56 protein-coding genes, 2 tRNA genes and 1 pseudogene (2 of these 59 only partly in view) are annotated in these 55,093 nt (G+C 59.2%); 26 read left to right on the plus strand and 33 right to left on the minus strand.

Annotation, left to right across the window (positions count from 1 at the left end):
• On the plus strand, positions 1 to 1,679 hold the 3' portion of the coding sequence (locus PQT43_RS03425; protein WP_102878704.1) for a putative bifunctional diguanylate cyclase/phosphodiesterase. It extends 97 nt beyond the left edge of the window; 1,679 of the gene's 1,776 nt are visible here — the last part of the coding sequence; the start codon falls outside the window, past its left edge; its stop codon occupies positions 1,677 to 1,679.
• Positions 1,680 to 1,747: 68 nt separating this feature from the next.
• On the opposite strand, the pseudogene PQT43_RS03430 reads toward PQT43_RS03425, so the two are convergent.
• Positions 1,748 to 1,900 (minus strand): annotated as a pseudogene (locus tag PQT43_RS03430) (SAM-dependent methyltransferase); the annotation flags it as partial.
• 261 nt (positions 1,901 to 2,161) lie between these two features.
• Here PQT43_RS03430 and PQT43_RS03435 point away from each other — a divergent pair.
• Positions 2,162 to 2,587, plus strand: coding sequence for an SMI1/KNR4 family protein (locus tag PQT43_RS03435; protein ID WP_258010234.1), 426 nt, complete (start codon positions 2,162 to 2,164; stop codon positions 2,585 to 2,587).
• Positions 2,588 to 2,751: 164 nt separating this feature from the next.
• Here PQT43_RS03435 and PQT43_RS03440 read toward each other — a convergent pair.
• From PQT43_RS03440 to PQT43_RS03460, 5 genes are all read right to left on the minus strand, one after another.
• A tRNA-Gly gene (locus PQT43_RS03440) sits at positions 2,752 to 2,825 on the minus strand.
• A 156-nt stretch (positions 2,826 to 2,981) separates the two neighbouring features.
• Positions 2,982 to 3,866, minus strand: coding sequence for an alpha/beta fold hydrolase (locus tag PQT43_RS03445; protein WP_102861581.1), 885 nt, complete (start codon positions 3,864 to 3,866; stop codon positions 2,982 to 2,984).
• Between the two features lie 325 nt (positions 3,867 to 4,191).
• Positions 4,192 to 4,884, minus strand: coding sequence for a 16S rRNA pseudouridine(516) synthase (locus PQT43_RS03450; RefSeq protein ID WP_102861582.1), 693 nt, complete (start codon positions 4,882 to 4,884; stop codon positions 4,192 to 4,194).
• 33 nt (positions 4,885 to 4,917) lie between these two features.
• Positions 4,918 to 5,136 carry a cysteine-rich CWC family protein gene (locus tag PQT43_RS03455; protein ID WP_102861583.1) on the minus strand — a complete coding sequence of 73 codons (219 nt, stop codon included), beginning with the start codon at positions 5,134 to 5,136 and terminating at the stop codon, positions 4,918 to 4,920.
• Complete coding sequence (locus PQT43_RS03460; protein ID WP_110595064.1) at positions 5,129 to 6,616, minus strand: sensor domain-containing diguanylate cyclase; 1,488 nt, start codon at positions 6,614 to 6,616, stop codon at positions 5,129 to 5,131. Before PQT43_RS03460 ends, PQT43_RS03455 begins: the two co-directional genes overlap by 8 nt.
• 302 nt (positions 6,617 to 6,918) lie before the next feature.
• Between PQT43_RS03460 and PQT43_RS03465 the strand changes: the two genes are divergently transcribed.
• A complete protein-coding gene (locus PQT43_RS03465; RefSeq protein ID WP_272753501.1) occupies positions 6,919 to 7,305 on the plus strand; it encodes a hypothetical protein in 387 nt (128 codons plus the stop codon).
• A 49-nt stretch (positions 7,306 to 7,354) separates the two neighbouring features.
• On the opposite strand, the gene PQT43_RS03470 is transcribed toward PQT43_RS03465, so the two are convergent.
• Entirely contained in the window at positions 7,355 to 8,467 is a 1,113-nt protein-coding gene (locus PQT43_RS03470) for an enoyl-CoA hydratase/isomerase family protein (RefSeq protein WP_115581788.1), read from the minus strand.
• Positions 8,468 to 8,600: 133 nt separating this feature from the next.
• On the opposite strand from PQT43_RS03470, the gene ung reads away from it, so the two are divergent.
• The gene (gene ung / locus PQT43_RS03475; protein ID WP_102861587.1) at positions 8,601 to 9,293 is read left to right on the plus strand and encodes a uracil-DNA glycosylase; all 693 of its coding nucleotides are present in this window, start codon (positions 8,601 to 8,603) and stop codon (positions 9,291 to 9,293) included.
• 145 nt (positions 9,294 to 9,438) lie between these two features.
• Here the strand turns inward: ung and PQT43_RS03480 are convergent, their stop codons facing one another.
• The 5 genes from PQT43_RS03480 to PQT43_RS03500 form a co-directional block, all read right to left on the minus strand.
• Positions 9,439 to 10,470: an AbrB family transcriptional regulator gene (locus PQT43_RS03480; protein WP_272753502.1), complete on the minus strand. Its 1,032-nt coding sequence runs from the start codon at positions 10,468 to 10,470 to the stop codon at positions 9,439 to 9,441.
• On the minus strand, positions 10,463 to 11,977 hold the full coding sequence (locus PQT43_RS03485) for a tripartite tricarboxylate transporter permease (protein WP_102861589.1): 1,515 nt from the start codon (positions 11,975 to 11,977) through the stop codon (positions 10,463 to 10,465). Before PQT43_RS03485 ends, PQT43_RS03480 begins: the two co-directional genes overlap by 8 nt.
• A gap of 1 nt (position 11,978) precedes the next feature.
• Complete coding sequence (locus PQT43_RS03490; protein WP_110595067.1) at positions 11,979 to 12,437, minus strand: tripartite tricarboxylate transporter TctB family protein; 459 nt, start codon at positions 12,435 to 12,437, stop codon at positions 11,979 to 11,981.
• Between the two features lie 58 nt (positions 12,438 to 12,495).
• Positions 12,496 to 13,482: a Bug family tripartite tricarboxylate transporter substrate binding protein gene (locus PQT43_RS03495; RefSeq protein ID WP_267269523.1), complete on the minus strand. Its 987-nt coding sequence runs from the start codon at positions 13,480 to 13,482 to the stop codon at positions 12,496 to 12,498.
• Between the two features lie 108 nt (positions 13,483 to 13,590).
• On the minus strand, positions 13,591 to 14,883 hold the full coding sequence (locus PQT43_RS03500) for an OprD family porin (RefSeq protein ID WP_102861592.1): 1,293 nt from the start codon (positions 14,881 to 14,883) through the stop codon (positions 13,591 to 13,593).
• Positions 14,884 to 15,118: 235 nt separating this feature from the next.
• Between PQT43_RS03500 and PQT43_RS03505 the strand changes: the two genes are divergently transcribed.
• Entirely contained in the window at positions 15,119 to 15,790 is a 672-nt protein-coding gene (locus PQT43_RS03505) for a response regulator (protein ID WP_102861593.1), read from the plus strand.
• Positions 15,783 to 17,186, plus strand: a complete 1,404-nt coding sequence (locus tag PQT43_RS03510) for a sensor histidine kinase (RefSeq protein WP_102878713.1) — start codon at positions 15,783 to 15,785, stop codon at positions 17,184 to 17,186. The genes PQT43_RS03505 and PQT43_RS03510 overlap by 8 nt, the downstream gene beginning before the upstream one ends.
• On the opposite strand, the gene PQT43_RS03515 is transcribed toward PQT43_RS03510, so the two are convergent.
• On the minus strand, positions 17,172 to 17,993 hold the full coding sequence (locus PQT43_RS03515) for an HDOD domain-containing protein (protein WP_213664874.1): 822 nt from the start codon (positions 17,991 to 17,993) through the stop codon (positions 17,172 to 17,174). The two genes, PQT43_RS03510 and PQT43_RS03515, sit on opposite strands and share 15 nt — an antisense overlap.
• Before the next feature lie 38 nt (positions 17,994 to 18,031).
• Positions 18,032 to 18,973 (minus strand): CAF17-like 4Fe-4S cluster assembly/insertion protein YgfZ, encoded by a 942-nt coding sequence (gene ygfZ, locus PQT43_RS03520; protein WP_267269524.1) that lies wholly within the window; start codon positions 18,971 to 18,973, stop codon positions 18,032 to 18,034.
• Between the two features lie 149 nt (positions 18,974 to 19,122).
• Here ygfZ and PQT43_RS03525 point away from each other — a divergent pair, with 149 nt between their 5' ends.
• Positions 19,123 to 19,377: an FAD assembly factor SdhE gene (locus tag PQT43_RS03525; RefSeq protein WP_011059785.1), complete on the plus strand. Its 255-nt coding sequence runs from the start codon at positions 19,123 to 19,125 to the stop codon at positions 19,375 to 19,377.
• The gene (locus PQT43_RS03530; RefSeq protein WP_110595071.1) at positions 19,361 to 19,813 is read left to right on the plus strand and encodes a protein YgfX; all 453 of its coding nucleotides are present in this window, start codon (positions 19,361 to 19,363) and stop codon (positions 19,811 to 19,813) included. The genes PQT43_RS03525 and PQT43_RS03530 overlap by 17 nt, the downstream gene beginning before the upstream one ends.
• Here the strand turns inward: PQT43_RS03530 and nadB are convergent.
• Positions 19,776 to 21,398: an L-aspartate oxidase gene (nadB, locus tag PQT43_RS03535; protein WP_110595072.1), complete on the minus strand. Its 1,623-nt coding sequence runs from the start codon at positions 21,396 to 21,398 to the stop codon at positions 19,776 to 19,778. The two genes, PQT43_RS03530 and nadB, sit on opposite strands and share 38 nt — an antisense overlap.
• Before the next feature lie 558 nt (positions 21,399 to 21,956).
• Here nadB and rpoE point away from each other — a divergent pair.
• The 4 genes from rpoE (at position 21,957) to PQT43_RS03555 (ending at position 25,776) form a co-directional block, all read left to right on the plus strand.
• Positions 21,957 to 22,538 carry an RNA polymerase sigma factor RpoE gene (gene rpoE / locus PQT43_RS03540; RefSeq protein ID WP_007930230.1) on the plus strand — a complete coding sequence of 194 codons (582 nt, stop codon included), beginning with the start codon at positions 21,957 to 21,959 and terminating at the stop codon, positions 22,536 to 22,538.
• Between the two features lie 31 nt (positions 22,539 to 22,569).
• Complete coding sequence (locus tag PQT43_RS03545) at positions 22,570 to 23,157, plus strand: sigma-E factor negative regulatory protein (protein ID WP_102861599.1); 588 nt, start codon at positions 22,570 to 22,572, stop codon at positions 23,155 to 23,157.
• An 8-nt stretch (positions 23,158 to 23,165) separates the two neighbouring features.
• Entirely contained in the window at positions 23,166 to 24,122 is a 957-nt protein-coding gene (locus tag PQT43_RS03550) for a MucB/RseB C-terminal domain-containing protein (protein WP_102878718.1), read from the plus strand.
• A gap of 223 nt (positions 24,123 to 24,345) precedes the next feature.
• A complete protein-coding gene (locus PQT43_RS03555; RefSeq protein ID WP_102861601.1) occupies positions 24,346 to 25,776 on the plus strand; it encodes a DegQ family serine endoprotease in 1,431 nt (476 codons plus the stop codon).
• Positions 25,777 to 25,851: 75 nt separating this feature from the next.
• Here PQT43_RS03555 and PQT43_RS03560 read toward each other — a convergent pair whose 3' ends face one another.
• A complete protein-coding gene (locus tag PQT43_RS03560; RefSeq protein ID WP_253083895.1) occupies positions 25,852 to 27,285 on the minus strand; it encodes a M48 family metalloprotease in 1,434 nt (477 codons plus the stop codon).
• Positions 27,286 to 27,518: 233 nt separating this feature from the next.
• Between PQT43_RS03560 and PQT43_RS03565 the strand changes: the two genes are divergently transcribed.
• Together PQT43_RS03565 and PQT43_RS03570 are read left to right on the plus strand one after the other, a co-directional pair.
• Positions 27,519 to 27,758, plus strand: coding sequence for a sulfurtransferase TusA family protein (locus tag PQT43_RS03565; protein ID WP_011059792.1), 240 nt, complete (start codon positions 27,519 to 27,521; stop codon positions 27,756 to 27,758).
• A gap of 33 nt (positions 27,759 to 27,791) precedes the next feature.
• Positions 27,792 to 28,862, plus strand: coding sequence for an AI-2E family transporter (locus tag PQT43_RS03570; RefSeq protein WP_102861603.1), 1,071 nt, complete (start codon positions 27,792 to 27,794; stop codon positions 28,860 to 28,862).
• 37 nt (positions 28,863 to 28,899) lie between these two features.
• Here the strand turns inward: PQT43_RS03570 and PQT43_RS03575 are convergent, their stop codons facing one another.
• Both PQT43_RS03575 and PQT43_RS03580 read right to left on the minus strand, forming a co-directional pair.
• Complete coding sequence (locus tag PQT43_RS03575) at positions 28,900 to 29,373, minus strand: peroxiredoxin (RefSeq protein ID WP_102861604.1); 474 nt, start codon at positions 29,371 to 29,373, stop codon at positions 28,900 to 28,902.
• Positions 29,374 to 29,383: 10 nt separating this feature from the next.
• Positions 29,384 to 29,944 carry a glycine cleavage system protein R gene (locus tag PQT43_RS03580; protein ID WP_102861605.1) on the minus strand — a complete coding sequence of 187 codons (561 nt, stop codon included), beginning with the start codon at positions 29,942 to 29,944 and terminating at the stop codon, positions 29,384 to 29,386.
• 326 nt (positions 29,945 to 30,270) lie between these two features.
• On the opposite strand from PQT43_RS03580, the gene dapA reads away from it, so the two are divergent.
• From dapA to PQT43_RS03605, 5 genes are all read left to right on the plus strand, one after another.
• Positions 30,271 to 31,149 (plus strand): 4-hydroxy-tetrahydrodipicolinate synthase, encoded by an 879-nt coding sequence (gene dapA, locus PQT43_RS03585; RefSeq protein WP_102878721.1) that lies wholly within the window; start codon positions 30,271 to 30,273, stop codon positions 31,147 to 31,149.
• Between the two features lie 17 nt (positions 31,150 to 31,166).
• Entirely contained in the window at positions 31,167 to 32,282 is a 1,116-nt protein-coding gene (gene bamC, locus PQT43_RS03590) for an outer membrane protein assembly factor BamC (RefSeq protein WP_102861607.1), read from the plus strand.
• Between the two features lie 4 nt (positions 32,283 to 32,286).
• A complete protein-coding gene (locus PQT43_RS03595; protein WP_102878722.1) occupies positions 32,287 to 33,045 on the plus strand; it encodes an MBL fold metallo-hydrolase in 759 nt (252 codons plus the stop codon).
• Positions 33,046 to 33,073: 28 nt separating this feature from the next.
• Complete coding sequence (gene purC / locus PQT43_RS03600; protein ID WP_011059799.1) at positions 33,074 to 33,787, plus strand: phosphoribosylaminoimidazolesuccinocarboxamide synthase; 714 nt, start codon at positions 33,074 to 33,076, stop codon at positions 33,785 to 33,787.
• An 83-nt stretch (positions 33,788 to 33,870) separates the two neighbouring features.
• Positions 33,871 to 33,960 (plus strand) — tRNA-Ser (locus PQT43_RS03605).
• A gap of 142 nt (positions 33,961 to 34,102) precedes the next feature.
• Here PQT43_RS03605 and PQT43_RS03610 read toward each other — a convergent pair.
• On the minus strand, positions 34,103 to 34,813 hold the full coding sequence (locus PQT43_RS03610) for a hypothetical protein (RefSeq protein ID WP_272753503.1): 711 nt from the start codon (positions 34,811 to 34,813) through the stop codon (positions 34,103 to 34,105).
• A gap of 380 nt (positions 34,814 to 35,193) precedes the next feature.
• Here PQT43_RS03610 and PQT43_RS03615 point away from each other — a divergent pair, with 380 nt between their 5' ends.
• From PQT43_RS03615 to PQT43_RS03625, 3 genes are all read left to right on the plus strand, one after another.
• A complete protein-coding gene (locus PQT43_RS03615) occupies positions 35,194 to 36,399 on the plus strand; it encodes a hypothetical protein (protein WP_272753504.1) in 1,206 nt (401 codons plus the stop codon).
• A gap of 1,190 nt (positions 36,400 to 37,589) precedes the next feature.
• Entirely contained in the window at positions 37,590 to 37,853 is a 264-nt protein-coding gene (locus PQT43_RS03620; RefSeq protein WP_272753505.1) for a hypothetical protein, read from the plus strand.
• A 12-nt stretch (positions 37,854 to 37,865) separates the two neighbouring features.
• Complete coding sequence (locus PQT43_RS03625) at positions 37,866 to 38,648, plus strand: hypothetical protein (protein ID WP_272753506.1); 783 nt, start codon at positions 37,866 to 37,868, stop codon at positions 38,646 to 38,648.
• A 313-nt stretch (positions 38,649 to 38,961) separates the two neighbouring features.
• On the opposite strand, the gene PQT43_RS03630 is transcribed toward PQT43_RS03625, so the two are convergent.
• From PQT43_RS03630 to PQT43_RS03650, 5 genes are all read right to left on the minus strand, one after another.
• Positions 38,962 to 39,582 (minus strand): recombinase family protein, encoded by a 621-nt coding sequence (locus PQT43_RS03630; protein WP_272753507.1) that lies wholly within the window; start codon positions 39,580 to 39,582, stop codon positions 38,962 to 38,964.
• Between the two features lie 197 nt (positions 39,583 to 39,779).
• A complete protein-coding gene (locus PQT43_RS03635; protein ID WP_336314615.1) occupies positions 39,780 to 39,932 on the minus strand; it encodes a hypothetical protein in 153 nt (50 codons plus the stop codon).
• Positions 39,933 to 40,417: 485 nt separating this feature from the next.
• Positions 40,418 to 41,215, minus strand: coding sequence for a hypothetical protein (locus PQT43_RS03640; RefSeq protein ID WP_272753508.1), 798 nt, complete (start codon positions 41,213 to 41,215; stop codon positions 40,418 to 40,420).
• A gap of 90 nt (positions 41,216 to 41,305) precedes the next feature.
• Positions 41,306 to 41,602, minus strand: a complete 297-nt coding sequence (locus PQT43_RS03645) for a hypothetical protein (protein WP_272753509.1) — start codon at positions 41,600 to 41,602, stop codon at positions 41,306 to 41,308.
• 116 nt (positions 41,603 to 41,718) lie between these two features.
• Positions 41,719 to 41,976 (minus strand): helix-turn-helix domain-containing protein, encoded by a 258-nt coding sequence (locus PQT43_RS03650; protein WP_272753510.1) that lies wholly within the window; start codon positions 41,974 to 41,976, stop codon positions 41,719 to 41,721.
• A 104-nt stretch (positions 41,977 to 42,080) separates the two neighbouring features.
• Here PQT43_RS03650 and PQT43_RS03655 point away from each other — a divergent pair, with 104 nt between their 5' ends.
• On the plus strand, positions 42,081 to 42,398 hold the full coding sequence (locus PQT43_RS03655; protein WP_272753511.1) for a hypothetical protein: 318 nt from the start codon (positions 42,081 to 42,083) through the stop codon (positions 42,396 to 42,398).
• A gap of 90 nt (positions 42,399 to 42,488) precedes the next feature.
• Here PQT43_RS03655 and PQT43_RS03660 read toward each other — a convergent pair whose 3' ends face one another.
• Together PQT43_RS03660 and PQT43_RS03665 are read right to left on the minus strand one after the other, a co-directional pair.
• Entirely contained in the window at positions 42,489 to 43,214 is a 726-nt protein-coding gene (locus PQT43_RS03660) for a hypothetical protein (protein WP_272753512.1), read from the minus strand.
• Between the two features lie 157 nt (positions 43,215 to 43,371).
• The gene (locus PQT43_RS03665) at positions 43,372 to 43,998 is read right to left on the minus strand and encodes a hypothetical protein (protein ID WP_272753513.1); all 627 of its coding nucleotides are present in this window, start codon (positions 43,996 to 43,998) and stop codon (positions 43,372 to 43,374) included.
• A gap of 697 nt (positions 43,999 to 44,695) precedes the next feature.
• Here PQT43_RS03665 and PQT43_RS03670 point away from each other — a divergent pair.
• Entirely contained in the window at positions 44,696 to 45,415 is a 720-nt protein-coding gene (locus PQT43_RS03670) for a hypothetical protein (protein WP_272753514.1), read from the plus strand.
• Positions 45,416 to 45,437: 22 nt separating this feature from the next.
• Here the strand turns inward: PQT43_RS03670 and PQT43_RS03675 are convergent, their stop codons facing one another.
• On the minus strand, positions 45,438 to 46,922 hold the full coding sequence (locus tag PQT43_RS03675) for a tyrosine-type recombinase/integrase (protein ID WP_272753515.1): 1,485 nt from the start codon (positions 46,920 to 46,922) through the stop codon (positions 45,438 to 45,440).
• 322 nt (positions 46,923 to 47,244) lie between these two features.
• Here PQT43_RS03675 and PQT43_RS03680 point away from each other — a divergent pair, with 322 nt between their 5' ends.
• Entirely contained in the window at positions 47,245 to 47,436 is a 192-nt protein-coding gene (locus PQT43_RS03680) for a hypothetical protein (RefSeq protein ID WP_267269526.1), read from the plus strand.
• A 117-nt stretch (positions 47,437 to 47,553) separates the two neighbouring features.
• On the opposite strand, the gene PQT43_RS03685 is transcribed toward PQT43_RS03680, so the two are convergent.
• The 6 genes from PQT43_RS03685 to PQT43_RS03710 form a co-directional block, all read right to left on the minus strand.
• Positions 47,554 to 48,342, minus strand: coding sequence for an IclR family transcriptional regulator (locus PQT43_RS03685; RefSeq protein WP_102861610.1), 789 nt, complete (start codon positions 48,340 to 48,342; stop codon positions 47,554 to 47,556).
• A 261-nt stretch (positions 48,343 to 48,603) separates the two neighbouring features.
• Positions 48,604 to 48,726: a hypothetical protein gene (locus tag PQT43_RS03690; RefSeq protein WP_258010210.1), complete on the minus strand. Its 123-nt coding sequence runs from the start codon at positions 48,724 to 48,726 to the stop codon at positions 48,604 to 48,606.
• A 78-nt stretch (positions 48,727 to 48,804) separates the two neighbouring features.
• The gene (locus tag PQT43_RS03695; RefSeq protein WP_272753516.1) at positions 48,805 to 49,947 is read right to left on the minus strand and encodes an acyl-CoA dehydrogenase family protein; all 1,143 of its coding nucleotides are present in this window, start codon (positions 49,945 to 49,947) and stop codon (positions 48,805 to 48,807) included.
• Positions 49,948 to 49,957: 10 nt separating this feature from the next.
• Positions 49,958 to 51,145, minus strand: a complete 1,188-nt coding sequence (locus PQT43_RS03700; RefSeq protein WP_272753517.1) for an acyl-CoA dehydrogenase family protein — start codon at positions 51,143 to 51,145, stop codon at positions 49,958 to 49,960.
• A 10-nt stretch (positions 51,146 to 51,155) separates the two neighbouring features.
• Positions 51,156 to 52,340, minus strand: coding sequence for an acetyl-CoA C-acyltransferase (locus PQT43_RS03705; protein ID WP_110651906.1), 1,185 nt, complete (start codon positions 52,338 to 52,340; stop codon positions 51,156 to 51,158).
• A gap of 16 nt (positions 52,341 to 52,356) precedes the next feature.
• Positions 52,357 to 54,477 (minus strand): 3-hydroxyacyl-CoA dehydrogenase NAD-binding domain-containing protein, encoded by a 2,121-nt coding sequence (locus PQT43_RS03710; protein ID WP_272753518.1) that lies wholly within the window; start codon positions 54,475 to 54,477, stop codon positions 52,357 to 52,359.
• A gap of 323 nt (positions 54,478 to 54,800) precedes the next feature.
• On the opposite strand from PQT43_RS03710, the gene PQT43_RS03715 reads away from it, so the two are divergent.
• On the plus strand, positions 54,801 to 55,093 hold the beginning of the coding sequence (locus tag PQT43_RS03715) for a GntR family transcriptional regulator (RefSeq protein ID WP_102879083.1). The gene runs 424 nt beyond the window's last position; only the first 293 of its 717 coding nucleotides appear in the window; the start codon lies at positions 54,801 to 54,803; the stop codon falls past the right edge of the window.

The following is a 55,093-nucleotide window of genomic DNA, read 5'->3' on the forward strand; positions in this document are numbered from 1 at the left end:
GTCGTCTGGCGGCGCAGTACTTCAAGGTACCCACGGCCCTGATCACCCTGGTGGATCGGGATCGCCAGTGGTTCATGTCGCGGGTGGGTTTCGTCGCCGAGCAGACCCCCATCGATCAATCGTTCTGTGCCTACACCATCAAGTCCGGCGATGTGTTTGAAGTGGAAAACGCCCGCCGGGATGTGCGCTTTCATGCCAATCCCCTGGTCACCGAAGATCCATGCATCGGCTTTTATGCCGGCGCGCCGCTGATCACATCCACCGGCCACGCCATCGGCAGTTTGTGCGTCATCGATAAACAGCCCCAGCGCTTGAATGCCGTCGAGCGCCAGCAACTGCGGGACCTGGCGTGCCTGGTGATGGAGCAGATCGAGCACCGTCAGCGCCAGACCCGTCGCGATCCGGTCAGCAGCCTGCCCAATCGGGAGCAATTCCAGAGCGATCTGTACGACCTGGCGGAACAGCATCCTGGTGAAAAGCGCGTGCTGGTGCTGGTGGATGCGGTCGACATGACCGTGGCTCACGAGCTGACCCTGGCCATGGGCATGGCTCCGTTTGAAATCATCGTGCGCTTCCTGGCCCAGCAACTGCTCACCTACCTGGGGCGGCATGTCCGGGTGTATCACGTCTCGGTCAAGCGTTTTGGCTTTCTGCTACCGGCAGCGCCGGGCATCGAACGTTTTCTCGAAGGGCTGGTTCGGCGTTTGCGGCGCCAGCCGCCGGGCCTTGAGCTGCCGATGATTCCCGCGGTATGTGCAGGCACCGTGGAGTTCTCCACGGACCGCGACGCGGTGCCGGACGTGCTGCGCAAAGCCATGTTCGCCCTGGAGCTGGCGACCTTGAAGCGCAGCACCTGGGCGCCCTATGACGTGGTGCGGGACCAGGCCTATCGACGTGCCTTCAATCTGGCGTCGGACATCAGCGAAGCCCTCGACAGTGGACAGATCTACCTGATGTTCCAGCCGCGCTTCGCCCTGCCCGATGGTGCCCAGGTCAGCGCCGAGGCACTGATCCGCTGGGATCACCCTTGGCTGGGACCGATTTCCCCGGCGGAATTCATTCCGGTCATGGAGCGCAATGCCTTGATCCACCGGGTGACCCATTGGGTGATCAACGCGGTGCTGGACAGGCTGCACAGTTGGAGTTCCAGCGATGTACAGCGCCTGTCGATCAACCTGTCCCCCCAGGATTTCGAGGACCAGGACATTGCCGATGTCCTCAGGGAGGCCTGCCAGCGTCACCGCATCGATCCCCGGCGCCTGGAGGTGGAGATCACTGAAGGTGCCTGGCTGCGCTCCAACCCCAAGGTGCTGGATCAGTTGAGCAAGATACGCGGCCTGGGCATGGACGTGGCCATCGATGATTTCGGTACTGGCTACAGCAACTTCGCCTACCTGCATCAGATTCCCGCCAATGTGGTGAAGCTCGACAAATCCATGGTCACGGACCTTGAGAGCAGCGCCCAGCACCAGAAGATCACCCGTTCGGTCATTGCCCTGGCCAGGGAGCTGGGCTATCGCACCGTGGCCGAGGGCATCGAGAGTTTCAAATGCCTGCAGATGCTACGAGCCTTTGGCTGCGACGAAGCCCAGGGCTATTTCCTGGCCCGGCCCATGGCCCAGGAAAAATTCCTCGCTCACAGCGGGGCCCGGCGTTTTCCGTTGCAGCAGGGCGTCTAGCATGCAGGACAAGCCTGCCGAGGTGGCCGCGCAACGGCGGCCGCCTCAGCGCTGGGCGGCCACCAGCAACAGCCCAGGTCCAGCACCTTGAGACCGTTCATGGTGGGCAGCAGAGCTTGCAGGGCTGGCCATTCCGGTGCCGCATCGAGGCCGCCGAGGGAGCGGCCCATCTGGCTGTAGCCCTGGAAAAAGGTCGGATCGTCGTAAATATTCTGGGTCATGCAGCGTTTCCTTGAGGGTCGTGTGCAGCCGTGATGTCGGGCGGATGATGCAAAAGACGCGGCTGAGGTTTTTCCTCTGACCCGGTCACGGCGATTTTCACTCAGTGTGGGTTATGCATTATCGTGCGCCACGCCTCAAACGATCAGCGTCGTCATCGACACCAAGCCAACCGATAGCGGTGGGTGATCGTCTGTAAGGGCCAACCGAATCCCCCGAACCTGGGTCTGTACCCTAAGCGAGGCACCTTGGGCAAAGCGCGAGTGATAGGCACGACAATAGAGGCCATTCATGCTGCCGAGACGGCATTGGGGCGAACCTTGCCCAGGTCATTCGTGGACTGGCTGCTGGAGCACAACGGCAAGGCGCTGGGGGGGCTGGAAGTGTTTCCTGTCTTTGATGCGCGTGATCCCCGCAAGACCTGGGAGTCGATAGTCCGCCATTTCGAGCAAGGCTGGCGGGCTTGGCAAGACACTTTCTCCGGCATCGAGCTCGACTGCTCCAGCCTGTTGCCGTTCGCTCAATTTGGGACGGGCGACTATTACTGCTTCGATTACGCGGTACTGGGCGACGCCGGTGAGCCGGTCGTGGTGCTGTGGTCCCATGAGACGGGCCGAACCTGCGTCGTTGCGGATGGCTATGCCGCTTTTTTGGCCAATCCCGATCAGTTGTGCCACGCACCCGGCTGATAGGCCGTTGGCACAGGTCAATGCTGAAACAGCGGCGCTCCAATGATCTGCACGAGGCTTGGGCTTGGTTCGCTAGGTTTGCTGCTGGGAGGAGAAGAGATCGTTTGAATCAACGACTTGAGAAGCTTCTACAGATATCTGCGGGAGCCCGCAGATTGGGGAAGTGGAGCGGGTGAAGGGAATCGAACCCTCGTTATCAGCTTGGGAAGCTGGAGTAATGCCATTATACGACACCCGCTCGAACGGCTGACTTTGTACCAGAAGTGGCCGGGGATTTGAAGTTTTTCTTTATCTGACTTGTGCTTGCGTGTCGGTTGAGGTCGCCACAGGTGCCTCACCCGCCAGGAAAAACAGGGTTTTTCAAGGCGGGGTGACGGCCTGTGGCGACGGGGTTTCAGATGGCCCGTGCATGCTGATCATGAACATAGTGTGGACGCGAGCGGTTGTCGTACTGGGCTGGCTTGAGGAAGCCCAGGAGTGCCTGGCGACTGTCGCGGCAGGCGGCCTTGTGTTCCATGTCGAGAAAGTGCCCGGTGGCCTGGATGGTGCTGAAGCTTGCGTGCTGTACATGGTCGGCGAACAGCTTGGCGTCGTTGGCTGAGGTGTACTCGTCCCACTCACCGTTGAGAAACAGCACCGGCACCTGGATGTTCTTCGCCGCCCGCAAGTAGCACTGGCGATCACCGTTGAGCACATGGCTGATGTGGAAGTGCATCTGCCCGTACTCATGCTCCGCCAGGCTGCTGACATGGCGATAGTTGAAGCGCTTGAACAGCGATGGCAGGTGTTTGCCGATGGTGTCGTTGACCAGGTGGCCGACGCGATGGCGGTCGAGGCTGCCGAGGTAGTCGACACCGCGCTCCAGGTAGTCGCGCATGGGTTCGTTGAGCACCGGAGAGAACGAGCTGATCACCGCCTTCTCGATGCGTCGAGGACGTTGGGACAAGGCCTGCAAAGCCGCGGCGCCGCCCCACGAGAACGACAGCACATGCTCGGCGGCGAAGTGCTCGATCAACTCCAGCAGGATCTGCCCTTCCACTTCCTTGGTGAGCATCCGTTCGTGCTTGTTGTGGGCCTTGGACCGGCCCGCGTAGGGCTGGTCGTAGAGCACCACGTTGAACTGCGGGTACAGATTCTTCACGGTCTGGGCAAAGGACGCAGTGGTGGCCATCGAGCCGTTGACCAGAATGATGGTCTTGTCTGCGGCATCTGCGCGATAGAACTCCGTGTAAACCCGATACTGACCCTGTATATCCAGCACAGCGATTTCTGGCCTCATGTCATAAGACTCCTGGCAAGCGGGTATGCGCGCAACGTTGAGTGTGCACGGGCAATGTGACAGGTAGGCATACGCCTGGAATCGGAGCCCATGTCGATCCGGTAATGCAGGTCGACGGGTATTGTTATAGGCGGGCGATTTACCGGGTTGAATGCAGAGCAGGCAGGGCTCAGGCCGGCAAAAGGTTTCTTAGATGTCTGTTGGTGACTCATCGGTCACATTTCGGCCGACGGACTGATTCAAGCAGGGCAACCGGGAACCTGCAAGTGCGTTGGACAAATTGTTCGACAGCTTCTGCCCAGCGGTCATTCAGTGGGACGCGGCGTCAGATCAGGCGGATTTCGTCTGCGCTGAGGGGGCGGTATTGGCCTGGGGCAAGGCATTCATCCAGTACCAGTGGTCCCATGCGTTCGCGGTGCAGGCGCACCACCTTGTTGTTGAAGTGGCCGAACATCCGTTTGACCTGGTGATAGCGCCCCTCGACGATGCTCAGCCTGGCGCTATGGGGGCCGAGGATCTGCAATTGCGCAGGCAGGGTGGTGAGGTCCTCGAAGGCGAAATACAGACCCTGGGCGAAGGTCTCGATGTACTCGGGGCCAATCTCCTGCTCGGTTTCCACGTAGTAGAGCTTGGGCAGCTTGGTCTGCGGCTGGGTCAAGCGTCGCGACCAGCTGCCGTCGTTGGTGATCAGCATCAGCCCGGTGGTGTTGTAATCCAGGCGCCCGGCGATGTGCAGGTCCTGGGGATCCGGCTCGTGGATCAGCTCCAGCACGGTCCTGTGCTCCGGGTCGCGGGTGGCGCTGACACAGCCCATGGGCTTGTGCAGCATGAAATAACGCGCCGGCTTGCCGACCTGGAGCACTTCCTCATCCAGTTCCACGCGACTGAACTCACGGACCTCGGCCTTGGGGTCGCTTACCGGCTGCCCGTCGATGCGGATGCGGCGTTGCACCAGCAGCAGGCGCACCTGCTGACGGTTGAAGCGAGGCAGGTTGCTGAGGAAACGGTCAATGCGCATGGTGATCGGCGGTTGGGGGCAAGGTGAGGAGGTTCAGGAGCGTGGCAAGGTGCCGGCGCGCAACTGCGCTTCGACCCCGGCACAACGGGGGCATAGGCAGGAGCGGTCGCGCAGCTGTGGCGGCAAGGCTTCGATGATTGCCGGGTCGATGCTCACGCTGTAGCACCAGCAGGCTTGGTCCGCAGTACGCGGGTCGGCCAGGGTGCAGTCGTTGCGGGCACCGCAGGCCGGGCAAAGGTCAGGTTCATTCATGGCTGGAGTGGGGCATTTCCACACAGGTTCGATTGCGTCCGCTCTGCTTGGCGCGGTACATCGCATGGTCGGCACGGGACAGCAGGCTGTGCAGGGTGTCTGCCGATTGCAGAGCGGTCAAGCCGATACTGACGGTCAGTTGCAGAGGCTGCCCTTCATAGTAGTAGCGCTGTTGTTCGGTCTGCTGGCGGATCTTCTCGGCAATGACCAGGGCGGCGCTGCTCTGGGTGTCCTTGAGCAGGACAATGAACTCCTCGCCGCCCCAGCGGCAGACGATGTCGGACTGGCGCAGGCAGTCCTGCAGGTCACGGGCAAAACCGCTGAGCACCAGGTCCCCGGCCAGATGGCCGTAGGTGTCGTTGAGGCGCTTGAAGTGATCCAGGTCCAGCAGCAGGGCGCACAGTGGCGTCATGTCCCGCCGCGCTTCCTGCAGAGCCTGGGCTGCCAGCAGATCGAAGCCGCGGCGATTGGGCAGGCGGGTGAGGCTGTCGAGGGTGGCCTGGGCCTCGATCTTGCGCCGGTAGCGACGCACCACGCCGCTGAGCAGGATCAGCACGATGCTGGTGACCACCAGGCAGATCAGCAGGTTCAGGTACAGCGACTGACGGATGCTGTTGAGGGCGCCGTCTTCGCGCTTGTCGACGAACAGGTACCAGTTCAGTTCGGGAATGAAACGCACATTGAGAAAGTGCCCCTGGCCCTGGGTCGAGTATTCGTAGCTGCCGCTGTGGGGCTTGGGCAGTTGGGTCATCAGCTCCTTGAGGCTGTCCAGGTCATGCAGGGACTGGCCGCTGCGGGCGCCCTGGGGCCCACCGTCGGCGCCGGTGAGGACGATGCGGCCGAAGGTGTCGACGAAGTACACACTGCGCTGGTAGCGCTGCTGGTACTTGTCGATCAGCTTGATCACCGCGTCCACCGTCAAGCCCACTCCGGCCGCACCGATGAAGCGCTCCTGATAGTCGTAGACCTTGTAGTTGATGAAGAAGGTCAGCTTGTCCTGGTTGGCCAGGTCCGGGTCGACGTTGATTTCATAGGGCGTGGCCATATCGCGTACGCGAAAGTACCAGGCGTCCCGGGGCTCATCGACCTTGACCTGCTTCAGCACGCCCTTGGCCTGGTAGTAGGTGAGGCTGGTGTTGGAGACGAAGAACGCGGTGTAGGCGCCATAGTGGGTCATGACCTCGTTGAGGTAACGGGTCATCTGGGTAGGGTCGCGTTCGCCGGCCACCACCCAGTCACGCATGAAGGTGTCGCGGGCCATCATCGAGGAGATCAGGACCGGCCGTACCAGGTCCTTCTGGATTTCCGAGTACACGGTGTCGGAGGTCAGGGGCAGCTCGGTGTTGACGATGTTGTCGCGGATCGAGTCCCGGGAGGCGTAGTAGCTGAGCAGGGAAGTGGCGAGGAAGCCGCTGCCCAGTAAGGTGATCAGGACCAGTACCAGCGAACGTTGCGAATACAAGGGAGAACGAAGCGGCATGGCAATTCCGTGATAGTGGCCCGATGACGCATTCTAGTGGCACGGCGCGGAAATAACTCGTTCATCAGCGCACTGAGTTGTCTCGGAATCGACACGCGGCATGGTGTTTTTCCGGCGCCGGAAATGCGGCCCCGAGTCGTCCTGACAGGGCGGTTACCGGCGGTCGAAGGACTTGTATCAACGTGTTGCCAAAATCGCACCAGAAGGGGTTTTCGCGGTCAGATATTTCGTCAGTCGGCCTGTTGTCGACTGCCGCCTGCCAGCGTCGCTGGTGTGGCTTCTTCGCGGTCCAGGAGGCCGCCATGTATCGTCGACTTCTGCTTGTTGCATTACTGGGTTTGAGTCTTAGCGCGTGCGTCCCTTATTACGGTGGAGGTTCAAGCTATTACAGCTCCGAAGTCTACAGTTCTCCCACGCCGGCCTATTACTACGGTGGTGGTTCTTCCTATTACTCCACTGGCCGCAGTTACTACGCACCGCGTTACTACCAGCCGGCTCCGCGCTACTACCAGCCACCCCGGGCGGTGTACCGGCCGTATCCGAACCAGGGCTGGGGCGGGCACGATCGCCACAGCAACTGGGGCAACAACGGTGGCCATCGGGAATGGGGCGGTCACGGCGGACGTGGTGATCGTGGCCGAGGCGATCGTGACCGGGGCGACCATGGGCGAGGCGGTCGTGGCCATTGATCCCGAGTGGGCCAAAAGCCTGTAGCCGCTGTCGGCGGCTGCAGGCTTTTTAGTAATCCGTCAGGTCCGCCAGGGGATGACGGCCTTCCCAGGCCTTGTGGAAATGCGCTTGCACCACCGCCTCGGGCACGCTGTTGATATCCGACCAATGCCAATGGGGCTGATGATCCTTGTCGATCAGGCGGGCACGCACCCCTTCGGCAAACTCCGGGTGCCGGCAGCAGTTCAGGCTCAGGGTGTATTCCATCTGGAATACCTCGGCCAGGGACAGGTAGCGAGCACGGTGGATCTGCTCCCATACCAGGTGCGCGGTCAGCGGGCAGCCCTCGACCAGCGTCTTGGCCGCTCGGCTGTAGAGGGCATCGCTGTGGTTCTGCAACTGGCTGATGGCACGCCAGGCACAGGCCACGTCACTGACGTCCAGCCAGGTGTCGATCTGCTGCCGACGCGGCAGCCATTGGGCTTCGGGCAGTTGAGCCGAGGCTTCCTGCTGCAAGGCCTTGAGCAAGCTGTTGAGTTGCCTTGGCGTCTGTTCCTGCCAGTTCAACTGCAACAGCCCCTCGATCAGTGCTTCCTGTTGTTCGTCCAGCAGGAAGCGGTCGGCGAGGTTCAGGTCCAGGGCATCGCGGCCATTCATGTGGGCGCCGGTCAACCCCAGGAACAAGCCGAGCTTGCCGGGCATGCGCGAGAGGAACCAGCTGGCACCGACGTCGGGATACAGGCCGATGCTGATTTCCGGCATTGCCAGGCGACTGCTGGGGGTGACGATACGAATCCCGGCACCTTGCAGCAGACCCATGCCACCGCCCAGCACATAACCGTGGCCCCAGCAGATCAAGGGTTTGGGATAGGTGTGCAAGCGATAGTCGAGACGGTATTCCGCGGCAAAGAAATGCCCGGCCAAGGCCGGTACTTCGCCGGGGTGATCGAGGCAAGCCTGGGCCAGGCTGCGTACCTCGCCGCCGGCACAGAAGGCCTTGGCGCCGTTACCCCGCAGCAGCACACAGACCACTTGCGGGTCCTTTGCCCAGGCGTCGAGACGCTCGCTCAACTGCTGGATCATGGGCAGCGACAGGGCATTCAGGGATTTTTCCGCGTCCAGGGTGGCAATGGCGATGCGTGCGCCATCGGTGCCGGTGAGTTCTTCGACGTGCAGGTTCATCGTGACCTCGAGGGGAAATAGAAGCGCTCAGTATGATCGCTGGTAGGGAAAGTGCAGGTTCCGTGTCAGATCAATTGACAAGCGAAGTCGGCTTTCCTAGGGTGCGGCCATTGTTTTTTTCACGGGCATGGCCATGACTGCTGACGATCGTATCAAACTCGAACCGAGCTGGAAGGAGGCGCTGCGTGCCGAATTCGAGCAGCCCTACATGAGCGAACTTCGCGAATTCCTGCGCCAGGAACATGCCGCCGGCAAGGAAATCTATCCGCCGGGTCCGATGATCTTCAATGCCTTGAACTCAACCCCGCTGGACAAGGTCAAGGTGGTGATCCTCGGCCAGGACCCGTACCACGGACCGGGCCAGGCCCATGGCTTGTGCTTCTCGGTACAGCCCGGGGTGCCAGCGCCGCCCTCGCTGGTGAACATCTATAAAGAGCTCAAGCGTGACCTCAACATCGACATTCCCAACCACGGCTACCTGCAAAGCTGGGCCGACCAGGGCGTGCTGATGCTCAACACCACCATGACCGTGGAGCGGGCCAACGCGGCATCCCATGCGGGCAAGGGCTGGCAGTTCTTTACCGATCGGATCATCGAAGTGGTCAGCGAGCACCAGCCGCACCTGGTGTTCCTGTTGTGGGGTGCCCACGCCCAGAGCAAGCAGAAACTGATCGACGCCACCAAGCATCTGGTACTGACCTCGGTGCATCCTTCACCGCTGTCGGCCTACCGCGGCTTCCTCGGTTGCGGGCATTTCAGCCGCACCAACAAATACCTTGAGCAGAATGGCGAGACGCCCATCGAGTGGCGCCTGCCGCCGTTGTAACTATTGCTCGATGGGGGGCTGCTTGGTGGCAAAACCACCTGCGACTTGAACCAAGGCATATCTGTAGCCGCTGCCGCAGGCTGCGAACGGCCCGTAGGGACGCGGCGGTGAAGGCTGTGAACCTTGTCGCCCCCCGCGGCAGCGGCTACAGGGGGCCTTTGTTCCAGTGGCGGAACAGGGGCTCGGCGAGAAACAGCACGAACAACAACCTCATCACCTGCATCGCGGTCACCAGTGGCACCGACAGTTGCAGGGTCTCGGCCGTCAGGCTCATTTCCGCGATACCGCCGGGCATCATGCCCAATGTCAGCGAACGTAGATCCAAGTGGGTCAACACACTCAGGCCCAGGGCCGCAAGGCCGGCGATCAGCATGCTCAGGGCGGTGCCGATCAAGGTCCGCCCCATGAACGAGGGCGCTCGGCGGAAGAACTGCCGATTGAAGTGACAGCCCAGGCCGCTGCCGATCAGCCATTGGCCCACCTGACTGCCGCCCTCTGGCAGACCGATGTGCAGGTCCCAGGCGATGCTCACCGTAGCGCTGAGCAGCAAGGGGCCGAACAGCCAGGGGTTGGGTTGGTGCAGACGCTGCCAGACCCAGGCCAGCAGCGCGCCCGCGGGAAACAGCAGGGCCAGCCACTGCCAGTCCACGCTGGTGGCATGCAGGGCGGGGGTGCCTTCCCCCAGCAGATATTTGAAGGCCGCCGGAACACAGAGCACCACGGCCAGCACCCGCAGGCTCTGCCCAGCCGCCACGCGGCTGAGCACCGCGCCATTGCGCGCGCCGAGATTGACCATCTCCCCGGAGCCGCCGGGCATGCTGGAGAAAAACGCGGTGGCCCGGTCTTCTCCGGTGTGCCGCAGCAACCACACCCCGACCACGCTGGACAGGCTGGTCACCAGGGCGCCGAAGAAGATCAGGCCAAAGTGACTCATGACCTGTTCCATCACCTGGGGCGTGAAGTGCAGGCCAATGCCGATGCCGACCACCCATTGCCCGCATTTGCGGCCGCCGGGGATTTCCGCCAATTGCCAGGGCGTCAGGCAGCGCACCAGGATGATCGCCAGCAACGAGCCGACCATCCAGGGCAATGGCCAGCCGATCTGGCTGGCGAGATAACCGCCAGCTAGGCCCACCAGGGGCGTGCCCCACCATTGTCTGAAGCGGGCTTCAGACATCGGCCACGGCACGTTGCTGGGCCGAGCGCTTGCGCCAGATGCGCAGCAGCGGCATGAACAGCATGAGGAGGGTCAACACCCAGACCCCGACCGTGATCGGGCTCGACCAGAGGATCTCCATCGCGCCATTGGAGATCGACAGCGCCCGGCGCAGGTTCTGCTCCATCAAGCCGCCGAGGATGAAACCCAGCAATACCGGCGACAACGGGAAGTCCAGCTTGCGCAGGATGTAGCCGAAGATGCCGATGCCCACCATCAGGAACAGGTCGAAGGTGGTGGCGTGCACCGCGTAGACGCCAATCCCGGTAATGATCGCGATCACCGGCACCAGGGCCCAGTTCGGCACGGCGAGGATGCGGGTGAAGAGGCGGATCATCGGGATGTTGAGGATCACCAGCATGATGTTGGCGACGAACAGCGAGGCGATCAGGCCCCAGACAATGTCCGGCTGCTGCTGAAACAGCAGTGGGCCGGGCGTGATGTTGTACAGCGACAGGGCGCCAATCATCACCGCGGTGGTGCCGGAGCCGGGAACGCCGAGGGTCAGCATCGGCACCAGGGCGCCGCAAGCCGAGGCGCCGATGGCGGTTTCCGGGGCGGCCAGGCCGCGCTTGTCGCCTTCGCCGAAGGTGCCGCTGGCGCCGGCGATGCGTTTCTCGGTCATGTAGGCCACGGCGCTGGCCAGGGTCGCGCCGGCACCGGGCAGTACGCCCATGATGAAACCCAGCAGGCCACAGCGGATGTTCACCACGAACACCGAGGCCGCTTCCTTGAAGTTGAACATCATGCGTCCGGTGGCTTTCACCGCTTCCTGGCCGCGATGGGTCTTCTCCAGCAGCAACAGAATCTCGCTGATGGAGAACAGGCCCAGCACCAGCACCACGAACTGGATGCCGTCGGTGAGGTGAATGTTGTCCCCGGTGAAGCGGTACACACCGCTGTTGGCGTCAATGCCCACCGCCGACAGGAACAGGCCGATCAGCGCCGCAATGAAGGTCTTTAGCGGTCGATCGCCGGCCATGCCGCCCAGGCAGACGATGGCGAACACCATCAGTACGAAGTATTCCGCCGGGCCGAAGGCGATCGCCCATTTGGCCAGCAGCGGGGCGAACAGCACCATGCCGCAGGTGGCGATGAAGGCGCCGATGAACGAGCTCCAGGCCGAGAGTGACAGGGCCACGCCCGCCAGGCCTTTGCGGGCCATGGGGTAACCGTCCAGGGTGGTCATCACGGTGGAGGCTTCGCCCGGAATGTTCAGCAGGATCGAACTGATGCGGCCGCCGTATTCGCAACCCAGGTACACCGCCGCCAACAGGATCAGCGCCGATTCCGGTGGCAGGCCCAGGGCGAAGGCAATGGGGATCAACAGCGCCACGCCATTGATCGGGCCCAGGCCCGGGAGCAGGCCGACCACGGTGCCGATCAGGGTGCCGGACAGGGCGGTGACCAGGTTGTAAGGGGTCAGCGCAACGCCGAAGCCCTGGCCCAGATAACTGAGGGTATCCATATCAATTCTCCAGAACGTCGAGCAGGCCGAGGGGCAGTGGTACGTCCATGACCCGGTCGAACAACCAGTAGAGGCCGACACTGAGCAGGCTGATGATCACCAGGCTAGGCAGCCAGCGGCCGCCGTAGAGCCGTGCCATGGGTACGCCGATGAGGACACTGGCGACGATGAAACCCAGGGGTTCGAAGGTTCCGGCGAACACCAGCAGCAAGGTCACGCAGATCGTGATCTTGGTCAGGGTTTGCCGGTCCAGGGGCGGTTCATCTTCGCTGTGCTTGATGGGTGTCGGGCGAAACAGCATGTACAGCAGGGCCAGCCCCATCAGACCGAGCATCAGCAAAGGGAAGGCCCGCGGGCCCACGGGTTCATAGGAAAAGGCCGCCTGATACGGCCAGGCCATCAGTGCCAGGCCGGCACAGGCCAGCAGCAACACCGCAGCGAAGAGACGTTGAACGAGCATGGCTAACTCCTGGGCGCGGCCCTCGATGCGCGAGGGTCGCGCCTTCAGCAAGGGACGGTCACTGGATCAGGCCGAACTCTTTGGCCAGGGTCTTGTAGTCGGCCACCTGTTTCTTCACATAGGTGTCCAACTCGGGGCCGGTCAGGGCGAAGGGGAACAGCTCGCGCTGGTCACGCAGCTTGGCGAACTCTTCGGAGGTCAGGAGCTGGTCGAAGGCGTTTTTCCACCAGGCGTATTCCTCGTCGGTGACTTTCGGCCCGAGGTAGAAACCGCGTACCACCGGCCAGACGATGTCGTAGCCCTGCTCCTTGGCGGTGGGGATGTCTTTCATTTCCGGCTCGTCCAGGCGCTGTTCGGAGAACACCGCCAGCAGGCGCATGTCGCCGGCCTGGATATGGGGCATGGAGTCGGAGATGTCGGTGCTGCCCACCTGGATGTGTCCGCCCAGCAGGGCGGTGGCGATTTCACCGCCGCCTTCCAGGGCGACGTAGCGCAGGTCCCGGGGGTTGATCCCGGCGGCCTTGGCGATCAGCGCGGTCTGCATCCAGTCCTGGCTGCCCACGGTGCCGCCGGAACCTATCACCACTTTGCTTGGATCTTTCTTAAGAGCCTGGACCAGATCGTCGAGGGTCTTGTAGGGCGAGTCGCTTTTCACCGCGATAGCGCCGTAGCTGGTGCCGACCGCTGCCAGCCAGCGCACCGCGCTTTCATCGAAACGGCCGAACTTGCCCTGGGCCAGGTTCAGCAGCGAGCCGCTGGACCAGGCCACCAGGGTTCCGGCGTCGGCGGGACGCTGGGCCACCACGGCGTTGTAGGCCACGGCACCGACACCGCCAGGCATGTAGGTGACGCGCATCGGCTTGGTGAGGAGTTTTTCGTTGACCAGGGCGCTTTGCACCAGCTTGCAGGTCAGGTCGAAACCGCCGCCGGGGGAGGCCGGGGCGATGCATTCCGGGCGCTTGGGCTCGGCGGTCGCGGCCAGCAGTTGGCCGGCGAACAGCATGCAGCCGGCGGTGAGGGCTAGTTTGCGCAGTGAAAGGTCCATGAACGTCTCCACAGGAGTTGTTGTTATCGGTATGTCCGGGTCATCCCCGACCCTTTTTCCGCAGGAGCCGGCTTGCCGGGGCCTACGACGCAGCGTGATACGGGTGGCTTACCACAGGGCCACGCTGTAGCTCACCAGCAGGCGTACTTCATCGGCATCGCGTGCTGAATAGTTGGAACGGTAGGTGGCGTTGCGCAGGCGCACGGCGACGTCCTTGAAGGTGCCGCTTTGCACTACGTATTTGACCTCGGTGTTGCGTTCCCACTCTTTGCCGGTGTCGCCGTTTTTCAGGGCGATGTTGTCGCCGCTGAGGTAGCGGGTCATGAAGCTCAGGCCGGGAATACCCAGCTTGGCGAAGTCGTAGTCATAGCGGGCCTGCCAGGAGCGTTCCTCGGCCCCGGCGAAGTCGTTGATCTGCACGAAGTTCACCAGGTACGGGTCGCTGCCATCGACATAGGGGAAGGCGCTGTCGCCGGACATGTGCTGGTAGCCGGCGCTGAGTTTATGTCCGTTCAGGGCATAGCTCACCAGGCCGTTGAGGGATTTGTTGTCGATCTTGCCGCCCCGGGCCTGGCCCTGGTCGTCGCTGATGGCCAGGCGCAGGTCGGTGCCGAAGGTGCCCGGTCCCATGGGCTGGGACGCTACCAGGCCGAGGAAGTGCTGGTTGTAGACATCGTCCAGTTGGGCGAAGTGGTAGCTGCCGGTGATCTTGTCGGTGAACTTGTAGTCCAGGCCGCCGAAATTGAAGTGCTTGCCGGCCACGGTGCCGGCGAAGCGGCTGTTCTTGTTGTTGAGGCGGATGTCCTCGTAGTTGCTGTCGTCGCGGTCCTTGGCCTTGTCCAGGCGCCCGCCGGTGAAGGTCAGGTTCTTGATTTCCTTGGAGGTCAGCAGGCCGCCTTCGAAGGTCTGCGGCAGGATGCGTCCGTCGTTGGGCTTGAGGATTGGTAGCTCGGGGATCAGGCTGCCGATTTTCAGTTCGGTGGCGGAGATCTTCACTTTGCCGGTCAGGCCGAGCTTGGAGTACTGGTCTGCGGCGCGTCCGTCATCATGGGTTGGCAGCAGGCCGGTGCCGGTGCGGTCGGGGCTGGAGTCGAGCTTGACCCCGAGCATGCCCAGGGCGTCCAGGCCGAAACCCACGGTGCCTTCGGTGTAGCCCGACTGCAGGTTGAGCATGAAACCCTGGGCCCATTCATCGCGCTTGGATTGCTGGGCGCTGGTGCCGTCGCGAAAGTCGCGATTGAAATACATATTGCGGGTTTCGAAGGTGGCGCTGCTGTCTTCGAAGAAGGCGGCCTGGCTTAAGGGCGCGACACCGGCGAGGGCCGCGGCGCTGGCCAGGGCAGTCGGGGTCAGACGGGAAAAAAATACAGGTGTGACGGCGTGAGGGCGCGTGGACGGCATCCAGGGGTACTCCGTTATTGTTCTTATTTTGACGAAAACGCTTCGAGGCGTTTTGCGTATCAGCGGCCATCGGGGCCAGGGCAGTCGAGACTGTCCGTAGCCGGACTCTAAAGGGCCAACCTTTCGCTAACCTTTCAACGTACTTTCACGGTTTTCGGGCTTCACAGCGGCGAATGCAGCGGTACACTCCGCGCCAAAGAGCGGCGTCGATCCCCCCGGAACGAGGTAAGAAAACATGCGAGTCCTGCTCGTCGAAGACCATCTGCAACTGGCCGAAAGTGTCGCCCAGGCGCTCAAGAGCACCGGCCTGACCGTGGATGTGCTGCACGATGGCGTGGCCGCCGACCTGGCTCTGGGCAGTGAGGAATACGCCATGGCGATCCTCGATGTCGGCCTGCCGCGCCTGGACGGTTTCGAGGTGCTGGCGCGCCTGCGGGCCCGGGGCAAGAACCTGCCGGTGCTGATGCTCACTGCCCGCAGCGACGTCAAGGATCGGGTCCACGGTCTGAACCTGGGGGCCGACGATTACCTGGCCAAGCCGTTCGAACTGACCGAGCTCGAAGCCCGGGTCAAGGCGCTTTTGCGCCGTAGCGTGCTGGGGGGCGAGCGCCAGCAGCGTTGCGGAGTGCTGGCCTATGACCTGGATACCCGGCGCTTCACCCTGGGCGAAGAACTGCTGACCCTGACGTCTCGCGAGCAGGCCGTGCTCGAGGCATTGATTGCCCGTCCCGGCCGGGTGATGAGCAAGGAGCAACTGGCCTCCCAGGTGTTCGGCCTGGATGAGGAGGCCAGCCCGGATGCCATCGAGATTTACGTCCACCGCCTGCGCAAGAAGCTCGATGGCCATGCAGTGGCCATCGTGACGTTCCGCGGCTTGGGTTATCTGTTGGAAAGCCGCGATGCATAGGCCCAGCAGCCTGCGCTGGCGGTTGCTGTGGAACCTGGCGCTGCTGCTGGTAGTGCTGATGCTGGCCAGCGGCTTGAGTGCCTACTGGAACGGCCGTGAGGCCGCCGACACCGCCTACGACCGCACCCTGCTGGCCTCGGCGCGGACCATCGCCGCCGGGTTGTCCCAGCGTGACGGCAGCCTCAGCGCCAATGTGCCCTATGTGGCCCTGGACACCTTTGCCTACGACAGTGCCGGGCGCATCTATTACCAGGTCAACGATATTCACCAGCAACTGATCTCCGGTTACGAAAACCTGCCTGGTCCGCCGCCAGGTACTCCGCGTACCGATGACTATCCGGCCCTGGCGCGTTTCTACGATGCCACCTATCAGGGCCAGAACGTGCGGGTGGTGAGCCTGCTCAAGGCGGTCAGCGAGCCGAACATGAACGGCATGGCGGAAATTCGCGTGGCGGAGACCGACGAGGCGCGGGTCGCCATGGCCCGCAGCCTGATGGCCGACACCTTGCTGCGCCTGGGAATGCTGGCCATGGGGGCGTTGCTGCTGGTGTGGTTTGCGGTGAGTGCCGCCTTGCGTCCGCTGGAACGTTTGCGCGGTGCGGTGGAGGAGCGCCAGCCCGATGACTTGCGGCCGCTGCCGCTGGTTTCGGTGCAGCGTGAATTGTGGCCCCTGGTGCGGGCCTTGAACCATTTCACCGAACGCCTGCGGGGGCAGTTCGAGCGCCAGGCACAGTTTATTGCCGAGGCCGCCCATGAGTTGCGAACACCGCTGGCAGCACTCAAGGCCCGTCTGGAGCTGGGGCTGCGTTCCAGCGAGCCGGACACTTGGCGCACGACCCTGGAAAGCGCGGCTCAGGGCACCGATCGCTTGACCCACCTGGCCAATCAGTTGCTGTCCCTGGCCCGGGTGGAAAATGGCGCCCGGGCGATCGCCGAGGGCGGCGCACAGTTGCTCGATCTCAGCCAGCTGGCCCGGGAACTGGGCATGGCCATGGCGCCTCTGGCCCATGCCAGGGGGGTGGCCCTGGCCCTGGAAGCCGACGAGCCGGTGTGGCTCAAGGGCGAGCCAACCCTGCTCAATGAACTGCTGAGCAACCTGGTGGACAACGCCCTGGCCCACACGCCGTCGGGCGGCAATGTGGTGCTGCGGGTATCGGCGCCGGGGGTGCTGGAGGTGGAGGACGACGGGCCGGGTATTCCCCTGGAGGATCGCGACCGGGTCTTCGAACGTTTTTACCGGCGTAATCAGCAGGTGGCCGGTTCGGGGTTGGGGCTGGCAATCGTGGGGGAAATCTGTCGCGCCCATCTGGCACAGATCAGCCTGCACGATGGCCAGCCTTCGGGGCTCAAAGTGCGGGTGAGTTTTATCGCGGGGTTAGGATCAGTAGAGCATTGAGCGGGATTCTTGCAGCTCGTTGCACATGGCCTGGTTTTCCGGGTCGATCCCCAGTTTCTTGAACGCCGGCACGCTGAAGGCGTCAATGCGCGAGAGGGAGTGATCTGTGTCTTTGTGGCAGTACAGGGTCGCCACCTGGACCAGGTCGACGTAGTCGATCCCGCTGGTCTGGCGGTTGAATTCCAGGTAGTGCCCAGGGATCTCCACCAGTTGCTCGGGGAACTCCCAGACCCGTAGCAGCTTGTCCCCCAGCAGCGGGTGAATGCGTTCGATCACGTGATTGAGGCTGACCGGGTCGGAAAGCAGTTCGTAGTGGTCTTCGGCGTAGGTCAGGATCGGCAGCACGCCGATCTGGTGTACCAGTCCGCCGAGCGCTGCCTGGTCGGGCTTGAGCTGGGAGTAGCGGCGGCACAGGGCATAGCTGACCCCGGCCACTTCCAGGCTGCGGCGCCACACATCGTGCATTTTCTGTGCAACCACCTCGGAGCGGGCATTGAAGATCTGCTCCATCACCAGGCCGATGGCCAGGTTGCTGCTGTAGTTGACGCCCAGGCGGGTGATGGCGGTATGCAGGTCGGTGACTTCCTGGGCCGCCCGCAACAGTGGGCTGTTGACCACCTTGATCAGTCGCGCCGACAACGCGGTGTCGCGGCCAATCACTTTGCTCAGGGTGCTGACGCTGATTTCCGGGTCTTCGGCGGCCCGGCGAATCTGCATGGCCACCTCCGGTAGGGTTGGCAGAACCAGGTCATCGTTGTCGATGGCCTCCACCAAATCCTGTTGGACCTTTTGCGCCAGCTCAGTCATTTCAGTTCTCTAGGGTGTTGCAGGAAAGGGGGAGTCGGTCAGCGCTGGATTTCGCGATCGCGGTCCAGCTGGTACGGCAGGTCCAGCAATTGCAGACCGGGCCCTTCGAGTGCGCCCAGGTGCAGGTTGCCATCTTCTGCCGCTTCGGCCTGCAACACGGCCAGCAGTTCCACCTGGTCTTGTGCCTGGGCGGCCAGGACCACTTCACCGATGGAGCTGTTGTGGGTCGGGGAGAACAGCGGGGTGCCTGGGACGGGGAGTTCGCCGCTGGGCAATGCGAGTCGGTAGAGGCGGCGCTTGAGCTTGCCCAGGTATTGCATGCGGGCGACGATTTCCTGACCGGTGTAGCAGCCTTTCTTGAAGCTGACGCCGCCCACGGCCTGGAGGTTGAGCATCTGTGGAATGAACAGTTCACGGGTCTGCGCCATGACCTGGCCGAGGCCCGCGCGGATCTGGCCCAGCAGCCACTGATTGAGCACGCCCTGGGGCAGTTGCGCGGCCAGTTGCTGACCCAAGCTCTCGGCGCGTTCTGCCGGGACCCAGAGTTCGACGCGGTGGCTTGAGGCGCGCACGGCAATCAGGCCGTCGGCGCGGACTACGGCGCCGTCTTCCTGGGGCAGTTCAAGGCCCAGGCCGCTCAGGCTTGAGTCGGCATGGCTGAGACCGAAGCGCGCCCAGTTGGCGCTTTCATCGGTGAGCTTGGCCTTGGAGAAGACTGCGTACTTCTTCAGGTCCGCCAGTTGCGGCTCAAGCAGTTCGCTGGCCATGGCCAGCAGGCAGCCGTCACCTTCCAGGAGGATACGGAAACTGGACTGCATGCGGCCTTTCTGGTTGCAACGGGCGCCCAGACTGGACTGGCTGTCGCTGAGGTAATTGAGGTTGCAGGTCAACTGACCCTGAAGGAATTTGCTGGCATCAGGGCCGCGGACGGCGAGGACGCCTTCGTGGGACAGGGGGCAGAAAAAAGCGGAGTCAGCCATGGTTCATCGCAGGGTAAAAAGTCTGGGGCACATCATAAGGGGGCGCCCCTGAAATGGATAGTTCACAAAGGACAGGTGGTGACCGACCAAAGCCGACTGTTCTCGTGTTCCCCGGGCTGTATACTTGCGCTCTATTTGAGGAGCGCTCCATGGTTGAAGATGTTGAACTGAATCGCCTCTACTGGCACAGCCGTCGCGGCATGCTTGAGCTGGACGTATTGCTGGTGCCGTTCGTCAGGGAGGTGTACCCGCATCTCAATGAGACCGATCGCGAGTGCTACCGCAAGTTGCTGGAGTGTGAGGATCAGGACATGTTCGGCTGGTTCATGGAACGCAGCGAGTCCGAGGATCCTGAGCTGCAGCGCATGGTTCGCATGATTCTGGACCGTGTCCAGCCCAAGTAGGCTGTTCGAGTGCCGCTGGCGTGCTTCACGGCAACTGCTGGCGGCCTACCTGCTGGCCCAGGCATTCGCTCTGGTCGCCATTTTCCTGCTGGATATCCCGTCTTTGGCCAAGGTGCTGGGCATCCTGCTGTGCCTGTTGCACGGCGGCTGGGTGCTGCCTCGACAGATTTTGTTGACTCATTCCCGAGCATTCAGCCGCTTGCGGCATTCATCAGAGGGTTGGCAGCTGTGGAGTCCGGCCACGGGTTGGCAGGGGGTGCAGTTGCGGCCTGACAGCCTGGCATTGCCGCTGATCGTGGTATTGCGCTTCCGTCTGCAGGGCGAGCGCTGGGTGCGCTCCCTTTGTGTGCCGAGGGACGCGCAGACCGCCGATGAGCATCGGCGTCTGCGGGTGCGGCTCAAGTTCGGCCGGAGTAGGTGGGCGGCAGCAGAATAGTGTCGCGAGCTTCGGGCAGCAGCTGCGGATAGTCGAGGGTGTAGTGCAGGCCGCGGCTTTCCTTGCGCTCCATGGCCGAGAGAATCATCAATTCGGCCACCTGGGCCAGGTTGCGCAACTCGATCAAGTCACGGCTGACCTTGTAGTTGCTGTAGAACTCGTCGATTTCGTCCAGTAGCAGGCGAACCCGGTGTTGAGCCCGTTGCAGGCGTTTGTTGGTCCGCACGATACCGACGTAGTCCCACATGAATCGCCGCAGTTCGTCCCAGTTGTGCGCAATGATCACGTCTTCGTCAGAGTCGGTGACCTGGCTGGCATCCCAGGCCGGCAGGGCGATGGGAATCGAGATCTGAGGCAGCTGCTGGAGAATGTCGGCCGCTGCCGAGCGGGCGTAGACGAAACACTCCAGCAACGAGTTGCTGGCCATGCGGTTGGCTCCGTGGAGGCCAGTGAAACTGGTTTCGCCAATGGCATACAGGCCTGGCACATCGGTGCGCCCCTGTTGATCGACCATTACGCCGCCGCATGTGTAGTGGGCGGCCGGCACCACTGGGATCGGCTGCCGGGTGATATCGATGGAAAATTCCAGGCAGCGTTCATACACGGTGGGGAAGTGGGTTTTGATGAAGGCTTCCGGTTTGTGGCTGATGTCCAGGTAGACGCAGTCGATCCCCAGGCGCTTCATTTCGTGGTCAATGGCCCGGGCGACGATGTCCCGGGGAGCCAGTTCGGCCCGAGGGTCGAAGCGCTGCATGAAGCGTTCGCCGTTGGGCAGCTTGAGGTGGGCGCCTTCACCGCGCAGGGCCTCGGTGATCAGGAAGCTCTTGGCCAGTGGGTGATACAGGCAGGTGGGGTGGAACTGGTTGAACTCCAGGTTGGCCACCCGGCAACCCGAGCGCCACGCCATGGCGATGCCATCGCCACAGGCACTGTCGGGGTTGCTGGTATAGAGGTAGACCTTGGCTGCACCGCCGGAGGCGAGGATCACGAAGCGGGCGCCGAAGGTGTCCACTTCACCCGTGCCGCGGTTGAGTACGTAGGCGCCCAGGCAGCGATCACCTTCCAGGCCCAGGCGTTTTTCGGTGATCAGGTCAACGGCAACCCGCTGCTCCAGCAGTTCGATATTGGGGTGCTGTCGGGCCTGGGCCAGCAGTGTCTTGAAAATGGCTGCGCCGGTGGCGTCTGCGGCATGGATGATCCGTCGGTGGCTGTGACCGCCTTCACGGGTCAGGTGGAACTCGAAGCCATTGTCATCGCTGCTGGCGTCTTCATCACGGGTAAAGGGAACCCCCTGGTCGATCAACCACTGGATTGCCTCACGGCTGTGTTCCACGGTAAATCGCACGGCATCTTCGTGGCACAGGCCGCCACCGGCGTTGAGGGTGTCATCGACATGGGATTCGACGGTATCGGTATCGTCCAGAACGGCAGCGACGCCGCCTTGGGCCCAGTAGGTCGAGCCGTTGGCCAGATCGCCTTTGCTCAGGACGGCGATACGCAAGTGGCGGGGCAGTGTCAGGGCCAGGCTCAAGCCGGCGGCGCCGCTGCCAATCACCAGAACATCGTGTTGAAACTGTTGGCTCATTTGAAGGATTCCGCTCAAAGCGACCCGATATGGGGTTGGCGCCAGACGCCTGAATCGGCGAGTCAAAGCAGCCACACAGCCCACTAGTATATAGAGGGGGGGATCGGCACAATAGTCGCGCCTTCATGGCGTTGTGCGACTTCGCTGAGCAAAAGCGTTGCTCTCGACCAGCCTCTACTCGCGGCGTTCAAGCTGCCGCGCGGGTTGATCGAAGAAGTAGGGCTGTTTTTCTCTTCACCGTTACACAATCTTCGTTCGGCGCAGCTATAAAGATTGGGAACTTTTGCCAAGGCCCCAAACTCAATAGAAGGTTGCCTGAAAGAAGGGACAGCGTCGGTTCTGGCCAAGGTTTGCAATCTGTCCCTTGGTGACAGAAATCGACGACAGGATTATTCGCGCAGCCGGCCTTGCCCGCGCTGCGTTTTTCGTGCGTGCCGGATCAGAGCCCGCAGGAAACTTGCTTGGAGGGGGAGAACTTTTGCGAAAAGCCCGAGTCTATGTTTGCAAGCCTGATCGATTAGTGATGCAAGCCTCCTCCGAGCTTATCGAGGAGTGTTCATGCTAACCCAGGAAGAGGATCAGCAGCTGGTCGAGCGCGTTCAGCGTGGCGACAAGCGAGCGTTCGATCTGCTCGTGCTGAAATACCAGCACAAAATTCTCGGGTTGATCGTGCGTTTCGTGCACGACACCCATGAAGCCCAGGATGTCGCACAAGAAGCCTTTATCAAGGCTTACCGTGCACTAGGTAATTTTCGGGGGGACAGCGCGTTCTATACGTGGCTGTACCGTATCGCCATCAACACGGCGAAAAACTATCTGGTTTCACGCGGCCGCCGGCCGCCGGATAGCGATGTGAGTTCTGAGGATGCGGAGTTCTATGACGGCGATCATGGCCTGAAGGATCTCGAATCGCCGGAACGTGCATTGCTGCGGGATGAGATCGAGGGCACCGTCCATCGAACCATTCAGCAATTGCCTGAAGATTTGCGTACAGCCTTAACTTTACGTGAATTCGATGGTCTGAGTTACGAGGACATTGCCAGCGTCATGCAGTGTCCGGTGGGTACCGTGCGCTCCCGGATTTTCCGCGCTCGGGAAGCCATCGATAAAGCCCTGCAGCCGTTGTTGCAGGAAACCTGAGACAGCGGCGACAGCCAAGAGAGGAACCGCCATGAGTCGTGAAGCCCTGCAGGAATCGCTGTCCGCGGTGATGGATAACGAAGCGGACGAACTGGAATTGCGTCGGGTGTTGAATGCCGTCGACGAAGTAGAAACCCGTGAGACTTGGGCTCGTTATCAAATCGCCCGGGCAGCTATGCACAAGGAGTTGCTGCTTCCACGTCTGGACATCGCCGCTGCTGTTTCGGCAGCTCTGGCTGATGAGGCCGTACCAGCCAAAGCGTCCCGTGGACCTTGGCGCAGTCTGGGCCGTCTGGCGGTAGCTGCATCGGTGACTGTGGCGGTACTGGCCGGTGTGCGCCTGTACAACCAAGATGAGATCGCAGGCGTTGAACTGGCTCAGCAAGCCGCTCAACCGACCCTGGCGACTCCACAAATTAAGGGCCCTGCTGTACTGGCCGGCTACAATGAAAGCTCGGAAGCCACTGGCCCCATGGCTAATGGCGTATTGCAAGGGCAGCCAGGCTGGCACGATCAGCGTCTGCCAAGCTACCTGCGTCAGCATGCTCAGCAAGCTGCACTCAAAGGCACTGAAAGCGCACTGCCTTATGCCCGTGCGGCAAGCCTGGAAAACCGCTAAGGAGGATCATGCGCGCCATACCTCTACTCTCGCTTCTGCTTAGTGGCTGGTTTGTGGTTCCAGCCCACGCCGATGAAGCCCAGGGCTGGTTGCAGCGTCTTGGGCAAGCGGAACAGCAGCAAAGCTTTCAGGGCACTTTCGTTTACGAGCGTAACGGTAGTTTTTCTACCCATAACATCTGGCATCGCGTCCAGGGTGGAGAGGTCCGTGAGCGTTTGGTTCAGCTCGATGGATCTGCTCAAGAGGTGGTGCGTGTCGATGGTCGCACCCAGTGTGTCAGCGGTACGTTGATGGCAGGGTTGGGCGATGCTCCGGACTCTGCGGCCCGTGCGCTGGACCCGCAAAAGCTCAAGAATTGGTATGACCTTGCCGTTATCGGCAAGTCACGTGTGGCTGGGCGTCAGGCAGTGATCGTTTCGGTTACGCCCAGAGATCAACATCGTTATGGCTTTGAGTTGCATCTGGATCGGGAAACCGGCCTGCCGCTCAAATCCTTGTTGTTGAACGACAAGGGACAACTATTGGAGCGCTTCCAGTTCACTCGTCTGGATACTGCAGATGTCCCTGAAGATGCCGAGTTGCAAGCGGGTGCTGACTGCAAACCCGTGAGCCTGGACAGCGACAAGGCTTCGGCCATCAAGACTGCGCAAACCTGGCATTCCGACTGGCTACCTCCAGGTTTCGAGCTGACCAGTAGCTCCGCCCGCAAGGATCCGCAAACCAAGACCCTGGTCAACAGCTTGCTGTATGACGACGGTTTGGCGCGGTTCTCGGTGTTCCTCGAGCCACTCAATGGTGCGACGGTTACCGATACCCGCACCCAGCTCGGTCCGACTGTTGCCGTATCACGTCGCTTGACCACGCCTGAAGGCGAAATGATGGTCACCGTGGTCGGGGAAATCCCCATTGGCACTGCTGAACGTATTGCGCTGTCTATGCGTTCCGATGCCACCGCCAAGCAATGAGCCTTTGTTGGTTGTGTAAGAGGTCGGTAATGCCTACTCCACAATTGAGAAGATGAAATGTTTGGTGAGCAATTTCATTTGCAAAATCCCCAGAGTTTTTTTATAGGTCAGAACCCCTCGGTTCTGACCTTATTTGTCGTTCCTGGAGCAAAAGTACCGCCCCTGTATTTTCGGTGCGACTTGCTCCATATCGCTTAACCACGCTCGTCGTAACGGGAGCCGTATGTCGATACCACGCTTGAAGTCTTACTTCACCATTCTTGCCACCGTGCTGGTGCTGGGGCAGGCCGTGTCTGCCCAGGCAGCCGAGTTGCCTGATTTCACCCAACTGGTCGAGCAGGCCTCGCCTGCTGTGGTGAATATCAGTACAACGCAGAAGCTGCCTGATCGGCGGTTTTCCAACTCGGCACAGATGCCCGAACTGGAAGGCCTGCCGCCAATGTTGCGGGAGTTCTTCGAGCGTGGCATGCCTCAGCAGCGCTCTCCGCGAGGGGACCGCCAGCGTGAAGCCCAGTCCCTGGGCTCGGGTTTCATCATTTCCCCGGATGGCTACATCCTCACCAACAATCACGTGATCGCCGATGCGGACGAGATTCTCGTGCGTCTGGCCGACCGCAGTGAATTGAAAGCCAAGCTGATAGGCACCGATCCGCGTTCCGACGTGGCACTGTTGAAGATCGATGGCAAGGACCTGCCTGTGCTGAAGCTGGGTAAATCCCAGGACCTGAAAGCCGGGCAATGGGTCGTGGCCATCGGCTCGCCATTTGGTTTCGACCACACCGTGACCCAGGGCATCGTCAGTGCCATTGGTCGCAGTCTGCCAAACGAAAACTACGTTCCCTTCATTCAGACCGACGTGCCGATCAACCCGGGTAACTCCGGTGGCCCGCTGTTCAACCTGGCGGGGGAAGTGGTGGGCATCAACTCGCAGATCTACACCCGTTCCGGTGGCTTCATGGGGGTGTCTTTCGCGATCCCTATCGACGTGGCCATGGACGTTTCCAATCAGCTGAAAACCGGTGGCAAGGTCAGTCGTGGCTGGCTGGGCGTAGTGATTCAGGAGGTCAATAAAGACCTGGCAGAATCCTTTGGTCTGGAAAAACCTGCCGGTGCACTGGTCGCGCAGGTTCAGGACGGAGGCCCAGCGGCCAAGGGCGGCCTGCAAGTGGGGGACGTGATTCTCAGCCTTAATGGTCAACCCATTGTCATGTCGGCGGACCTGCCGCATCTGGTCGGGGCACTGAAGGCCGGAGCCAAGGCCAACCTGGAAGTGATCCGTGAAGGCAAGCGCAAGAATGTCGAGCTCACCGTGGGCGCCATTCCTGAAGAAGACAAGGATCTGAGCATGCTGCCCAAGTCCGGCGTCGAGCGCAGCAGTAACCGTCTCGGCGTAGCCGTTGTAGAGCTCAATGATGAGCAGAGAAAGGCTTTTGACCTCAAGGGTGGCGTAGTCATCAAGGAAGTCCAGGATGGCCCAGCGGCGTTGATCGGCCTGCAGCCGGGCGACGTGATCACCCACCTGAACAACCAGGCGATTACCACCGCCAAGGAGTTCACCGAAATCGCCAAGGCGCTGCCGAAGAACCGTTCGGTGTCCATGCGCGTACTGCGTCAGGGGCGAGCCAGTTTCATTACCTTCAAACTGGCCGAGTAATACGTCTGACGCCGTGCTCGCGTAGTAAAAGGCCCGCCTCGTAAGAGGCGGGCTTTTTTATGGCGCCTGGAAACATCAGCGCATCATGTCTTTGACCATCTGCTCCTGGTCCATCATCTCCCGCTGACGAGCGTCGATTCTCGACGACAGTGGGAAGTTGCTGCCGGCCCGCCGTTTGGCGAAGTCCAGTTGCTGAATGGCTTGGCGGTAGTCGCCGACTAGGGCGAAGTACTCGGCCCGGGCCTGGTGCAGGCCAATGATATTGCCCGACAGGCCGCGGGTTTCCGCCACCAGATACCAGACATCCGGATCGTCCGGACGGCTTTTCAGCAAGCCTTCCAGGGCCTTTTCCGCATCCGCGGGGCGGTTCTGCTTGAGCAGCAGGTCCACCCGGATCTGATTCAGCGGGTAGTTGCCCGGGTACAGGTTGAGCATCCGCTCCACACGAGCTTGCGCATCCGGCAGGCGGCTGTTGGCCATGTCCAATTCGATCTGGGCCAGGTTGTAGGTGACATCGTTGGGGGATTTGGCCAGCAGCGGCTTGAGGTTTTCCCGAGCCTCGTTCCACTGGCTGCCCTTGATCTGGGCGATGGCCAGACCGTAACGGGCAATGTCGTTCTTCGGGTTTTCATCGAGCTGGGCGCGAAAGCGCTTGGCGGCCAGACCAGGAGATTCTTCGTAATTCAACTGCACCCGCGCACGGATCAGTTGATAGCGCAGGCTGTCTTCGGTGCCTCCGAGTTTGGCCTGTTCGGCGCGGTTGCGGGTGTCGGCGATTCGCGATTCGGTGACCGGGTGCGTCAGGAGGAATTCCGGAGGCTTGGCATCGAAGCGGTATTGGCGCATCAAACGTTCGAACATGGTGGGCATCGAGCGTGGGTCGTAGCCGGCTTTCTCCAGATTGAGAATGCCGATGCGGTCGGCTTCCTGTTCGTTTTGCCGGGAAAAGCGCCGCTGTTCCTGGATGGCCGCGGCCTGGGTGCCGGCGATGGTGGCGATCCCCGCATCCCCGGCGCCAGCGGCAGCGATCACGATCCCGGCCAGCAAGGCGGCCATCATTGGCACCTGCATGCGCCGCTGGGCTTCAACCCCGCGGGCAAAGTGGCGTTGGGAAAGGTGCGCCAGTTCGTGAGCCATCACCGAGGCGTACTCTCCCTCGGTCTGGGCATTGAGAAACAGGCCACCGTTGACCCCGACAATCCCGCCGGGGGCGGCGAAGGCGTTGAGCTGCGGGCTGTTGATCAGGATGAACTCAAGGCGGCGGTCGTTGACCTGGCTGGTCTCCACCAGTTTGTAGACGCTGGTTTCGACATAGTCCTTGAGTTGCGGGTCGTTGAGTTGCGAGACCTGGCTGCGTAGCAACGCCAGCCAGGCACGGCCCAGCTGGTGTTCCTGTTGTGGAGAGACAATGGATGAACTGGCATCACCAAGTGACGGCAGGTCGTCGGCGAAGCCCGGTGAGGCGAGCAGGCAAGCGAGCGTCAGCAGGGTAGGGCGCAATAAATTCATGCACAAAGCCTTATTCGACAAAGGCTCTACTGTAGCTGCCCGCTGGTCCGGGGACCAGATAAAGCCAGTGAAAACTCTGCGGATAAAAAAGTGCTTTCGGGTAAATTCCGACGTCTACCTCATCGAGCTTCTATCACGGCGCTGCAGCGCTCTGGTTTCAGGCTTCTTTATTGCCGACGGCTTTGCCTTGCAGGGTATTCTAGGCGCCTTGAATTGATGATCGGAGTAAGCCAATGACCGATGTTGTCGCCCATGACGCCGAGCTCGATGCCAGTGGACTGAACTGCCCACTGCCACTGCTCAAGGCCAAGATGGAACTCAATCGCCTGGCCAGTGGCGCGGTGCTCAAGGTCATTGCCACCGATGCCGGGTCCCAGCGTGACTTCCGCACCTTCGCTCGCCTGGCCGGTCATACCCTGTTGCGCGAAGAGGACGAGGCCGGGGTCTATCGTTACTGGCTGAAAAAGGCCTGACGGCCGTTCACCGTTTTCATCTAAGGATCATTGATGTTCAAAGTGCTACGTGACTGGATACAGCGCTACTTCTCGGATGAAGAAGCGGTGGTGCTCGCTGTACTGCTGTTCCTGGCCTTTACCGCTGTGCTGACCTTGGGTGGGATGCTGGCGCCAGTACTGGCGGGCATGGTCCTGGCTTACCTGATGCAGGGGCTGGTGGTCAGTCTGGAGCGCCTGCGCCTGCCCGGTGGGGCGGCGGTGGGGTTGGTGTTCGCGTTGTTCATGGGCCTGCTGCTGGTGTTCATCCTGGTGGTGGTGCCTTTGCTCTGGCACCAGTTCGTCACCCTGTTCAACGAGTTGCCGGGGATGCTCGCCAAGTGGCAGTCACTGTTGCTGCTGTTGCCCGAGCGCTATCCGCACCTGGTGTCGGACGAGCAGGTACTACAGGCCATCGAAGTGGCTCGGGGCGAGATCGGCAAGTTCGGCCAATGGGCGCTGACCTTCTCCCTGTCCAGCCTGCCCTTGCTGGTGAACATCATGATCTACCTGGTGCTGGTGCCGATCCTGGTGTTCTTCTTCCTCAAAGACCGGGCGATGATCAGCCGTTGGGTTATCGGCTACCTGCCTCAGGAGCGGACCTTGATCACTCGGGTTGCCCACGAAATGAACCGGCAGATCGCCAACTATATCCGCGGCAAGGTCATCGAGATCGTTATTTGCGGTGGTGTGACCTACATCGCCTTCGTCGCCCTGGGGCTTAACTACGCGGCCCTGCTGGCCCTGCTGGTAGGGATTTCGGTGGTGGTGCCCTATGTCGGCGCCGTTGTGGTCACCGTGCCGGTGGCGCTGATCGCCCTGTTCCAGTGGGGCTGGAGCGACCAGTTCATCTACCTGATGGCGGTCTACGGGATCATCCAGGCCCTGGATGGCAACGTGCTGGTGCCGCTGCTGTTCTCCGGTGCGGTGAACCTGCACCCGGTAGCAATCATCTGTGCGGTGCTGCTGTTTGGCGGGCTGTGGGGCTTCTGGGGGATTTTCTTTGCGATTCCCCTGGCCACGCTGTTCAAGGCTGTGCTGGATGCCTGGCCGAGGAAGGACCCGGTGGTGGCGCCTTTACTCTAGATAACGCGGGGCGGCTGATTCAGCCGCCCCGTTGGTTTCAGGCCTTGTTCAGAGCCTGGGCTGCTGCCAGTACGGCGTCGACATGGCCCGGAACCTTGACCCCGCGCCATTCCTGGCGCAGGACGCCGTCCTTGTCGATCAGGAAAGTGCTGCGGTCCACGCCCAGGTATTCCTTGCCATAGAGCTTCTTCAACTTGATCACGTCGAACAGCTGGCAGACGGCTTCGTCCTTGTCGCTGATCAGCTCGAAGGGGAACTCCTGCTTGCACTTGAAGTTCTCGTGGGACTTCAGGCTGTCGCGGGAGATGCCGAAGACCTCGGTGTTGGCGGCCTGGAAGGCGGCGTATTGATCACGAAAGCCCTGGCCCTCGGTGGTGCAGCCTGGGGTGCTGTCCTTGGGGTAGAAGTAGATCACCACTTGCTTGCCCTTGAGGCCGGACAGGCTGACGGTCTGGCCGCTGGTGGCAGGGGCCTGGAAATCAGCGACGGGTTGGTCGATAGCAACAGCCATGGGAGCTTCCTTACATGGGGTTCTGTGGGCGCCAGGGTTCGATCAGCGCATCGAGGTTCATGGCGTCGGCAAAATCCAGGAACTGGTCACGCAACCAGCTGATCTGGGTGCCGGCGGGCAGGGTCACGGTAAAGGTGGCATTGAGCATGGTGCCGCCGGTTTGCGGAGCCTGGTAGGTATCGCAGGTGAGGTTTTCCAGTTCGACATGATGGTCGATGAAGAACTGGCACAGCTCATTGACGATGTCAGAGCGGTAGGCCGCGCTGACGTAGGCGACATAAGGCAAGGCCTGGGGACGGCTTTCCAGAGCGGCGCTGCGCACCACGTTGACCGTGAAGGCGTGCTTCTTGGCCAGGGACGGCAGGCTGCTTTCCAGGCGCGCCAGGGCGTCCCAACTGCCGGAAATCTCCAGCACCAGGGCGCTGCACTCGCCGTGTCGGGTCAGACGCGAAGTCACCACGGCACAACGGTTTTCATGGCTGGCGCGGCACAGGACGTTGGTCAGCTCCATGGGGTTGGCGCCGAGGGCACTGATGACAAGGAATTGTTCGCGAACTGTGGGGGTGGACATGCAGCATTCCTAAAGCGATGAGCGGTCGGTACTTTTTGACAAGCCAGTAGCAGGCAAGCGTTGCAAGCTGAACTTCAGGGCCTTGAACCACAAGCCGGCGACGGGCCCCGAAACGCTCGGAACACAGTCTGGCAACGCGGGAATGGGGCTTTGCAGATCCAACAGGCAGGCGATAACCCGGTTTACATGCTTATCAGTAGCGATCAAAGCCTGAAGGGTAGCGAAAACCATCGCTCAGGGGAATGCTCACGGCAAGGGACTTCGCTTGTGCAAGGAACTTGGCGCCAGTACCATTACCGCTCTCTTTTTCCGGCAGGAGCGGTTGCATGATTGCGGGCAGTATGGTGGCACTGGTCACACCCATGGATGCACAGGGAAATCTCGACTGGGACAGCCTGAGCAAACTGGTGGACTTCCACCTGCAAGAGGGCACCAACGCCATCGTGGCGGTCGGCACCACAGGTGAATCGGCCACACTGGATGTCAACGAGCACATCGAAGTGATTCGTCGGGTGGTGGCCCAGGTTGCAGGGCGTATCCCGGTGATTGCCGGTACCGGCGCCAACTCGACGCGTGAAGCGATCGAACTGACCACCAATGCGAAGATCGCCGGCGCCGATGCCTGCCTGCTGGTGACCCCGTATTACAACAAGCCGACCCAGGAAGGCCTGTACCAGCATTTCCGCGCCATTGCCGAGGCCGTGGACATCCCGCAGATCCTCTACAACGTTCCAGGCCGTACCGCATGCGACATGCAGGCCGAGACCGTGATCCGTCTGTCCTCCGTGAAAAACATCATCGGCATCAAGGAAGCCACCGGCGACCTGCAGCGTGCCAAGGCCATCCTGGCCGGCGTGCCCGACGATTTCCTGGTGTACTCCGGCGATGACGCCACTGCCGTTGAACTGATCCTGCTGGGCGGCAAGGGCAATATCTCGGTGACCGCCAACGTCGCGCCTCGGGCCATGAGCCAGATGTGCGCCGCGGCCATGGCCGGCGACGCCGCCAAGGCCCGCGAGATCCACGAAACCCTGATGCCGCTGAACAAGACACTGTTCATCGAATCCAACCCTATTCCCGTGAAATGGGCCCTGCACGAAATGGGCTTGATGCCGGACGGTATCCGTCTGCCGCTCACCTGGCTCAGTGCCGCCTGTCACGAACCGCTGCGGCAGGCCATGCGCCAGTCCGGCGTCTTGGTTTAATTGAGGAAGTACAACGCATGAAGCGAATGGCCGGACTTTCCGCACTTGCCTTGATTATCTCCAGCACCAGTGGCTGCGGTTGGATCTGGGGCCCGGAAGGCTACTTCCGTGACCGGGGTAGCGATTACCTGCAAGCGCAACAAACAGCACCAATGCAACTGCCGCCGGATGTCCAGACCGCCAAGCGTCTGGATCCGCTGCTGCCAATCCCGCGCAACGTGGCCGACGACAACGTCAAGGGCGAGTACCAGGTACCTCGTCCGCAGCCGCTGTCGGCGATTGCCGATGCCAGCGACTACACCCTGCAGAAAAGCGGCGACTCCCGTTGGGTCATGGCCCAGCATCCGCCGGCCGAAGTCTGGCCAGTGGCAGTGCAGTTCTTCCAGGACAACGGTTTCCGCCTGGATCAGCAACGCCCGCAAACCGGCGAGTTCAGCACCCGCTGGCAGCGTTCCGACGAGCTTTCCGCTGCCGTGGCCAAGCGCCTGAGCAGCGCCGGCGTCGCCGCCGACAGCGAAACTCGCGTGCGGGTGCGCATCGAACCGGGTGTGCAGCGCAATACCAGTGAAGTCTACGTGGTCAGTGCCGAGCGTCCCGCCGGCAGCACCGCCGATGTGGAGTTCACCAACCGTTCGGTCAACACCGGCCTGGACGCCGCGCTGGTGGATGACATGCTGGCCAGCATGAGCCGTACCTCCGAGAAGGGCGGTTCGGTGTCCCTGCTGGCTGCTCGCGATTTCGATACCCCGAGCCGGGTCAGCCTCAGCGAAGACGGCAGCGGCAACCCGGTGCTGAACCTGGGCGCCGACCTCGATCGCGCCTGGTCCAGCGTGGGCCGCGCCCTGGAGCAGGGCGAATGGCGGGTTGAGGACATCAACCGCAGCCTGGGCCTGTACTACATCAACCTGGCGGAAAAAGCCGAGAAGAAGAACGACGAGCCGGGCTTCTTCGGCAAGTTGTTCGGCAGCAAGCCGGCCAAGGAAGAGATCGAAGCCCGCGCCGAGCGCTACCAGGTGCGCCTGAGCAAGGTGGGTGACAACGTCCAGGTGACCGTCGAGAAGAACATCAACACCGTGGCGCCGGCCGATGTGGCGCGCAAGGTGTTGGGCGCGATTCAGGACAACCTGGGCTGATCAGATGCGTTTCGCCGTTCTCGGCAGTGGTAGCCAAGGGAATGGCACGCTGATCGCCAGTGCTGACACTTACATCCTGGTGGATTGTGGTTTCTCCTTGCGGGAAACCGAGCGGCGCCTGCTGCGCCTGGGAGTTCATCCCTCGCAGTTGAGCGCCATCCTGGTGACCCACGAACATGCCGACCACGTGCATGGCGTGGGTTTGCTGTCTCGGCGCTACAATTTACCGGTCTACCTCAGCCAGGGCACTTTGCGCGGGATGCGCAAACCGGTGGAGGCTGCAGGTTTTGTCCGCGGTGGCGAGCAACTGCAGATTGGTGCCTTGTGCATTGACGTGATTGCCGTCGCCCACGACGCCCAGGAACCTACACAGTTCGTCTTCAGCGACGGTCAGCGGCGTTTTGGCCTGCTGACCGACCTGGGTTCCTACTGTACCGGCGTACTGGAAGGCTACCGTGGCCTGGATGCCTTGATGATCGAGGCCAACCATTGCCGGGACCTGTTGGCGCGCGGTTATTACCCGTACTTTCTCAAGCAGCGGGTCGGCGGTGACCAAGGGCATTTGAACAACCATCAGGCCGCAAGCCTGGTGGCCGAATTGGGATGGCAGGACTTGCAGCATCTGGTCCTTGCTCATCTGAGCAGCAAGAACAACCTGCCGCAGCTGGCCCGGCAATGTTTTGTCGACACCCTCGGGTGCGATCCGGACTGGCTGCAATTGGCCGATCAAGATTCAGGGCTCGACTGGCGCCACATCGCCTAGCCCACCTACTTAGCAAGCGGAGCCCATCATGGAAAAACGTGAAGAACTCTACCGCGGCAAAGCCAAATCGGTTTACAAGACCGACGACGCTGACCGCTTGATCCTGCTGTTTCGCAACGACACCTCGGCGTTCGACGGCAAGCGCATCGAGCAGTTGGACCGCAAGGGTATGGTGAACAACAAGTTCAACGCCTTCATCATGCAGAAACTCGAAGCCGCCGGAGTGCCGACCCAGTTCGACAAGCTGCTGGGCGACAACGAGTGCCTGGTGAAGAAGCTCGACATGATCCCGGTGGAGTGCGTGGTGCGTAACTACGCGGCCGGCAGCCTGGTCAAGCGCCTGGGTGTGGAAGAGGGCATGAAGCTCAACCCTTACACGTTCGAGCTGTTCCTGAAGGACGACGCCAAGGGCGACCCGTTCATCAACGAATCTCACGTTGTGGCGTTCGGCTGGGGTACCGCCGAGCAACTGGCGCGCATGAAAGAGCTGTCGCTCAAGGTCAACGAAGTCCTGAGCAAGCTGTTTGATGACGCTGGCCTGCTGCTGGTGGACTTCAAGTTGGAGTTCGGCGTGTTCAGCGACGGCTCCATCGTCCTGGGCGACGAGTTCAGCCCGGACGGCTGCCGTCTGTGGGACAAGGACACCAAGAAAAAGATGGACAAGGACCGCTTCCGCCAGGGCCTCGGTGATGTCATCGAAGCCTACGAAGAAGTCGCCCAGCGCCTGGGCGTTCCGCTGTAATCGACGCAAGCATCTGATAGCACGGAAAAAATTTGCTCGGGGGCTTCGCATCCGGCAAAGGTGCTGTTATGATGCGCGCCGTTGGAGAGATGCCAGAGTGGCCGAATGGGACGGATTCGAAATCCGTTGTACCTTCACCGGTACCTAGGGTTCGAATCCCTATCTCTCCGCCATTTATAGAAAACCCCTGTAATTCAATGAGTTACGGGGGTTTTTATTTTTGGGTTGTACTACTCGGTTGTACTACTCAAATCTCCAGAGCTGCACGCAATCCTTCCCTGCACCGTTCGATCCCAATTAACTAACAATGCGGTTTCAAGCCCCTCCGGTTAGCTCGCCTACCAATGCCGCGTGACAATTGGAAAACAGCTCTGCAACCTGCTTCAACGTACCGATGATTCCTTTGGCCTGTGTGTCGTCGTGCGAGAAGGTTTCGACCACGTTGGCATGCTGATCAAGCATCAGTAGCGTCTTGGTCGGCTTTTGGTGCTGTCCCATTCTTGAAAGCAGGGCATCGTAATCGTCCTCCCGAATGACGGACTTCTGTTTGTCTTTTTCCTTGTCCTTTGTAACTGGGTAGCGGAAGAACGTACTTGATGAGTCCGTTGCCTCGATTTCACTGATCCATTGCTCTAGCTCGGTGGGTAAGCTCCAATCTGTGTTTGTGTGGGTAGCTAGGTACTCAGCGTGGTTTTCAAAAAGCGAGCAGAAGTGTTGATAAAGCGGTTGAAGGCCGTGGACGTTATACATTGGCTTCCACTTGTCCCCGACAGGGATTTGAGGTTCGCCGCTTGCTGGTATGGCGCCGTACGGGATGTTGAGTTTCCTGTGAAAAATGATGATCGCTGACTTCAGGAAAAGCTCTATAGCGTGCCGGTAGAGAAAGCTCACAGGCAGATGAGCATTCAAGGTTGGGGTGCTCTCTCTGGAGTCTTCAAGAGCGTCAGCAGCGTCCCTAAACGAGTCTGCGACTGCACCAAACCCAGAGTCAAAATGCCTATCTAGCGGTAGCATCATGTAAAGCATTACTGGCCTCCTATGGAGATGGCATATAAGCGAAAGGTCTATCACCCAGTTCTTTGCTGCCCTGAAGGCTCCACGGCACATGATGAGGCGGTCTTGGGGAGCTATTTGGTAAACAGAGCTGTGTTCCTGAGAGTGTGGCAGGATCGGTGCGAGACGCATGATGTGTATTCGAAGGGGGCGAGCCCTGCCCAGAAGCTGGCGGCAATCTCTGTAAAGGGCGGCTGATCAAGCAAGGTTGCTGTTAGACCTCTGTATAAGGTGGGTCATTCTTTTCAAAGCCTGATCGTTCTGCAAAGATGGCGTTCTGCTTAGCGGTACTTCGCCGAGATATCCGAAAAGCCAAGACGGCTAACGCCTTTTCATAAAATCAGGAGCTAACCTTGGACGAAGAGCATCAGAACTACTTCCTAAAGCTCGAAGTGATTCCGCCTAAGTTGCTGGCTAAAATCCTAATAGAAAAGCGTCAGCCAAAAGGTTTTTCGGGCTGGATTCTAAAAAACGAAATCAGACCAATAAGCATCTACTGTTACCTATATGCCAAGTATGGTCCACCTAATGGCTTCATGAATTTTTTGAGGAATGATTCTTCCGACAACTTGGTACACTGGGAATGGACTTTGATGAATGATGACGGCATGGTCATGTTTCAAGGTCACAACTACCGGACCGAGGTCCAATTTTTAGGAAACTTTAACCGGCCAGAAATTACCAAAGCTAATCTTGTGTCGCAAATCAAGGCAGACCTTGGTACTTATGGCAAACAGATGACGGCCATTCGCACGCAGCTTGAAAAGTGGACTGAGTTTGTTAATCCTTACCACAGCATAGAATCAACGATTGAGACTCAGTTCAACAAGCTGAGAGAGCTTAACTTATCACCCGCAGTAGATAGAGTGCATACCCCAACTTCCGCAGATGAATTGAAAACTTATCAAGAAAGATTCTCGAAAATGGCTGAAAGATACACCTTCGGCACCGGACTTGCGTTCGGCTTGAGATGCATGCTTCCTGTACAGGCAGAAACCTTCATCAATCTCTTAATCTTCGCACTAGCCAAAAGCGAGATAAGGGAAGACGATATCAAGTACAGAGATTTTGTCTCAGACACCATATCAAATAGACTGCAACTTCTGCACGTTAACTGCATGGGATTTGAGCGGCCCGTTGATCATTCGCACGTCTCTTGTAGGAGCTTCTATCAGCTCATGAATGACAGAAACGATTTGCTGCACGGAAACTTTAACGTAAATAAGCTAAAAATCGGTGACGTGTACTTTAATGGTAACGTGCCAGTGAAGTATGAGTATGGCGATCTATGGCAGGACACTCTTGGTGTTAGAATCGAAAGTGTCAAGCTTGACCATATAGAGGCTAACTATTCTATCGTTCGGGAGTTTATCTCCTATTTATTGTCATTGCTCTCGCAGAAGGTTAAAGATCAGATTGAACTCATCATGAGCGTTCGTGATCTTGGGTATAGCGAAAAGATGAGTAGAATGGGGGTGCTTTTCTCTTCAAGAACTATAGAGGGTTTTATGTTCTTTGAAAGTGAATTCATGACCTCAGAGTCTCCATCGGGCGAATGACCTTTTACGGCATAAAAACCCGCCGCCGCCCGGAGAGACTTTGCATTGTTGGAGCTGCTTCAAATTTAGCTGGCAAAAAATAATGTGATTGAGCATGGCATCTGGAAACCGGGGTTATCACCTGAGTTACTCAACGCGAACACGGCCACCCTGTTTTAAAAGCTGAGTGATTCTAAAATAAGTGACGGACACCCTACGCACGGCTTAGCTTCTGTGGCCGTCTGTGACGCTGTTAGTGAAGTGTGACCAGTTTGTATTGGGCGAAGTGTGGTGCTGTGGCGGCACATGATCCCAACTGAGCCTGCCATAGCTGCCACAAATCAAGCAGTGGCCTTGGGCAATCTCAGTGTGCATGCGTCGCTCAGCCAGCCTCTTAGTAAAATCTCCCATAACCACCTCTTCATGTGCAAATAACAAACCTAGTGGATAGATCAGATTTTACCAAGGCTTTCCAAGTGAAGATAATACGCCCTACCTCTTGGAGTTAGGTTGAAGAAACTCCTGGTGAGACGATCATTATCAACCAATCCACGGTTATATAACTGCTCTAGAGCATGCTCCGTAGCTATTCTAGGCATACCAGATGAAAGGAAAGTCTCCCAAGTCACTGCATGCCCTAAGTTTGCACCTCTCGCCACTACGTTGAAGAGGGTTAGTTCTGCTGATGATAAGCAACTTGAGTCACGATCATCGCTATTAGCATTCTTGAAGTGGTTCCAAAAGGCGAAGCAGAGCACCGAAACCACAAGAAACAAGACGATGCAAAGCAGGATCAGTAGCCACCGGGAGATTCCAACCTCAGTGGTGAGCCATCTGCCGAAGGTAGCTAGAGCCTCCAGTACCTGACCTGTGAACGTGCCTGCATTTCCCGAGAGCCAGTCAGGCAGCTTGCCGTTCTCGATAAGGTAATTGCCGAGAGTGCCCGCAGCACCGAGAAGACCCAGCCATACCCACGTTCGCACCCGCCCCAAGCTCCCTCTCACATCCATCAGCTATCCCCGAACATGGCAAACGGCCATTGTACCATGCGACTGGAGGCGTCAGGCCGCGAGGCTCTTCTTGATGTTCGTAATAACTTCTTATGTGCGAATGGCCTTTCGAGCAGAAAGTGCTCCGAGCAGATGAATATAATTGCAGTAACTAAAGCGCTTAGATAGACTCGATCTAAATCCAATTGCCAGTGGTTATACATGAAAACTTACAGCTACAGACCCTACTACCAAGGTCCAACCCCAACCAATCCAATGCGGGATGAGCTCTCTGCTGATGAACAAGAGCAGAAGCTTGAGGCGTTCTATGCAGACGTTGTAACTCACTTTGAAGATGTAGGCTGCACAGTTAAAAGGAATAGCGTTGGCTTGATTGATATTACAACAGATATGCCCGAGAAGGATTGCCATGAAATTATGAAAGGGCTGCTAATTAGCCTGGACTTGCGTGCTGACAAACTCTAGGGGAATTGATAGATGAGGCGTGTAGCAGTGGAGGCTAGCACCAAAAAGCACAACCCAATCAAGAGCTGGGCACCTATCGCTATCATTGCATTGATCGCCTGTACAACGGCTGTAGCTGCCCCTTGGCTCTGGCAATTCTCTGCATCCGGTTTGAGCACAAGCCCTGGTGATTGGGGCGTGTTTGGTGACTACTTCGGGGGCGTGCTATCAACTTTAATCTCTGCCCTTGGGTTCATCGGCATCATAGCCACCATAAAAACTCAATCAGACACCATTTCTACACAGCTCTCTGGTATCGCCCAGGAAAAAGAAATTCGAGACGATGAGGTGTATAGCAAACAATCTCTCGAATGCTTGAATGAAGCCCTAGAAAAGCTCAAAAGTCCTATCGATGGCAAACTGTATAGAAGTCGCCTTGCGTGGCTGGAGTCTGCACGCCTGATTATCATTGCACAGAATCTGGCTGAGAGAGTCAAGAGCGACAGCATGCAGCATACCTATAAGGCAGCTGAGAAGGTGATTCGCTCCAGATTCAGCACACTGCTCAACCCTGACAAAAGCCCAGAGACTATGCAGCCCAGCTACTTCTATCATATGGAATGGGATAGTTGGATTACAGATCAAAGGCAAGAGCCAATACACGAAACCTCAGCTTATGTAATCTATAAATTTGCCAGCTGGCAGAGTGATAGACTTGATGAGCTAGACGCTGTGGGGAAGATTGATTTCCACCATGTCAGTGAAAGGTACTTTGGTGCCCGTCAGTTCCTTGAGCATGGCAAGGTTGAAAAGTAGTCTAAAACCCTGGCCCGCGCCGTGGGAAACGGCCTCATCTTTATTAAGTTTAATTTTTCAGGCTGGAATATAAGCCGGGGCGTTTCCCCTGAAATTCTGTGTGAAAGCTAGTGCTATCAAGCAACGAACAGCGACCTCAGTAAGATCGGTCCAAGCGGAACCATAAATAACATTCGAGTTGTTAAAGAGCGGTGTCACAACGTCCCAGGCAATGGGAGGGCTTGCAACGTGGTTGTGGGAGCATCATCTTTCCTCGTGGATTGTCCGCACTGCGTTGATGAAATGTGTTTGTCACTTGCTTACCGCAGACGCTCTAGGCTTTTGCCTGACCAAGAACGTATGTCCCTGTGGGCTTGCTTACCACCATCACTCTGTTCCAGTGACGCTTCACGGTGGCAATGCCAATACCAAGCTTCTCCGCTACCTCAGACTGGCTGCAACACTGCTCCTTGAGTTCGAGAACATCACGAGTGGTTGATAGAGCTTCCGGCCTACCAAGCTTTTTACCTTCCTTCTTGGCACGCTCCAGACCTGCTTGTGTGCGCTCGATCAAAAGGTCACGTTCGAACTCAGCCACAGCCCCAAGCACCTGCATGGTCATCTTTCCTGCTGCTGATGTCAGGTCTACCCCGCCCAATGCCAGACAGTGAACACGGATGCCACTAGCTGTCAGATGTTCAACCGTTTGACGTACATCCATGGCGTTGCGGCCTAGGCGGTCCAGCTTGGTGACTATCAACACATCTCCGCTCTCCATACGATCCAGCAACTTCTGAAAGCCGGGGCGTTCCGTAGCAGAGATGCTGCCCGAGATGGTTTCCTCAACTACCCTGCCTGCCTGTACGTCGAAGCCTGCGTTCTTCACTTCCTGCACTTGGTTCTCTGTGAACTGGCTGGAGGTGCTGACGCGGCAGTAGAGAAATGTGCGGGACATGGTGGGCGGCTCCTTGCTGGTATCGTTTAAGGTGGGATCACGATACCTTGGTATCACTATCTCGTCAACACTAATTTAATGATGCCAGTTTGCGGGTCTTCTGGTTCGTATCGTTTAACGGTCGTTTGTTGATCCTTACGATTGGCGCACTTGGTTGATGGCAACCGTGGGGTCTTGGGCGTTCAAGTCCAGCACCTTCAAAGCTGCCAATGCGTTTTCAGAGCGACGGTGCCTCCTTGACTGGAAATCCAACCGGCGAGTTCTTCAAGCGCGGCTGCTATTCCATGCTGCTGACTCAAGAGCAGAGTTAACGCGTCAGCCATTGCTACGGCCTGATTCTGGGAGGTCATTGGTAGTCATCCTTGGGTGATGTGGGGAGCCTCGCGACTCCCTCACAGAAACGCTACTTCTTTTTGGGGCCGCTAGGTGGCTTCTTCGGCTTGTCTGTTTCCTTTACCGACTCTCGCGGATTTTTCTTGGCTTCTTTCTCAGTGATGTACTCACCAGTCACTGCGTCACGATATCTCGTAGGCATGCTCGCTCCTTAATAGCCTATCGCCACGTCGGCGACACCATCAAATTAGCCGAAGGAGGACTTTCCGCAAGGAGTTGGGGGGTAGAAGTGCTTTGTGACGAAAACTGGCGATTCCGGTGCAAAACTGCCTTTTGGTGCGAAAACCTCAAGTTGAAGCGTTCTCACCGAATCGAGCTTGATCTATTTTCACCCCAAATCCCGAAACGATGAGTTATTTGACATTTCAATCTAAATTCCAATCCTGATAGGTAAAGTTGGCGGCGGGGTTAGTGGAGATTTACCTAGCTGTTTTGGCGGAGGCTATTTCTTTGGTTTGGTGGGAGCCGTAGCGGTGATGCAATGGCATATTGCGGTGCCAAGCTTCACGCCACCCTGTAGCTGCAATGTGGACAACCCCTTCTGCTTCACCGCCTTGATTAAGCCACCAGCGTTCCTGTCATTCATCTTGATCATTCCATTGATGAAGGTTTCAGCAGCAGCATCGGACGCGTAAACCAATGTCATGTTGTCGGGTAACAGATGATTGCCGTAGTAGGGCTTCGTTCTGGCGTTGATTGCTACATGGTCTCCCAGCTCGCTATCAACGATTACACCTACACGCTGCGTTCGGAGAAACGGAGTATTGATGTGTACAGTTGCCACCAGGTGCCAGCCTATTAGTTCGGCGTTTCCTTCGTCGCCAGGATCAAGGATCAAGTAGGCGGCAAGATGTTCGTAGGGTGTGGTTGCTGTGACTGATGTTAGTGGGACATTAATGGAACAGATGCAACATGCACTCACCTTATAGCCATCGACGCGGGTCAACTCAGTGTTTGTATCAACTGCAATAAGGTAATCAAACTGCTTACGCAGACTATCAATAAAGCTTTCACCCAGAGCGGCAAATCCATCAGTGGGCGAAGAGGTGAGCACTTTGTCTGTTGTCTTACGGGCGTAGGATATCTGGCTGCGTAACGATGTTGGGTCAAGCTCTAGGACGCTAGGAATACCGGTGATGGGGTCAATGGCGAATGTCAGCTCTGACACGTTCCCAGCAGTGTGACCAACTACGAAGTGGTCTCGTGGAACTGTAGGGCCATCGCCTTTCTTCTTGGACATCCGTATCACCTCAGCGTGAGAGTGGTGCTGACTTCGCCACTAGGTGGTCGCATTGAGAAGAGAGACACACGATCCGTGGAAACTGGCCCACTAGAACGAAGTGACCCGCCCACCGGTGAGGGCTGCATTTCCGACTTGCAGCACGTAAGCGCAATGCTTCAAATCGTATTTCGAGCTTATGGTTTTCAGGATCATTTCGATAGCAGCCTTGATTTCAACCTCCGACAGATTACCTACATGGATGCATTCGTAGGTCGAGGCGATAAAAACAGAACGCTGCCAACCGTGCCGTAAGAGCTCTGCATCTACTTCCTGCACGCGGTCATTGGAGGTCTCGTTGCCAAAGTCTACTGACAAGCTTACGTACTGCTTCTTTTCGTCTGCCACCTGATACCTCATTTTTCACAGAAAAAGGAACGCTAACCGCATCCCAGAGGAACATCAATCGTGTGGTGGGATGTTAATCCCAAGGTAGAGGCTGTTCGGACGCCGAAACAAACTCGCTACCCACTCCCATCCTTTTGCAGCGCCCCTTCAAATTCCGCAATCAAGCCTGTGAGACCTATCCCCAAGACTTTGCACAAGTCGCGAAGCTGCACAATGTCCAAGCGACGCGTTCCGCTTTCAACGTCACTCATGAATGACTGAGGACGCCCGAGAGCCTTTGAACACTGTACTTGAGTCAGACTAGCCGCCTTCCTGTGTTTCTTCAGTAGGGTCAGCAGGACTGCGTGTTCGGGTTTGTAGATCGTCTTGGGCATGGCTGGGCAACTGCGAGATGAGCAGTCTTCAACCTATATCTGGTTTTCAGATATCTGAATTTGGGATATTCTTGCCGCTACCTGCCATATCCAAGGAACGTTTGATGCACACGATTACTCGCTTGCTATGCCTGCTGCCCATGATCGCGTCTGCTGCTATGGCTGACACCTACCCTAAGCGAACGCTCGTTGCTGGTTCGATGGTTTGCTACAAGGCGGGTGACTGGACAAAGATGGTGGAGGCATCGCTTGATCAGGACGAAGATGAGGCTGAACGCTTGATCGGCTCGGGGAAGTGCCGAACGATTTCAACCGCCACCAAGGTCAACTTCATTGAAGGATCCAAGGAGGGCGACAAGTCTGCACTGATTCAATTACCCAGTGGCAAAACGGCCATGACAGCCAATGGGTGGTTGCGGTGAGTTTTGTGCGGATGACGTAAATGGTGTCATCCTTCCAAACTGGCTAGCGTGTGGGAGCGGAAGCACTCTGTGCTCTCGCTCTTTCGCACATTAGTGCTGGTATCGAAACGTCGGAATCATTGCGTCTGCATTAGAGCGCAATCGATCAGCATACTTAATCAGTGCTTTAACAACTCGCAGATCAGGTGCATCTTCTCGCAGGTAGTCTCGAAGGTGATCGTCAATCGTATCTGCCTTCAATAGCTGCCAGTCGCAGTGAGCTTTCAGCGCATCCGTTCTCCACTCCCCGAGCTGAGTTAAACTCTTATGCACGATCTGAGCTTGGAATCCATCGGCAAACATGATGACCCCCGGATAACCTGAACGCGGTTGTTTCCTTCTCCATCGCACTGCCATATTGATTGTTTTAGGCACGAAGCAGCATGTGTCAGGACCGTACACCCTATTACCCGGTACAAGAATATCTTTGTCCAACTGATAGCCGATGATGCAGTTCTTGTCGAACCAAGCTTTAAAATCAGAGTATCTGTGCCAGCATTCGGCTACAGTGCAGTCGGAGTATGTTGCCCGTGATCTAGTTGAATTATCGTTGTAGCAGCAGTCAAGTATCCTATCCCATACACTATATGACCATTCGTCGGCAGCTGGAGTAACTGCGAAGTCATTCACGCCCACACCGTACAATAAAATCTCTTTCGTTTTAATTTTGGCTATTTGGGGGCGGTTGAATAGAATCGGTGCGTAGTCTGGTATATGTGTTCTTGATCCTCTGCCATGGGTCGTGAGAGTTTGTTTATCTTGTGATGCATCAGTCATGTGATCTCCTTGTTGTATTTGTATCCTCTGCAAAATTTGACTGCTCAGCGGGTCCGCTAAGTAGGTCTTTCTTTAATAGTAAGAGTTTGTGCAACCCCTTGCGCTTCGAGGCTTGCAGCGAGAATCTTGCGTAATTTTTTTTAAAAATCTACGTAAGCTATGCCGCGATTTTTGGTACGCTCTTGGCAATAGTTGATCTTTCACCTGTTGGGTTTAGATACCAGTCCTTCATGTACCGTTCCTGCGCTCGATCATCGCCCCGAAAGATCAGTCGAGGATTGATCACCAGCTTTATCTCGCCCTTCCGAATATCACCTTTCCTTGATGTACTGACCCGTACTATGTTCGCCTTGATCAAAGTGTTCAGCTTCTTTATCAGATTCGATTCTGTCGTGCTCAGTGCTTTCGCCAGGTCAGCTTGAGGCATGATAATGATATTATGGTATTGAATCAGCTCGTGCAGAGTGCGAAGGGTGTTCATCATCGGTAGTGTGATACGACAATCCACACCTGTACGGCGCCATACGCCATGAGCAATATCTTGTTCATCGAGCAGTGAGTGCAGCGTATGTGCAGGCAGCTTGCGTCGGTCAATGTGCTTCAAGAACGCATTGAAACCGTCAGCACTTCGACACTTGCTCAGTTCAGGTTGGTAGTCAGGGCGTTCGGAGAACACCGAGGGCTTGTCGTCGTAGCCGAAAATTTCGCCGGTTGCTGAACTGATCAACAGTCCATCGACGTGCAGAAAGGGTGTTGCGGTAAAAGCTGGGCGTTCGAGCACCATTATTCATTCTCCTATTCAAGTTTGTTACATAGGCATTCCTCTTGGGTTTTGCCGGGTTGGTTTTGTTAAATCGCAGACAACAAAAAGCCCCATCTAAACGCTGTTGGAACAGTGTTCGTGTGAGGCTCTTCAAAATTCTGTCCGCCCGCTGAGGCAGGTCTCGTAATATACACGAACACGGCCAAAAGTCAACTCATAAATCTATCGGGCTTGTCAATCCGGAAGCGTTAAAAAACCATTTTCAGTAGAAGAAAGAGGCTCTTGCTTAGTCCAGATCATCCAACTACCCCGTAAACACTGGGCGGAACAGCAGTTGCTGATAAGAGCATGACGAATCCAGTGCAGGTTATGCTCGGGTTGTCGATAGTTTCTAACGAGTTTTCGGGGCATCCAATTTTCAGTTGATCGGGGCTGGCGGCCTAACCAGATTAGTCACTGCCCGCGCCAACGAACAATTCCCGAAGCATCTCCGCGATGGTCCCAACGGGCACACCTGCCCCGTAGACACCAAAAGTTATCGTGCCCGACGGTAACCCTTGCTTAGGTGAGGTTTTTGTCTCCGGGAGGGGGCACGTGGGATATGGGCACTCGTGACGCTCAATTGTTGTGTTCCCCGGATGCGCTGCTCTGGTTGGCTTTCAGACGAACCACTCAGTTAACATCCGCGACATTGGGCAGGTACAGGTACAGGTGAAACATGCAGACGGACAACTCAAAGCAGGGCTCTGGATTGAAGAAAATTGCAGGGTGGACGGTCGCAACTATCGCAGCTGTGCCTGTGACAAAGATGGTCGAGAGCTACTTCGACGTTTCGTTTTTTACCTCAATGTTCGCGGCGGTGGGAGCATGGCTAAGCCAGACGATACCGATACATCTGTGGTTGTTTTGGGCTGCAGGGATCGGTTCAGCACTGGCGATCGTGTTCGGGGTATGGGCGCTCTCGGAAAAACGTCTCGCGGTGGGCGTTGCAAAGGCCGAAGAGGAAAAGGCATATGCGAAGGCGAGGGAGGCTATCGGGAAGCTAAACGCCGTAGATACCACGCTGAACGCGACCATGAAGGAGCTGAAAGTCACACGTAAGAAACTGGAAGTTACTGAATCGGAGCGAGATGAAGCCATCGCGAAAATTGCTGAGCTACAGACTCCCAAGGAACAAGTACTAACTGAGCATCAACGTATCGTCCTTGCTGCCGTCGCGTATTACGACAACTCCAACGAGGAATGCGATGTGATAAGTCTCAGCCAAAGGATCAAATTTACTGTGGTTCAGACTGAAGGTGCCGTTGATGTGCTGGTTAAACGTAAGCTCGTTAATGAGTACTACGCCAGCTACGGCGGTAGAGTCGTTTCCTTGTCTCCAGACGGTCGGGCATATGTACTTCACCCTGATTTCGACATGTCCTTCTTGCCTTTGTGATGAGGTCCGTTGACACGCGTTTTCAGTCTGCCAGGGAAGGGAGCTTGGAGATTGCTGCCAGCTTCTGTGCCGTGCTCGCACCTTGTGAGTAAACATCGAAGGTAACGATTCCAGTTTCATGACCCACCAGTTCAGCGATTAGCGTACCTTGGACTTCAGCCCTGACTAGCTGAGTGATGACCGTTTTACGGATCGAATGGAATACGTGTTGGGCGCCGTAACCTTGAGCTTCCTTGAGCCTGCCAAACGCCTTAGAGAGCGCATCAGACCGTATGCCGTACTTGTTTTTGCTATAAGAGGGGATGAGGAAGCCGTCTTTCGAATCCTCTTTCAAACGCTCGACAATGCTCGACAGGGCAGGGTGTACAGGTACGACACGGATGCCCGCTGCTGTCTTCGAATCAACAATGTCGAAGCTGGCGATTCCATCTGGCTCAATCAGGTGCTCAATCCTCAACTGGCAAAGCTCTTCAATGCGGGCGCCTGTATACGCACCCAAGAGGATCAAGTCGGCCAGTGTCGTGTGGTCAGCGGCTAGTGCAGCAGCGTGAAGCTCTGCAATTTCTTTCGGCTGGAAGTCTTTTCGCTGACGGTCTGCACGTTCCTTACCACGGGTTTGCGGTAGCTCATGATTTTCGAATGGGTTGACCTTATCCTTGAAGTCTTCACGCCAGCGAATGTCGTGCTTCATCGCCCATTTCCAGAAGATGTTACCTGCCAACAGGTATTGGGTGAGGGTCTTGCTTGCCAGTTTGAGGGAGTCGAGCCACGCTGACACGGTATCGAAGTCGAGCGGTTTCCCTTCTTTTGTCAGGTACGCGGATAGCTTTTCCAGCTTCGACTGCTGCTGATCTATCGTCTTGGTGGCGACGTTGCGCGCCTCACGATACTGGCGGAACGTGGCGATACGCTGCTTGGTGATCGGTGACGTGACCTTGTGGGCGGTGGGGGCCGTCAGGATGACTTGCATCTCTTCTGCTTCTGTCACTGAGAAGTCGTTAGCGTGAGCAATCAGTCCGCCCCACATTTCGAGAGCCATTTTATGGGCGAGGTCGTGGACAGCGAGTTCTCCATCCTTACCCTGCATAGCGTATACGGCTTCTGCTTCTGCTTGGCGACGTTGCCCACTCTCTGTATTGCTGAAAACGGCTTGCCGAAACTCTTCTAGGTCTGCTGGATCAATGTCGAGCAACGAGGGTTTCGATTCGCCAAGGGCTGTGTCGATCTTGAGCTGGCGGATGATCTGACTGAAGTCGTGTGCATCCCCTGCAATACGTTCCTTCCAGCCATCACCACGGTTGCTCCGTTTGTCACGGGCAGCCTTGAACTGAGCTTTCCAACCAGCGAGAACGGAGAGGCGTCGGGTCATTGCTTCGGATCGAAGGCCGGTCTTCAGTGATTGGATCAGGACTGTCTTCCCACCCATGGCACTCTGGACGTCAACGGGAACGGCAAGGCGGACGTACCACGTGGATTCGCCCTTCTTCTGGATCAAATTGTCAGCCATGGGCAAGCCACTGTGAATGAGAGGTATACAACGAATTGTACTACTCATTTGTACTACTATTGAAGCTGTAAGCCGCGTATAACCGTGGTTAAAGGGGTTGAGGGTAATGTGTGGTGAGTCCCTATCTCTCCGCCATTATTGAACAAGACTAAGCCCCCGTAATCATTGAAGATTACGGGGGCTTTTTCGTTTCTGTGGCAGTTGTCAGGGCATTTTTAGGGCAAAAGATGCGGCATGCAGGGGCGCTCAAGTCGGCATGGCCTAGCTGGCGCGCCACCCATTCGGCAGGAACCTAACTCCACAGCATCAGGCTCGCGAACGTATGGCGGCATTGGTTGGCACCGCGGTGCCAGTCGCCTTCGATAACCCAACATTCGCCAGCGGCGAACTCACCGGCAACCGGGATGCTCGGCTGGATGGCCTGGCGGGCCTGGGCTTGGGTGACATTCGTCAATCTGCAGCCTTCGGCAATAGCCAGGTAATTGCTGGCCACGATAGGTGGGGTGACGAGTAACGGATGGGACGGCCCCGCTGATAACGGGGCCGGTCTCGGGGGCTTCATGGTCATTCATGATGTACCCGATGTACCCCGGCTCGTTGCAGAAGCCGAAAATCTGCCCTGGCGTGTGCTTCAGACGCCGAGGCTTTCAAGATCCCGGGCCAGCATCACCAACTGGTGGGCCAGGGAGCTTTCGAGTTTTTCGCTGGACAGCTGAAAGCTCGGGGCGCCGCAGGTCAGGGCCATGATGCTGCCGTCGGCCAGGCGTAGCGGCACACCGGCGCCATTGACGTTGCGGTCCCATTCTCCCAGTGACAGGCAGAAGCCAAAGGCTTCGTATTCACGGAAGGAGTCCTCCAGGGACTTTTCCAGGGCCGGCCATTCATCTCCGACTTTTTTCGCCACTTCCCGCAGCAGATGGTCACGCTCGATTTTCGGCGTGGCCGCCAGGTAGGCCCGCCCCGCGGCGCTGGTGGCCAGGGGCAGGCGCAGTCCGGGTTCCATGCGCAGACTGGCGACCTCCGGCGGGCGGCTGCTGTCCACGTGAATCATCGACAGGCGATCGCGGCAGGTCAGGCTGACCGTGGTGTTGGTGCGCCGGGAGAACTCGTCCATGAAGGGTTTGCCCAACTGGCGAACTCGCAGGCTGGCGGAGTAGGCGTAACCCAGGGCCAGTACCGCCGAATCCAGCTGGTACTTCTCCAGGTCCTGGTTGTACTTGAGGTAGCCCAACTGCGTCAGGGTGTAGGTCAGGCGCGACACCGTGGGTTTGGGCAGGCCGGTGATGCGGGCGATGTCCTGGTTGCCGCGTACCGCGTGACCGTGGGTAAAGGCCCGCAGGACTTCCAGGCCACGGGCCAGGGCTTCGACGAACTTGCGGTCTTTGGGCGCTGGTTCCGGGGCGTCGTTCGGGTCGTGCATGGGGTCTTCCGGTAGGGGCTGGTGCCGGGCGCAATGCCAGTTGACCACACAGCGGGTTCTTGGAAACAAGGGAAAAATGTTATCCCGGAACCGCTTGAATTGAAATCGACGATTCCCTCTCGGAACGCTGTTACGCCAGGCAGGCACCTGTCTCGTCAGGCGATCACGGTCCGGTCGATCTGCCGTCTGCGCCGTAACGCCTCAGCGGCTGTCGTGACGCAGGCGGCCACGCTTGAATACGCCCTTGGCGCTGACCAGCAGTCAATCCTCGGCATCCAGCAGGTCGTCACTGGCGATATAGAACTTCGTGCCACCACCCCGGGTGCAGGCCACGGCGCGGACCTCGGTCCCCGGTGGCGTGCTCGCCATGTCGTTAGTGTTCAACGATAGAGTCAGGGCTCGTCGCCATCCCTCGGGGGGCGGCGTGTTTGGCCAGGGCCAGTGGTTGCCTGCTCGAGAGACTCATGGGGTCGGTGCTTGGCTGAGGGCGATGTAGCGCTGCAGGTGATGATCCTCGTCCCCCAACTGGTGGTCGATCATCACCAGCCGCTTGGCGTAATGGGCCAGTGGCAGTTCCCAGGTCATGCCGATACCGCCATGCAACTGGATGCATTCCTCCGCCACCAGGGCGCCGATGCGGCCGATGCTGACCTTGGCCGCCGACAGGCTGCGTTCGCGGGTCAGGCGGTCGGCGTCCAGGGCGGCAGCGGCGTTGATCACCGCCGAACGCGCCTGTTCGATCTCCAGCAACAACACCGCCATGCGATGTTGCAGCGCCTGGAAGCTACCGATAGGACGGCCAAATTGTTGCCGGGTGCGCAGGTAGTCCAGGGTTGCCAGCTTGGCCACTTCCATGGCGCCAAGGGCTTCCGCGCAGAGCGCCAACAGGCCCCGGCCGATGGCCCGTTCGAGGATCGCGTGGCCCTGATGCAAGGGCCCCAGCAAGGCCTGTGCCGGCACTTTTGCATGGTGCAGGCGCACTTGCGCGACGGGGCCGCTATCAAGGGTCGGGCAGGCCAGGATCTCCAGGCCCGGGGTGTCCGCCGGCACCAGGAACAGCGAGATGCCCTGGCTATCGTCCAGGGCTCCGGCCGTGCGTGCCGCGACCACCAGCAACCCGGCCTGGCGGCCGTTGAGGACCATGCTCTTGATTCCGTCCAGACGCCAGCCGGCAGGGTCCGCCTCGGCGCGGCAGGCGACCCGGTGGGTTGCATAGTGGTTGCCGGGTTCTTCATGGGCCAGGGCGGCGATCAGGCTGCCGTCGATGATGGGCCCCAGGTGCATTTTCTGTTCTTCGGTGCCGGCGCTGGCGATGGCCCCGCCGGCCAGTACCGCACTGCCCAGCAGAGGTTCCACTAGCAGTCCGCGGCCTATTGCCTCGAAGACCAGGGCCAGGTCGAAGCCGCCGCCACCGAAGCCGCCGTCGGCCTCACTGAACAGGGCACCGATGACTCCCAGGTCCGCCAGCTGGTGCCAGATATCGGGGTTGAAACCCAGCTCGGACTGCAGGCTCTGTTGGCGCTTTTCCAGGTTGTATTGCTGGGTGATGAAGCGATTCAAGCTGTCGGCGAGCATGCGCCGTTCTGCGCTGTGTTCGAAGTTCATGTGCGCGCCCTCAGAGCCCGAGAATCATTTTCGAGATGATGTTTTTCTGGATTTCATTGGAGCCGCCAAAAATCGACAGCTTGCGATTGTTGAAGTACTGCGCCGCGGCGTTGGCCGCGAACCCGGGACCGGCGTCCAGCGCTTGGGCGTTGGCGTCATCCAGCATGAGCCGCGCTTCGGGGCCCATGGCCCGGCGCAGCAGCGCGGTCAGTTCCTGACGGATTTGCGTGCCGCAGATCTTCAGCATCGAACTTTCCGCACCCGGAGCCCCACCCCCGGCCACGGCGGCGATCACCCGCAGGTTGGTGGTCTGCATATTGGCCAGGTCGATCTCGACCCGGGCCAGGCGGGCGGCGAACTGCGGGTCATGCAGCAGTGGCTGGCCGTTGCGGGTGCGCTGCGCGGCCAACTGCTTGACTCGTTGCAGCGCCGCCATGGACAAACCCACTCCGGCGATATTGGTGCGTTCGTAGGTCAAGAGGTACTTGGCGCAGGTCCAGCCCTTGTGTTCCTCACCCACCCGATTGGCCACCGGCACCCGCACGTCGGTGAAGAAGACTTCGTTGATTTCGTGATCGCCCTCCAGGGTGATGATCGGCCGTACCTCGACCCCAGGGCTGGCCATGTCGATCAGCAGGAAGCTGATGCCTTCCTGGGGCTTGGCTTTACGGTCGGTGCGTACCAGGCAGAAAATCATGTTGGCGTGCTGACCCAGGGTGGTCCAGGTTTTCTGGCCGTTGACCACATAGTGATCGCCGTCGCGCACGGCGCTGGTTTTCACCGCGGCCAGGTCCGAGCCGGCACCGGGTTCCGAATAGCCCTGGCACCACCAGTGGCGGCCGTCGAGAATCCGTGGCAGCCAATAGTCCTGCTGCTGTGGGGTGCCGTACTTGATCAGCACTGGCCCCAGCATATTGACGCCAAAGGGCACGATGCGCGGCGCATTGGCCAGTCCGCACTCCAGTTCGAAGATGAACTTTTCCACGGGGCTCCAGCCCGGTCCGCCAAAGGCTTGGGGCCAGTGGTTGGCCAGCCAGCCCCGGGCATTGAGCAGCGCATGCCATTGCTCCATGTCGGCCTTGGACAGACGCTCGCCTGCGGCCACCTTGTCACTCAGGCCAGTGGGCAGGTGTTCGGCAAGAAAGCGTCGCACCTGGTCGCGGAAGGCTTCTTCCTCTGGAGTGAAACTCAGGTCCATGGCGACGTCCTCAATAGATTTCGAACAGCGCGGCGGCGCCCATGCCGCCGGCGATGCACATGCTGACCACGGCGTACTTCACGCCCCGACGGCGCCCCTCGAGCAGCACATGGCCGGCCAGGCGCGCGCCGGTCATGCCGAACGGGTGACCCAGGGCGATGGCTCCGCCGTTGACGTTCAGGCATTCGTCGGCGATGCCCAGTCGCTGCTGGCAGTAGAGCGCCTGGGAGGCGAAGGCTTCGTTGAGTTCCCAGAGGCCGATGTCCTCGACCTTGAGGCCATGTCGGGCCAACAGCTTGGGCACCGCGAACACCGGGCCGATGCCCATCTCGTCGGGCTCGCAGCCGGCCACCGCCATGCCGCGAAACACCCCCAACGGGGTCAGGTTGGCGCGGGACGCTTCCCGGGCCTCCATCAATACGCAGGCCGAGGCGCCGTCGGACAGTTGCGAGGCGTTGCCGGCGCTGATGAAACGCTCAGGGCCTTGCACCGGCTGCAGTTTGGCCAGGGCCTCGTAAGTGGTGCCGCGACGGTTGCAGGTGTCGGCCTCCACCGTGACCTGCAGCTGGCTGACCACGCCGCTCTGTTTGTCGGTCAGCGCCATGGTGGTGGTGCAGGGGATGATTTCCTCGCGATAGCGGCCGGCCAGTTGTGCCGCTTCGGTCTTGCGCTGGCTCTCCACCGAAAAACGGTCCTGGGCCTCGCGACTGATGCCATAGCGCGCGGCGACGATGTCGGCGGTTTCGATCATCGGCAGGAACAGTTCCGGCTTGTGCTGCAGGAGCCAGGGGTCGAGGTCCGGGTCGTCGCTGGCGCCGCGGCCACGGATCTGGGAAATGCTCTCCACACCGCCGGCGATGATCGCTGGGGCACCGTCCACCACGATGCGTCCCGCCGCCATGGCAATGGCCTGCAGCCCGGAGGCGCAGAAGCGGTTGACCGTGGTGCCGGCGATGCTGATGGGCAAGCCGGCGCGGACCACTGCCAGGCGCGCGACGTTGCGCCCGGTGGTGCCTTCGCCGTAGCCGCAGCCGAGGATGGCATCTTCGATCAGCCCCGGATCGATGGCGGCCCGCTCGACCGCGGCGCGTACCGCGAAGGCGGCGAGGGTGGGGCCGGGGGTGATGTTGAATTCACCTCGATGGGCCTTGGTCAGGGGCGTGCGGGCAGTGGAGACAATGACGGCTTCGCGCATGGGACGTGCTCCTTGGTCAGTGGCTGTGATTGAGGCTGTCAAAGTTCTCGCCGCGCTCTACCAGCTGAACCAGCAAGGGTGAGGCTGTCCAGAACAGCGGATCTTCTTCGGCAAACTCGCGGATATCCGCCAGGACCTGGGGCAGGCCGTACTGGTCGGCGTACTTGAGCGGGCCCCCGCGATAGCGCGGAAAGCCGTAGCCGTGGATAAGGGTGATGTCCACGTCCAGGGGCCGCAGGGCGATGCCTTCATGCACCACGTTGGCGCCCTCGTTGATCATGGCCGCCATGTAGCGCCGCAGGATTTCCGCGTTGCTGAAGGCCCGGGGCGTGATGCCGACCCGGGCCCGCTCGGCGTCGATGATCGCCAGGACTTCCGGGTCCTGGCTGGCGCTGCGCGGGCCCTGGGCATAGAGGTAGTAGCCGCGACCGGTTTTCTGCCCGAACCAGCCGCGCTCGCAGAGGCGGTCGGCGATCTGTACATAGCGGGCCCGGGGATCACGGGTGGCGGCCTTGCGCTGGCGGGTCGCCCAGCCGATGTCGCCACCGGCCAGGTCCGCCACCTGGAAGGGGCCCATGGGGAAGCCGAAATCGCGCAGGGCCTGGTCGATCTGATAGGGCGAGGCGCCGTCTTCCATCATGTAGTCAGCGGCCTGGCGATAGACCGCGAGGATGCGATTGCCGATAAATCCATCACAGACGCCGGCGCGTACCGGCACCTTGCGCAACTGTTTCGCCAGCTCGAAGGCCGTGGCGACGACCTCCGTGGCGACCTTGGCCGGCACCACGATCTCCAGCAACTTCATGATGTTGGCTGGGGAGAAGAAGTGCAGGCCGATTACGTCGGCATGTCGCGAGACGCTCTGGGCGATGGCGTTGATGTCTAGGTAGGAGGTGTTGCTGGCGAGTACGGCGCCGGCCTTGCATACGCGATCCAGTTCGGCGAACACCGCGAGCTTGGCCGCCATGTCCTCGAACACGGCTTCGATCACCAGATCGGCCTGGGCCAGATCCTGGTAGTCGGTGCTGGCGCGGAAACGGGCCAGGGTCACGGCTTTGTCGGCCTGGGTCAGGCGACCTTTGTCGATCAGGGTGTCGTAGACCTTCTCGACATTGCCGCGGCCGCGATTCAGGGCGTCCTGGTCGCGTTCGATCATGGTCACTTCCAGCCCCGCGTCGAGGACCGTTACGGCGATGCCGGCGCCCATGGTGCCACCGCCCACCACCCCCACTCGGGCAATGGCCCGGTGTGCTGCCGCGCGGGTCTCGGGGGCCTTGAGCACTTCCCGTTCAGCAAAAAAAGCATGCACCAGCCCGGCACGCTGCGGGCTGTCGAGGCACTCCAGAAACAGTCGGCGTTCTTCGCGCAGGCCGTCTTCGAAGGATTGATCGAGGGCCGCTTCCACGGCCTGGATGATGTGCAACGGCGACAGCAGGCCTTGGGATTTCTGCGTGGCCTGCTGGCGGGCGGCATCTATCGCTTGGCGCTGGGCGGCTGGCTCGCTCAGGGCCTGAGCATCCCGGGTGCGTCGGGCAGTGGCGCCCTGTGCCAGCAACTGGCGCATGTAGGCCAGGCCTTCGGCCAGTGCATCATCGCTGTCCCCCAGGCGGTCCACCAAACCCAGATCCAGGGCCTCCTTGGCGCTCAGATGGCGCCCGCTGAGCATCAGTTCCAGAGCCGCTTTGGCACCGATCAGGCGTGGCAGACGCTGGGTGCCGCCGGCCCCGGGAAGCAAGCCCAGCAACACCTCTGGCAGGCCGAGCCGGGCGCTGCCGGTGGCCAGGCGGTAATGGGCGGCGAGGGCGACTTCCAGGCCTCCTCCCAGGGCCACTCCCTGGATCGCCGCCAGCACCGGTTTGCTGCTGTCCTCGATCCGCTTGACCACCTCCGGCAGCGCCGGAGCCTGGGGCGTCTGGCCAAATTCGCGAATGTCGGAGCCGCCACAGAAGTGTCGTCCTGCACCGACCAGCAGTATGGCTTTGACCGCCGGGTTGTCGTTGGCGCTGTCGATGGTCGCCAGCAGTCCGCGGCGGATCTCCACCCCCAGGGCGTTGACCGGCGGGTTGTTGAGGGTCAGCACCAGGATGTTTCCGTGTAATGCGCTTTCGACGATTGGCAGGGCTGTTTCGCAACTCATTGCAGCAGTCTCCGGGGTGAAGGGCAGCGAGAGGTCGGTGGGCGCGGCATGGCGTTGAGGGTGACCAGCAGAACATCCCAGTCACGGATAGCTTTATTCCGCTATTTGAATCACTTGGCGAAAATAATCCTGTCATCAATGAATATTGTGGTCAATGCGGAATATTGTTCTGCAGTGCGGAATTTATTAAATGTTTTAACGGTTAATTTGCCCTTCATGACGGGTTGTGGATCAAATCCTGATGTTTGACATATTTGATTTGTGATCACATATTGGCGAGCACAAGAACCACAACACAGGTAGATGCCATGTCTGAAGGTCCTATATCCCAAGGCCCAATCCCCCTTCCCACGTTACGTCAGGTTTCTCGCGATACCTTGCAGGAGCAGGTGTACCGGCAGATTCGCGAAGCCTTGATGAGTGGGCGTTTTCAGCCCGGCCAGAAGTTGACCATTCGTGGCCTGGCCGAAGCCCTGGGTTCCAGCCCCATGCCGGTGCGCGAAGCCCTGCAGCGCCTGAGCGCGGAAAATGCCTTTGAGGTCACGGAAACCTCCCGCCTGCGAGTACGAATGATGACGCTGGAGCGTCTGCGGGAGATCCGTGATGCACGGGTGGC

Origin of the sequence: Pseudomonas sp. BLCC-B112 (assembly GCF_028550695.1) — a bacterium.
In the GTDB taxonomy this organism is placed as follows: Bacteria; Pseudomonadota; Gammaproteobacteria; order Pseudomonadales; family Pseudomonadaceae; genus Aquipseudomonas; species Aquipseudomonas danubii.

Excerpts from the sequence above, each read along its gene's own strand:
- PQT43_RS03445 (WP_102861581.1), bottom strand. The coding sequence starts at position 3,866 with ATGAGGCCAGAAATCGCTGTGCTGGATATACAGGGTCAGTATCGGGTT.
- PQT43_RS03450 (WP_102861582.1), bottom strand. The coding sequence starts at position 4,884 with ATGCGCATTGACCGTTTCCTCAGCAACCTGCCTCGCTTCAACCGTCAG.
- PQT43_RS03455 (WP_102861583.1), bottom strand. The coding sequence starts at position 5,136 with ATGAATGAACCTGACCTTTGCCCGGCCTGCGGTGCCCGCAACGACTGC.
- PQT43_RS03460 (WP_110595064.1), bottom strand. The coding sequence starts at position 6,616 with ATGCCGCTTCGTTCTCCCTTGTATTCGCAACGTTCGCTGGTACTGGTC.
- PQT43_RS03465 (WP_272753501.1), top strand. The coding sequence starts at position 6,919 with ATGTATCGTCGACTTCTGCTTGTTGCATTACTGGGTTTGAGTCTTAGC.
- PQT43_RS03470 (WP_115581788.1), bottom strand. The coding sequence starts at position 8,467 with ATGAACCTGCACGTCGAAGAACTCACCGGCACCGATGGCGCACGCATC.
- ung (WP_102861587.1), top strand. The coding sequence starts at position 8,601 with ATGACTGCTGACGATCGTATCAAACTCGAACCGAGCTGGAAGGAGGCG.
- PQT43_RS03480 (WP_272753502.1), bottom strand. The coding sequence starts at position 10,470 with ATGTCTGAAGCCCGCTTCAGACAATGGTGGGGCACGCCCCTGGTGGGC.
- PQT43_RS03485 (WP_102861589.1), bottom strand. The coding sequence starts at position 11,977 with ATGGATACCCTCAGTTATCTGGGCCAGGGCTTCGGCGTTGCGCTGACC.
- PQT43_RS03490 (WP_110595067.1), bottom strand. The coding sequence starts at position 12,437 with ATGCTCGTTCAACGTCTCTTCGCTGCGGTGTTGCTGCTGGCCTGTGCC.
- PQT43_RS03495 (WP_267269523.1), bottom strand. The coding sequence starts at position 13,482 with ATGGACCTTTCACTGCGCAAACTAGCCCTCACCGCCGGCTGCATGCTG.
- PQT43_RS03500 (WP_102861592.1), bottom strand. The coding sequence starts at position 14,883 with ATGCCGTCCACGCGCCCTCACGCCGTCACACCTGTATTTTTTTCCCGT.
- PQT43_RS03505 (WP_102861593.1), top strand. The coding sequence starts at position 15,119 with ATGCGAGTCCTGCTCGTCGAAGACCATCTGCAACTGGCCGAAAGTGTC.
- PQT43_RS03510 (WP_102878713.1), top strand. The coding sequence starts at position 15,783 with ATGCATAGGCCCAGCAGCCTGCGCTGGCGGTTGCTGTGGAACCTGGCG.
- PQT43_RS03515 (WP_213664874.1), bottom strand. The coding sequence starts at position 17,993 with ATGACTGAGCTGGCGCAAAAGGTCCAACAGGATTTGGTGGAGGCCATC.
- ygfZ (WP_267269524.1), bottom strand. The coding sequence starts at position 18,973 with ATGGCTGACTCCGCTTTTTTCTGCCCCCTGTCCCACGAAGGCGTCCTC.
- PQT43_RS03525 (WP_011059785.1), top strand. The coding sequence starts at position 19,123 with ATGGTTGAAGATGTTGAACTGAATCGCCTCTACTGGCACAGCCGTCGC.
- nadB (WP_110595072.1), bottom strand. The coding sequence starts at position 21,398 with ATGAGCCAACAGTTTCAACACGATGTTCTGGTGATTGGCAGCGGCGCC.
- rpoE (WP_007930230.1), top strand. The coding sequence starts at position 21,957 with ATGCTAACCCAGGAAGAGGATCAGCAGCTGGTCGAGCGCGTTCAGCGT.
- PQT43_RS03545 (WP_102861599.1), top strand. The coding sequence starts at position 22,570 with ATGAGTCGTGAAGCCCTGCAGGAATCGCTGTCCGCGGTGATGGATAAC.
- PQT43_RS03550 (WP_102878718.1), top strand. The coding sequence starts at position 23,166 with ATGCGCGCCATACCTCTACTCTCGCTTCTGCTTAGTGGCTGGTTTGTG.
- PQT43_RS03555 (WP_102861601.1), top strand. The coding sequence starts at position 24,346 with ATGTCGATACCACGCTTGAAGTCTTACTTCACCATTCTTGCCACCGTG.
- PQT43_RS03560 (WP_253083895.1), bottom strand. The coding sequence starts at position 27,285 with ATGAATTTATTGCGCCCTACCCTGCTGACGCTCGCTTGCCTGCTCGCC.
- PQT43_RS03565 (WP_011059792.1), top strand. The coding sequence starts at position 27,519 with ATGACCGATGTTGTCGCCCATGACGCCGAGCTCGATGCCAGTGGACTG.
- PQT43_RS03570 (WP_102861603.1), top strand. The coding sequence starts at position 27,792 with ATGTTCAAAGTGCTACGTGACTGGATACAGCGCTACTTCTCGGATGAA.
- PQT43_RS03575 (WP_102861604.1), bottom strand. The coding sequence starts at position 29,373 with ATGGCTGTTGCTATCGACCAACCCGTCGCTGATTTCCAGGCCCCTGCC.
- PQT43_RS03580 (WP_102861605.1), bottom strand. The coding sequence starts at position 29,944 with ATGTCCACCCCCACAGTTCGCGAACAATTCCTTGTCATCAGTGCCCTC.
- dapA (WP_102878721.1), top strand. The coding sequence starts at position 30,271 with ATGATTGCGGGCAGTATGGTGGCACTGGTCACACCCATGGATGCACAG.
- bamC (WP_102861607.1), top strand. The coding sequence starts at position 31,167 with ATGAAGCGAATGGCCGGACTTTCCGCACTTGCCTTGATTATCTCCAGC.
- PQT43_RS03595 (WP_102878722.1), top strand. The coding sequence starts at position 32,287 with ATGCGTTTCGCCGTTCTCGGCAGTGGTAGCCAAGGGAATGGCACGCTG.
- purC (WP_011059799.1), top strand. The coding sequence starts at position 33,074 with ATGGAAAAACGTGAAGAACTCTACCGCGGCAAAGCCAAATCGGTTTAC.
- PQT43_RS03610 (WP_272753503.1), bottom strand. The coding sequence starts at position 34,813 with ATGCTTTACATGATGCTACCGCTAGATAGGCATTTTGACTCTGGGTTT.
- PQT43_RS03620 (WP_272753505.1), top strand. The coding sequence starts at position 37,590 with ATGAAAACTTACAGCTACAGACCCTACTACCAAGGTCCAACCCCAACC.
- PQT43_RS03625 (WP_272753506.1), top strand. The coding sequence starts at position 37,866 with ATGAGGCGTGTAGCAGTGGAGGCTAGCACCAAAAAGCACAACCCAATC.
- PQT43_RS03630 (WP_272753507.1), bottom strand. The coding sequence starts at position 39,582 with ATGTCCCGCACATTTCTCTACTGCCGCGTCAGCACCTCCAGCCAGTTC.
- PQT43_RS03635 (WP_336314615.1), bottom strand. The coding sequence starts at position 39,932 with ATGACCTCCCAGAATCAGGCCGTAGCAATGGCTGACGCGTTAACTCTG.
- PQT43_RS03640 (WP_272753508.1), bottom strand. The coding sequence starts at position 41,215 with ATGTCCAAGAAGAAAGGCGATGGCCCTACAGTTCCACGAGACCACTTC.
- PQT43_RS03650 (WP_272753510.1), bottom strand. The coding sequence starts at position 41,976 with ATGCCCAAGACGATCTACAAACCCGAACACGCAGTCCTGCTGACCCTA.
- PQT43_RS03655 (WP_272753511.1), top strand. The coding sequence starts at position 42,081 with ATGCACACGATTACTCGCTTGCTATGCCTGCTGCCCATGATCGCGTCT.
- PQT43_RS03660 (WP_272753512.1), bottom strand. The coding sequence starts at position 43,214 with ATGACTGATGCATCACAAGATAAACAAACTCTCACGACCCATGGCAGA.
- PQT43_RS03665 (WP_272753513.1), bottom strand. The coding sequence starts at position 43,998 with ATGGTGCTCGAACGCCCAGCTTTTACCGCAACACCCTTTCTGCACGTC.
- PQT43_RS03670 (WP_272753514.1), top strand. The coding sequence starts at position 44,696 with ATGCAGACGGACAACTCAAAGCAGGGCTCTGGATTGAAGAAAATTGCA.
- PQT43_RS03675 (WP_272753515.1), bottom strand. The coding sequence starts at position 46,922 with ATGGCTGACAATTTGATCCAGAAGAAGGGCGAATCCACGTGGTACGTC.
- PQT43_RS03680 (WP_267269526.1), top strand. The coding sequence starts at position 47,245 with ATGGCGGCATTGGTTGGCACCGCGGTGCCAGTCGCCTTCGATAACCCA.
- PQT43_RS03685 (WP_102861610.1), bottom strand. The coding sequence starts at position 48,342 with ATGCACGACCCGAACGACGCCCCGGAACCAGCGCCCAAAGACCGCAAG.
- PQT43_RS03695 (WP_272753516.1), bottom strand. The coding sequence starts at position 49,947 with ATGAACTTCGAACACAGCGCAGAACGGCGCATGCTCGCCGACAGCTTG.
- PQT43_RS03700 (WP_272753517.1), bottom strand. The coding sequence starts at position 51,145 with ATGGACCTGAGTTTCACTCCAGAGGAAGAAGCCTTCCGCGACCAGGTG.
- PQT43_RS03705 (WP_110651906.1), bottom strand. The coding sequence starts at position 52,340 with ATGCGCGAAGCCGTCATTGTCTCCACTGCCCGCACGCCCCTGACCAAG.
- PQT43_RS03710 (WP_272753518.1), bottom strand. The coding sequence starts at position 54,477 with ATGAGTTGCGAAACAGCCCTGCCAATCGTCGAAAGCGCATTACACGGA.